The organism is Streptomyces sp. NPDC012835 (genome assembly GCF_042900885.1).
In the GTDB taxonomy this organism is placed as follows: domain Bacteria; phylum Actinomycetota; class Actinomycetes; order Streptomycetales; family Streptomycetaceae; genus Streptomyces.
The window spans coordinates 1,041,725-1,097,562 of sequence record NZ_JBIBBW010000002.1; the positions used below are offsets into that span (position 1 = coordinate 1,041,725).

Below are 55,838 nucleotides of genomic sequence, written 5' to 3' on the forward strand. Positions count from 1 at the left end.
TCGTCCGTCACCAGCCGCGATCCCAGCGACAGCAGCGAAGCGCGGGCCCGCAGGCGCAGTTCGCTGCGGTCGTCCTCGGCCGCCGACATGATCATGGCGCGTACGGAGGACCAGGCGGAGGCGATGATGTCCTGCACCTCGGGCCGGGCCAGCAGCTCCGACTTGAGCCGTTCGACCCGCGCGCGGGTCTCCGTGTCCGACTGGAGGTCGGTGGCGAAGTCGCGCAGGAAGCGGTCGATGGCGCCGCGCGCCGGGTGGGCGGGCATGTCGCGCATCTCGGTGATGAAGCGCAGCAACTCCTTGTAGACGCGGTCGCCGATCCTCCGGTCGACGAAGCGCGGCGTCCAGCCGGGGGCGCCGCCCTGGACCGCGTCCATGACCGAGTCACCGTGTTCGATCAGCCAGTCGTGCGCGCGGGCGCAGATCAGGTCGACGGCGCGGTGGTGGGCGCCGTCGGAGACGACCTTGTCGAGTGTCTTGCCGATGCCGGGGGCGACCTCCACCGCGTCGGCACGGCGGGTGATGGCCTCTCCGACCACCGCCTGGACGTCGGAGTCGCGCAGGACGGTCAGCGCGCCGCGCAGCGCGGTGGCGAGTTCGGCGGTGACGCGGTCGGCGTGGGCGGGTTCCGCGAGCCAGGTGCCGAGCCTGCGGCCGATACCGAGGCCGCGCAGCCGGTCGCGTACGACGGCGGCCGAGAGGAAGTTCTCGCCGACGAACGTACCGAGAGAGGCGCCGAGCTGGTCCTTCTTGTTCGCGATGATCGCGGTGTGCGGGATGGGCAGGCCCAGCGGGCGGCGGAACAGCGCCGTCACCGCGAACCAGTCGGCCAGCGCGCCGACCATCCCCGCCTCGGCCGCCGCCGCGACATAGCCGGCCCAGCCGCCCGCACCGGAGTTCTTCGCCCAGGTGGCGAGGGTGTAGACGACGGCGACCAGGACGAGCAGTCCGGTGGCGGTGGCCTTCATCCGGCGGACGCCACGGAACTTCTCCGCGTCGGCGGCCGTGTACGAGAAAGAACCGAGGCCGCGCGGAGCGGGTTTTCCTGCGGCAGCCCCGGTGCCGACGGAAGCTCCGGTTCCGGTGGCAGCCCCGGTCCCGGTAGCAGCCCCGGTTCCGGTGGCAGCCCCGGTGCCTGCGGAAGCCCCGGTCCCGGCGGCAGCCCTGGTGCCTGCGGAAATCTCCTCGCCCGAGGGAACGTCCTTCCCCTCGGGAGCGTCTTCCCGGGCGGCGGCGCGCTTCCCCGGCGGAAGGGCCCCGGGCCTCTCCGGTGTACCGTCGCCGCCCTCCGGCGCTCTGTCCGGATCCGTACGTTCCATCCGCTCCACCGTTCGTTCCGCCCGTCCACGTGTACAGGTGCCGTACGCACAGGTGCCATACGCACAGGTCCCGTACACACACCGGCCGCCTGCGCGCGGCGCCCCGTACGTACCGCGCCGCACGCCGCGATCCCATCCGTACACATTGTCCCTGCCCGGAGGTTCCGTCTGTCGTACTCCCGGGGCGCCCGTCGAGTTCCCGGGCCATGTCGGATGATGTCTTCTGTACAGAGGTGTGAGGGAGAACAGGGCCATGACCAGATACCGCGGATTCGCCCTGCTCGGAGCGCTCGTGGGGATAGTGGCGCTGGTGTGCGGCGCCATCATCGCGGGGCTCGGCGCGATGACGGGTACGGGTACGGGCGCCGGTACGCGGGCGGCCGCGGGGAGCGGCGGCCAGGGCAGCGACAGCGGCAGCGGCGCCCAGGCCCGTACCCCCGTGGGCACCGCCGCGCCCGCCTCCGCCGATACGTGGACCGGTACGTGGGCCGCCGCGCCCGGCGGGGCCGAGCCGGGGGCGCCGAACGGCTTCCCGGGGCGCACCGTTCGCAACGTCGTGCACACCAGCATCGGCGGTACCAGCGTCCGGGTCACCCTCTCCAACCTCTACAGCCCCACTCCCCTGCTGATAGGCCACGCCTCGGTCGCGGTCGGCCGGGGCGGCGGGGCCGGCGCGAGCAGCGCCGAAGCGGTGCCCGGGAGCATGCGGCGGCTGCTGTTCGGGCAGCGGGCGGGCGTGACCATCCCGCCGGGCGGGCGGGTCGTCAGCGATCCGGTGCCGCTGGCCGTGCCGTACGCCGGTGATCTGCTCGTGACGCTCTACACCCCGGTGGCCGGTGGTCCCGTCACGTATCACCGGCAGGCCACGCAGACCTCGTACCTCGCCCTCGGCGACCGTACGGAGGACCTCGGCTCCGCCGCCTACACCGAGTCGGCCACGGTGTGGCGCTACCTCACCGCCGTCGATGTCCTCAACCGGCGTGCGCCGGGGGCGGTCGTCGCCTTCGGGGACTCGATCACCGACGGGGTCGGCTCGCGTGTCGACGCGAACGGGCGCTGGCCCGATGTCCTGGCCGGCCGGCTGCGCGAGCGGCACATCGGCGTGGTCAACGCGGGCATCGGCGGCAACCGTGTCCTGCTGGGCTCCCCTGAGATGGGCAGAGGCGCGAGCGGGGTCTCGCGTTTCCAGCAAGACGCCCTCGACCGGGCGGGCGTGAAGGCCGTGGTCATCGACCTCGGCATCAACGACATCCTGCGCGGCGAGACCGACCCCGCGCGGATCACCGCCGGGCTCAGGGACCTGACGCGGCAGGCCCACGCGCGCGGGCTGCGGGTCATCGGCTCGACGCTGACGCCGTTCGGCGGGTACCACACGTACAACCCGGTCACCGAGTCCGTACGGGAGCGGGTGAACGCGGAGATCCGCGCGGGGCGGGTCTTCGACGACGTGGTGGACTTCGACCGGGCCCTCCGCGACCCGTACGCGCCGCACCGGCTGCGGCCGGCGTACGACTCGGGCGACCATCTGCACCCGAACGACGCGGGCTACCGGGCGATGGGGCGCCACCTCGATCTGCGGTCGCTGGAGGAGAAGACGCCGGCGCGGCTGTGAACCACCGCCCACCGCCCGCCGCCCGCCGCCCGCCGCCCGATCGGATCGGACGGAGTTCAGGTCAGACGAAGTTCAGGTCAGGTGCGGTCAGGTCAGACGGAATTCAGGTCAGGCACGGTCAGACCAGGCGCGGTCAGGTCAGGCGCGGTCAGGTCAGGCGCGGTCAGGTCAGGCGCGGTCAGACCAGGCGGAAGAGGTCGGCGGCGGCCTGGACATCCGTGAGGTGCTCGATGGAGCGCAGGTTGTCGCCGAGGGCGGTCCCGTACGGAGTCGGCCCCGGCGGCCCGCGCATCCCGCACGCCCCGCACGCCCTGCGTGCCCCGCACGCCCTGCGCATCCCGCGCGCCCCGCACGTCCCGCGCATCCCGTGCGTCCCGCACGCCCCGCACGCCCCGCACGCCCCGCGCGCCCGCCGCCCCCTCAGCCCAGCTCCTTGCGGCGCTTCTTCTCCAGGCGCCGCCGCTCCCGCTCCGCCTTCGTCACCTTCCGCTCCACCCCGACCCCGCCCATCAGCGCGAACCCGGTGACGACCACCCGGGGCGAGCCCGGCGCGACGACGGCCTCCTCCTCGCCCTCCTCGCCGAAGCCGCCCATCAGCCCGAAGCCCCGTACCTCGACCCGCATGTCCGGCGGCGCCTTGACATGGACGCCGCCCATGACCGCGAAGCACCGGATCACCACATCGCGGCCCTCGAACCGCGCCTCGCGCAGGTCGATCTCACCGCCCGCCTGGAAGACGGCCGCCGTGAACGTCCGGCCCACCGTCCACCTGCCCTTGCGGGCGAAGCCGCCCCAGAACGCGAACGCCCCCTTGGACGTGGCGGGTCCCCGGCCGATCCGCTCACCCCAGACGTCAGGAGCGCCACCCGCCTGCGCGGCGAGCGCCATGTCCGTCGCGGTGCCCGGCGCTGGCAGGTCCCGTACGAGCGGCACCAACTCGCCATACGTACGCGCCTTGTACGCGCTGTCGAGGCGCTCCTCGAACTCCTCCATGTCGAGCCGCCCTTCGGCGACGGCCTCGCGCAGCCGTTCCGCGATCTGTTCCCGCTCGGCGTCCGAAGCGCGCGTGTCGAGACCGGGTCCGGGGCGGGGTTCGAGGCGGGGTTCGGGCCGGAACGCGGGCCGCTCACTCGTCATGGCGTCAGAGTAGTCAACGGTGCGGTCCACGTCACACAGCTGAGCGATCGGCGTACATCTTGGCGATCACGTCCTCGATGTCCGGCTCCCGCACCGACAGATCCACCAGCGGATACTCCGCCGCGATCCGGGCCACCAGCGGCGCCGCCGACTCCGTCGCGGGGAACGCCAGCCACTGCCTCGGGCCCTGCGTCCGTACCGTCCGGGCGGGCGTGCCCGGCAGGTCGATCGGCGGCAGCTCCCGCTCCAGATCGACGACGAGTGTCCGCTCGCTCTCCCCCACCTCGTGCAGCCCGGTCAGCGCGCCGTCGTACAGCAGCCGCCCGTGGTCGATGACCATGACCCGCCGGCAGAGCTGTTCGATGTCGGTGAGGTCGTGCGTCGTGAGCAGCACCGTCGTGCCGCGCTCCGCGTTCAGGTCCCGCAGGAAGCCCCTGACCCTGGCCTTGGAGATCACATCGAGACCGATGGTCGGTTCGTCCAGATACAGCACCTCGGGATCGTGCAGCAGCGCCGCCGCGATGTCGCCGCGCATCCGCTGGCCGAGCGAGAGCTGCCGTACCGGTACGTCCAACAGCTCGCCCAGATCGAGGAGTTCGACGCAGCGGTCCAGATTCTCCCGGAACCGCGCGTCCGGGACGCGGTACATCCGGCGCATCAGGCGGTACGAATCGATCAGCGGCAGGTCCCACCAGAGCGTGGTGCGCTGCCCGAAGACCACCCCGATCCGGTGCGCGAGCCTGGTGCGCTCCCGTGACGGGTCGATGCCCGCGACCCGGAGCCGGCCCGCGCTCGGGGTCAGGATGCCGGTGAGCATCTTGATGGTGGTGGACTTCCCGGCGCCGTTCGGGCCGATGTAGCCGACCATCTCGCCGCGCCCCACGCGGAACGAGATGCTGTCGACGGCACGCACCTGATGTCTCTCACGGCGCAGGAGTCCCGCCTTGCGGCGGACGTCGAAGACCTTCTCGACGCCTTCCAGTTCGATGAAATCCCTGTCGTCCGTGCCCACGTCAACCCCTTCTCAGCTTCCCGTACTGCGGTACGCCCGCAGCCCCGCCCGCCATGCCAGCCCCGCCACCGCGCAGCTCACCACCGCCACCACCGGCGGCAGGAAGGCGACCGCCTCCGGCAGCCCCAACGGCACCTCGCGCCCCATGACGTACAGCGCCGGAATCCAGTTGACGAAGGCCAGCGGGACCACGAACGTCACCCCGCGCACCAGCTCCTTGCCGAAGACCGACGGCGGGTACTGGAGCAGGGTGTTCCCGCCGTACGTGAAGGCGTTCTGCACCTCCGAGCCGTCCTGCGCCCAGAACTGGAACGCCCCGCCCAGCACGAACACCGCCCCGAAGATCGCCGTACCGCTCAGGAGCATCATCGGCAGCATCAGCAGCCGCACGACCGTCCAGTCGATGTCCAGCGTCAGCAGCCCGTACCCCAGCACCAGCAGTCCCTGGACCACCCGGCCGAACCGGCGCAGGGCGAACTTGTCCGCCGCGACCTGCGCCAGTACGGGTACGGGCCGCACCAGCAGCGTGTCGAGCGTGCCGTCGCGCACCCGGCGGCCCAGCCGGTTCATCGATCCGAGGAACAGCTCGGCGAGGCCGAAGGCGGTACCGGTGAGCCCGTACAGAAAGGCCACCTCGGACAGCGAGTAACCGCCGAGGGCCTCGATGTGGGAGAACATGATCAGGATCGCCAGGAAGTCGAAGGCGGTCGCCGCGAAGTTACCGAACGCCATCATCGCGAACGACGCGCGGTACGCCATCGTGGACCGGGTCCACATGGCGACGATCAGTCCGTACGCCCGTAGCCCGTTCCACACCATCGCGCCGCGCGACAGCTTCGGAATCCACAGCTCCGCGACGGACTCCGGCCGCGCCGGCGCCACGACCACCGTGCCCTCGGCCGACGAGCCCCCGGCCACCGTGCCCTCGGCCACCACGTCTCCGGCCACCGCGTCCTCAGCCACCCTGGACCACCACCCTGCTCGTCGCGACGGACTGGAGCGCCCGGCCCGCCGCGAGCAGCGCCAGCGCCCAGCCCGCCTGGAACCCGAACGCGGCCAGCAGGTCCCACCCGGCGCGCTGCCCCAGGAAGACGTCCGCCGGGATCTGGAGCAGCGACGACCAGGGCAGCGCCCGCGCCAGCTCGCCCAGCGCCCCGGGGAAGACGTTCAGCGGCAGCAGCATCCCGGAGAAGAACATCGCCGCCAGCATCCCCAGCTGCGCCACCCCCGCGCCGTCCATCAGCCAGAACGCGGACAGCGCGATCAGGAACCGGATGGCGAAGCTGACCACTAGCCCGAGCAGCACCGCGCACAGGAACGCCAGCCAGGTCAGCGGATCACCGGGCAGCGCCAGATCGAAGGCGAACGCGCCGACCGCCATCGGGATGACCCCGCGCCCCAGCAGGTGGAACGCGGCGCGGCCCAGATCCCCCGCCAGCCACCACAGCTGAAGGTCGACGGGCCGGTAGAGGTCGACGGCGATGTCGCCCGTACGGATACGCTCGATCAGCTCGTCCTCGAAGCCGCCGCCCATCGTCGCGCAGGCGGCCAGCAGCGCCTGGCCCAGCCACACGTACGTCACGGCCTGGCTGAGGTCGTAGCCGCCGAGCTGCGGTCTCGCTTCCCAGAGCGCCGTGTAGGCGTACGCCACGATGAAGCCGAAGACGGAGTTGGTGAACACCCCCGCGACGGTCGCCACGCGATAGGTCGCGTACCGTCGGAACCCGCCCGCGGCCACGACCGCGTACAGCCGCACCACTTTCGCCCCCTCCTGTCCACTGGTTGCCGATCGCCTGCCGTCTACCGCCTGCCAGCAGAATCGGGCACAAGCGACCGACCGTAGTCCACGGGGGTCAGCCACCGCGACCCAATATCCGGCCGCCCGCGTGACCTCCCCCCTCCCGTGTTTAGTGGGGAGCGCACAGCGTTTCTCGTGGCTGCACCACTAATCGCCTGATACGACACCGTTATGCCGGAGACTGAACCGCCGGCCGCGGCCGAGGAGTCTTCACACATATGAGTGACGAGCCACAGCAGCAGGGCTGGGCCCCACGGGACCCCTCGGCCCCGGGTGCCCCGGAGCCCGCCGGTGACGGTGTGAGCAGTAAGAAAGCCAGACGACAGGCCCGCAAGCGCACCGGCTGGCGCAGGATCTTCCCGACCTGGCGCATGCTGCTCGGCGCGGTCGTGCTCTGCGGGCTCGTGCTCGTCGGTGGCTTCATCGTGGGCTACAAGCTGGTGCCCATCCCGGCCGCCAACGCCGCCGCCACCGCCCAGTCCAACGTCTACCTGTACGCGGACGGCACCCAGATCGCCCGCGACGGCGAGGTCAACCGCGAGAACGTCTCGCTGTCCCAGGTGCCCAAGAGCGTGCAGCGCGCCGTGCTCGCGGCCGAGGACCGCGGCTTCTACAGCGAGCCCGCCGTCGACCCGCAGGGCATGGCCCGCGCCGCCTGGAACACCATCAGCGGCAAGGGCACCCAGGGCGGCTCGACGATCACCCAGCAGTACGTCAAGAACTACTACCTCGCCCAGGAACAGACCGTCGTCCGCAAGGCCAAGGAGTTCTTCATCGCGATCAAGCTGAATCGCGAGGTGTCCAAGGAGCAGATCCTCCAGGGCTATCTGAACACCAGCTACTTCGGCCGCAACGCGTACGGCATCCAGGCGGCGGCCCAGGCGTACTACGGCAAGGACATCGAGGACATCAACGCGGCGCAGGGCGCCTATCTGGCGTCCCTGCTCAACGCCCCCAGCGAGTTCGACATCGTCGTCCACCCCGAGAACAAGCCGGCCGCCCTCGCCCGCTGGAACTACGTGCTCGACGGCATGGTCAAGGAGAAGTGGATCGACGCCGGCACCCGCGCCGCCACCACCTTCCCCCAGCCCCGCGAGGTGCGGACCTCGGCGACCGGGCTCTCCGGCCAGCGCGGCTACATCGTCCAGGCCGTCAAGGACTACCTCACCGGTCACAAGATCATCGATGAGAACACCCTGGCCACCGGCGGTTACCGCATCACCACCACCCTCGACCGCAAGAAGCAGGACGCCTTCGTGAAGTCCGTCAAGGACAAGGTGACCTCCCAGCTCAGCGACGAGCGCAAGGCCGACCGCAACGTCCGCGTCGGCGGCGCCTCCATCGACCCGGATTCCGGGCAGGTCGTCGCGATGTACGGCGGTATCGACTACACCAAGCAGTACGTCAACAACGCGACCCGCCGCGACTTCCAGGTCGGCTCCACCTTCAAGCCGTTCGTCTTCGCCTCCGCCGTGCAGAACGGCTCCGAGACGCAGGACGGCCGGGCCATCACCCCCAACACCGTCTACGACGGCGACAACCAGCACATGGTCGACGGCCCCGAAGGCCCCACCGGCTACGCGCCCTCCAACGAGGACGACGTGGACTACGGGCCCATCACCGTCAGGGTGGCCACCGACAAGTCCGTCAACGCCGTCTACGCGCAGATGGCCCAGGACGTCGGCCCGGCCGCCGTCAAGAAGACCGCCGTCGACCTGGGCATCCCCGAGAACACCCCGGACCTCACCGCCTCCCCCTCCATCGCCCTCGGCCCGTCCACGGCGAGCGTCCTGGACATGGCGGAGGCGTACGCCACCCTCGCCAACCACGGCGAGCACGGCACGTACACCCTGGTCGGCAAGGTCACCAAGAACGGTACGGAGCTGAAGCTGCCCGCCCGCGACACCAAGCAGGCCATCAGCCGCAAGGCCGCCGACACCACCACCTCCATGCTGCGCAGCGTGGTGGACGGCGGCACGGGCACCGCGGCCCAGGCCGCCGGCCGCCCGGCGGCGGGCAAGACCGGCACGGCGGAGAACGACAAGGCCGCCTGGTTCGCCGGCTACACCCCGGACCTCGCGACGGTCGTCGCCGTGATGGGCGCCGACCCGAAGACCGCCGAGCAGAAGCCGCTGTACGGAGCCCTCGGCCAGGCACGCGTCAACGGCGGCGGGGCGCCCGCGCAGATCTGGGGCGCGTACACGGCCGCCGCCCTCGGCAACAGCGAGGCCAAGAACTTCGACCTCCAGTTGCAGGACGGCGCGGACGTGACGACGTCACCGGACACGGGACAGTCCGACGAACCCGACCGGCCCGGCACATCCCGCAGCCCCGCGGACACCGGGGGCAAGACCCAGGGCCAGAGCGACGATCCCACGCAGAACGGGACGGGCGGCACCGCCACGGGCGGCGGCCAGAGCCCGGGCGCCGCGCAGGGCCAGACGGGCGGCACCGCCTCGGACGGCGGCCAGACCCAGACCCAGGGCCAGACCGACGGCGGCACGGCCACGGACGGCGGCGCGACGGCCGACGGCGGTACGGGCACGACGACCGCGGGCGCCGACGCGGGGGGCTCCGCGGCCGACGGCGGGGCGGCGAACGGCGGCGACGACAGCGCGGGCACGGACGGGGCGGGCGGCGCCCCCGCGCACACCTCCACGGTGGACTCGCTGCCGTAACAGGCCGGGCCCCTGGGCCGGGCCACGGTTCCGGGCCCCAGCTCAGGGGCCCCGGCCCAGGGACCCAGCTCAGGGGCCACAGCTCAGGGCTCGGCCCAGAGGCCCCGGTTCAGAGGCCCAGCTCAGGGCGCCAGCTCCGGGCCCCGGCCCGGGCCCTCGCGGTGACCTCAGTGCCCCGAGGTGACCTTCAGCCCCACCACCGCCACCAGCAGCAGCGAGACGAAGAAGATCCGGGCGGCGGTCACCGGCTCCCCCAGCACCACCATGCCGACCACCGCCGCGCCGGCCGCGCCGATACCGACCCACACGCCGTACGCCGTACCGATCGGAAGCGTCTTCGCCGCCTGCGCCAGCAGCAGCATGCTCACCACGATCCCGGCGCAGGTGAACACGCTCGGCCACAGCCGGGTGAACCCCTCGGTGAACTTCATCCCGATCGACCAGCAGACCTCGACCAGACCGGCCACGATCAACAGAACCCACGCCATGACGGCACCTCCCGGCGAAAAAACACACGGACAACAGGTGCGTCGTCTTTCGATTGACCCGGTACGGCGCGTCTCGTCGGGTCCCGCCACCGTAGCAAAAAAGCGCCGGCGCACAGCGAAAAGACCTGGTGAGCAGGGTCACCAGGTCTTCGGGAAGGCTATGGGCAGTGGGGCGCGCCGGAGGCAGTGGGGGCGCGGGTCAGAGATAGAGCCCGGTCGAGTCCTCGGAGCCCTCGAACCGGTCCGCCGCCACCGCGTGCAGATCGCGCTCCCGCATCAGTACGTACGCCACCCCGCGCACCTCGACCTCGGCGCGGTCCTCGGGGTCGTACAGCACCCGGTCCCCCGGCGTCACCGTCCGTACGTTCTGCCCCACGGCGACCACCTCGGCCCAGGCCAGCCGTCTGCCGACCTCGGCCGTCGCCGGAATCAGAATGCCGCCGGAGGAGCGCCGCTCGCCCTCCGGGATGTCCGTCCTGACCAGAACCCGGTCGTGGAGCATCCGGATGGGCAGCTTGTCGTGCTGGCTGTCGGGTTTCTCGCTCACGACCCAGAACCTACCTGGCCGTCACGGCGCGGTACGCCATAGGGGTCACGCCGGGCGGGAGCGGCCCGCCGCGCACGCTCAGGAGCGGCGCCGCCGCGTCGACACCACCAGCAGTCCGACGACCCCGACGGTGACCAGCGCCACCGGGACCAGCCGCTCCAGGCGGGGTCCGCCGTCGTCGCCGACGAACGAGGCACGTACGCCCGCGATCGTCCTGTTCACCGCGACGAAAGCCCGCCCCGCCGTCTGGTCCACCGTGGAGACCACCTTGGCCTTCGCGTCGCCGGCGATGGTCCTGGGGTGCATCCGTACCCCGATCTCGTCGAGCGTCTCGGCAAGCTGTCCGCGCCGGCGGACGATGTCCGCCTCGATCTGCGCCGGGGTCCTGGATTCCGACACCGCGCTGCCTCCGTGGTCGTGTCCGGTAGTCCTTCGTCGACAGTCTGTCAGCTCGGTCGTCGCCGCACCCGGCGGCACCCCCGATTACGCTCGGCGGCGTACAGGCGGCTACCCCTGGGGAAGCCCGTCACACCACGCGACCGCGCCCCACCGGGACCATCCCCGCGCCGGGGCGCCGGCCCGACCGAGGAGAACCATGAGCGAGCGCCTCCAGCCCGGCGACACCGCCCCCGCCTTCACCCTGCCCGACGCGGACGGCAAGGACGTCTCGCTCGCGGACCATCAGGGCCGCAAGGTGATCGTGTACTTCTACCCCGCCGCGCTCACGCCCGGCTGCACCAAGCAGGCGTGCGACTTCACCGACAACCTGGAGCTGCTGGCCGGCGCGGGCTACGACGTCATCGGCGTGTCGCCCGACAGGCCGGAGAAGCTCGCGAAGTTCCGCGAGCAGGAGAACCTGAAGGTCACGCTGGTCGGCGACCCGTCCAAGGCCGTGCTGGAGGCGTACGGCGCCTTCGGCGAGAAGAAGATGTACGGCAAGACCGTGACCGGCGTCATCCGTTCCACGTTCGTCGTGGACGAGCAGGGCCGGGTCGAGCAGTCCTTCTACAACGTGCGCGCGACCGGACACGTGGCGAAGATCATCAAGGACCTCGGTATCTGACCGGCCACTGTGACCGAGGTCCCACTTCCATGGGGCCTCGGTTTGCATCCGCCACGATCGCGCAGAAGGTCCCTTTGGAGCTTCGTCCCGAAGACCGAGGAACCGAGGAAAGGACCGATCCATGGCCGGCCAGGAGCACGAAGAGGTGGCCGACCCCGCCGCGGTCAAACGCCATCCCGCCCTCTTCCGGGCGATCCGGCAGCGGAAGAACCCCCGGCTTCGGCGGTCCGACATCACCGTCACCGACGACGCGGCGGTCAAGCGGGCCGTCAAGGCGGCCTCCCTGGGTAACGCCATGGAGTGGTTCGACTTCGGGATCTACAGCTACCTCGCCGTCACGATCGGACATGTGTTCTTCCCGTCCGGGAATTCCACGTTCGAGCTGCTCTCCTCCTTCGCGACCTTCGCCGTGGCCTTCCTCGTACGGCCACTCGGCGGAATGTTCTTCGGCCCGATGGGTGACCGGCTGGGCCGCAAGAAGGTCCTCGCGCTGACCATGATCATGATGGCGATCGGCACCTTCGCCATCGGCCTGATCCCCTCGCACCAGACGATCGGCCTCTGGGCGCCGGTCCTGCTGGTCTTCTTCCGGCTGGTCCAGGGCTTCTCCACGGGCGGCGAGTACGGCGGCGCTTCGACGTTCATCGCGGAGTACGCGCCCGACAAGCGCCGCGGCTTCTTCGGCAGCTTCCTGGAGTTCGGCACCCTGGCGGGCTATGTGGGCGCGGCCGGTCTGGTCACCGCGCTCACGGCGGCGCTCGGCAGCGACACCATGGAGTCCTGGGGCTGGCGCATCCCCTTCCTCGTCGCGGGGCCGCTCGGTCTGGTCGGCCTCTACCTGCGGCTGCGCCTCGACGAGACACCCGCCTTCCAGAAGCTGGAGGCGGGGAACGTGCACGCCTCCGACGCGGCGGACGCCGTGGAGTCCACCACCGCGGGCGACCTCGGCAAGATCTTCCGGCAGTACTGGCCGTCGCTGATCCTGTGCATCGCGCTGGTCGGCGCGTACAACATCACCGACTACATGCTGCTCTCCTACATGCCGACGTACCTCTCCAACGAACTGGACTACGGCGAGACCCACGGCCTGCTGATCCTGCTGGGCGTCATGGCCGCGCTGATGCTGGTCATCAACCAGGTGGGCAGGCTGAGCGACCGCTTCGGCCGCAAGCCGCTGCTGATGGCGGGGATGCTCGGCTTCTTCTTCCTCTCGCTGCCGGCGTTCCTGCTGATCAAGCAGGGCAGCATCCCGGCGATCATCATCGGCATGGCGATGCTGGGCTTCTCCCTGGTCTGCCTCCTCGGCACGATGTCGGCGGCCCTCCCCGCCCTCTTCCCCACCGAGGTGCGCTACGGCTCGCTGTCCGTCGGCTACAACTTCTCGGCCTCCCTCTTCGGCGGCACGACCCCCTTCGTCATCACCGGCCTGATCAGCCTCACGGACAACAATCTGATGCCCGCCTACTACGCGATGGCGGCGGCGCTGGTGGGCGTGATCGCGGTGGCGTGCATGAAGGAGACGGCGCGGCAGCCGCTGGCGGGTTCGCCGCCGTCGGTGGAGACGGACGAGGAGGCGGTGGAACTGATCCACGCCCAGACCCCGGACCCGAAGTTCTGACACCCCGACACCGCAGCCGCCCCGCACCGCTGTTCGCCCTGAGCCCTTCGGACCCCTGAGTCCCTGGGCCTCCACCCCCTCCCGAACGCCCCGCGCCGGGCCCTGAACCGGTGCGGGGCGTTCCGTTTCCCGGACGTGACCGTCCGGAATCCGGTTCGTTGGTCAGTGCGAGGCCGCGAACGGGTGGCCGAGCCGAGGGGGGAGAGTTCATGTCCGAGCGGTACGACCGGTGCCGGCTGGCCGCAGCGGTCGCCGAGGCGGCGAGCTGGGCCGATCTGATGCGACGGCTCGGGCTGAGGGCGAGCGGTGGCCAAAGACGCGTCCTCCAGGCCAAAGTGGCGGAACTCGGCCTGGACACCGGCCACTTCATTCGGCGGAGCCCGTGGCGGAAGTATCCGGACGAGCTCATCGCCGCCGCCGTCGCGACCTCCACGACCTTGCGCGAGGTCGCCGCCGAGCTGGGCGCCGCGCCCGCCACGGGCACGCTGTCGCACCTGGCGCGCCGTATCGAGGCGGCCGGGGTCGACGTCAGCCACTTTCCCGGGATGAACCGCGTACGGACCGAGTTGCCGTTCAGCACCGCCGAGCTGGTGGCGGCAGCCGCCCGGGCGCGGAGCGTGCGCGGCGTGGCCCGCGCACTCGGCGTACCCGACGACGGGCGCTCGCGCGCGGCGCTCGGCCGGATGCTCAGGGAGCGGGGCGTCGACACCACTCATTTCCACCACGCGCGGGTGGCGATCCCGGAGCCGGCCCTGCGCCGGGCGGTACCCGCCGCCTCCGGCTACGCGGAGGTCATGCGAGCCCTCGGACTCACGGTGAACGACACCAACCACCGCCGCGTACGCCGGAAGGTGGCTGAACTCGGCCTCGATACCGATCACTTCAAGCGCAGGACCTGGGGCACCGTGCGCCCCCGCACGCCGAGGCCGATCGCCGGGGAGACGCTCGTCGTCCTCCCGGAGGGCTCCCCGCGCACCAACCGGGCCCGGCTGCACCGGGCCCTCCAGGAGATCGGCGTCCCGTACCGCTGCGCCTCGTGCGGGAACACGGGTGAATGGCTCGGTCGGCCGATGACACTGCAGATCGACCACATCAACGGTGAGCGGCTCGACAACCGCGCTGAGAACGTGCGCTACTTGTGCCCGAACTGCCACGCGCTCACCGACACGTGGTGCCGCAATCGCCGGGAGAGCCCCCGGGACCACCGGCGGTCCCGCTCCCCCGGAGGGCGGCCCGCCCGATAGCATGGTGCAGCAGGCGGCCGTGGCGGAATGGCAGACGCGCGCCGGTTTAGGTCCGGGTGAGCTTCGCTCGTGTGGGTTCGAATCCCACCGGCCGCACCGCACGTCGAAGGCCCCGTCCGGTCCCGGACGGGGCCTTCGGCATGCCGCGTCAGCCCAGCAGTTCCCTGACCGCCGGGACCAGAGCCCTGAACGCCTTGCCTCGGTGGCTGATCGCGTTCTTCTCCGCCGCCGACAGCTCCGCGCAGGTGCGGGTCTCGCCGGACGGCTGGAGGATCGGGTCGTAGCCGAAGCCGCCCGTGCCGGAGGGGGCCGGGCGGAGGGTGCCTTCGAGGCGGCCTTCGACGACGCGCTGGGTGCCGTCGGGCAGGGCCAGGGCCGCCGCGCAGGCGAAGTGGGCGGCGCGGTGGGGCGGGGCGATGTCGGCGAGCTGGGCCAGCAGGAGGTCCAGGTTCGCCCGGTCGTCGCCGTGCACGCCCGACCAGCGGGCGGAGAAGATGCCGGGGGCGCCGCCGAGGACGTCCACGCAGAGGCCGGAGTCGTCGGCGACGGCGGGCAGGCCGGTGGCGGCGGCCAGGGCGTGCGCTTTGAGCAGGGCGTTCTCGGCGAACGTGACGCCGGTTTCCTTGACGTCGGGGACCTCGGGGTAGGCGTCCGCCCCGACGAGTTCGTGGGGCAGGCCGGCGTCCGCGAGGATGGCCTTGAGTTCGATGAGCTTCCCGGCGTTGCGGGTGGCGAGGATCAGGCGGGTCATGCCGTCCAGTATCGGACGGCGGCCGCGCCCGGTCCGCCCCGGCCCGGTGCGGACGGCGCCGGCTGTACGGGCGTACGGTGCGGCCGTACGCCCGTAGCCGCCTCAGAGGGTCTGTTCCAGCGCCGTGCTCTGGAGGGTCGCCAGGTCCACGCAGCCCGCCGTGGCGAGGTCGAGCAGGGCGTTGAGCTCCTTGCGGTCGAAGGGCTCCGCCTCCGCCGTGCCCTGGACCTCGACGAAGCGGCCGTCACCGGTGCAGACCACGTTCATGTCGGTGTCGGCGCGGACGTCCTCCTCGTAACAGAGGTCGAGGAGCGGCGCGCCGTCCACGATGCCGACGCTGACCGCGGCGACCGTACCGGTCAGCGGGCGGCGGCCGGCCTTGACGATCTTCTTGCCCTGGGCCCAGGAGACGGCGTCGGCGAGGGCGACGTACGCGCCGGTGATGGCCGCCGTACGGGTGCCGCCGTCGGCCTGGAGGACGTCGCAGTCGAGGACGACGGTGTTCTCGCCGAGCGCCTTGTAGTCGATGACCGCGCGCAGGGAGCGGCCGATGAGGCGGCTGATCTCGTGGGTGCGCCCGCCGATCTTGCCGCGGACGGACTCGCGGTCGCCGCGGGTGTTGGTGGAGCGGGGCAGCATCGAGTATTCGGCGGTGACCCAGCCTTCGCCGCTGCCCTTGCGCCAGCGGGGGACGCCCTCGGTGACCGAGGCGGTGCAGAAGACTCTGGTGTCACCGAAGGAGATGAGGACGGAGCCCTCGGCGTGCTTGCTCCATCCGCGTTCGATGGTGACGGGACGGAGCTGTTCGGGGGTTCGGCCGTCGATTCGAGACATGACCGTGAGCCTATCGGGACCTTTGGGAGGGGCCTGTTCCGGTGGTCGGGATCAGGCCCCTCCCGGGGCGGGCCACCGGTCGCCCCGGGGACGCCTCAAGAGGGCCGGACGACGGTCACATCATGTCTTCGATGTCGGCGGCGATCGGGTCGGCGTCGGTGCCGATGACGACCTGGATCGCGGTACCCATCTTGACGACGCCGTGGGCTCCGGCGGCCTTCAGGGCCGCTTCGTCGACGAGATCGGGGTTGACGACCTCGGTACGGAGGCGGGTGATGCAGCCCTCGACCTCCTCGATGTTGTCGAGTCCGCCGAGTCCGGCGACGATCTTCTCAGCCTTGGTGGCCATGTCTTTCTCCCTGACGCTCTGGCGCTCTGCTCCGGCCGCTCCGACCGCTCCGGTACGACTCCGTACCGCTTCGTCACGGTAACGCACGGTTGGAGCATCTTCACGGGCGAACTGTCACCCCTTACCGAAGGATGGAGCCTATCGCAACTGGTCTACACCAGTCGCGAACGGTCGGAAAACGACAGGAGAACGCCCATGAGCGCCGAGAGCGCGGCAGCTCCGCGACCGGGTCCGGCGGGGCGGGCGGGACCGGGCGGGCGCTGGTGGAACGGGCTGTTCCGGGGGCTCCAGAAGGTCGGTCGCAGCCTCCAGCTGCCGGTGGCGGTGCTGCCCGCCGCGGGGCTGCTCGTCAGCCTGGGGAATCTGCTCTCCGCCTATCCGCACGGCGCCTTCTGGGACAAAACCGCGAAGGTGTTCAGCCTGGGCGGTGCGGCCGTCCTGGACGGGGCGTTCGGACTGCCGCTGCTGTTCTGCATCGGGGTGGCGATCGGCTTCGCGAAGAAGGCGGACGGCTCCACCGCGCTCGCCGCGGTCGTCGGCTTCCTCGTCTACCACGGCGTGCTGGCCGCCTTCCCGGTCGGCGGCTCGGTGACCAAGGAACTGCCGGAGGGCACACCGCAGAACCCGGGCGTGCTGGGCGGCATCCTGATCGGGCTGCTGACGGCGGTCGTCTGGCAGCGGTTCCACCGCACGAGACTCGTCGACTGGCTGGGCTTCTTCAACGGCCGCAGGCTGGTACCGATCCTGATGGCCTTCATCTCCGTGGTGCTCGGGGTGGTGTTCGGGCTGCTGTGGCAGCCGGTGGGCGACGCGCTGACGGCGTTCGCCAAACAGCTGATCGACCTGGGCGCCTGGGGCGCGGGGATCTTCGGCGTCGCCAACCGCCTGCTGATCCCGATCGGGATGCACCAGTTCCTGAACACGTTCTTCTGGTTCCAGGCGGGATCGTTCACCAAGCCGGACGGCTCGGTCGTCCAGGGCGACCTGACCCGGTTCTTCGCCGGCGACCCGTCGGCGGGCCAGTTCATGTCCGGCTTCTTCCCGATCATGATGTTCGGCCTGCCCGCCGCCGCGCTCGCCATCGCGCACTGCGCGCGCCCCGAGCACCGCAAGCGGGTGGCGGGGCTGATGCTCTCGGTGGCGCTGACCTCGTTCGTCACGGGGGTGACCGAGCCGCTGGAGTTCTCCTTCATGTTCGCGGCGCCGCTGCTGTACGGGGCGCACGCGCTGCTGACCGGGGCGTCGATGGCGATCACCTGGGCCCTGGGGGTCCACGCGGGCTTCAGCTTCTCGGCCGGCCTGATCGACTACGTGGTGAACTGGCATCTGGACACCAAACCCTGGCTGATCATTCCGATCGGGCTCTGCTTCGCGGTGGTGTACTACGCGGTCTTCCGCTTCGCGATCACCCGGTTCGACATCCCGACGCCCGGGCGCGAGCCCGAGGAGCTGGAAGCGGAGATCGAACAGCGGAACACCGAGGCGTAACCGTCCAGTTGGACCGTACGACGCGCTCCGGACGGCCGGAGGGCTCCGGACGAACCCCCCGCGCATTCGTCGGGAGGGTTTGCCGGGAGGGGCCTTTCGACTGTTCCTTATCCCTTCCTCACCGTGCTACAACTGGCCTGCACCACTAATGGTGTAGACCACACGGCCGGGTGCCCCAGGCGTCGCGTGCCGCGTTCCACTGGAGGAAGTTGATGTCCACCGCCGGCGCCGCCTCCGCGGCTGACAAGAAGCCCGCAGCGGAGCAGAAGGGACTCGGCAGCCGCGCGATGGCCGTGCTGCAGCGCATCGGCCGCAGCCTGATGCTCCCCGTCGCGGTCCTGCCCGCCGGCGCGCTGCTGGTGCGTCTCGGCAACCCCGACATGCTCGGCCGCGACTCGTTCCCCGCGTTCATCACCAAGATCGCCGGCTTCATGGCCGCGGGCGGCAACGCCATCCTGGACAACATGCCGCTGCTGTTCGCCGTCGGCATCGCGATCGGCTTCGCCAAGAAGGCGGACGGCTCCACCGCACTCGCCGCCGTCACCGGCTACCTGGTCTTCAAGAACGTACTGGCCACCTTCACCGACTCCAACCTGCCCGAGGTCGCGCAGGTCGTGGACGGAAAGATAGTCATGACCAGCGCGCCCGTCGACGCGAAAGTCCTCGGCGGCATCGTCATGGGCATCGTCGTCGCCCTGCTCTACCAGCGCTTCTACCGCACGAAGCTGCCCGACTGGGCGGGCTTCTTCGGCGGCCGCAGGCTCGTCCCGATCCTCGCCGCCTTCGCGGGCCTCGTCATCGGCGTCATCTTCGGCTACATCTGGCCCGTACTCGGCTCGGGTCTGCACAACCTCGGCGAATGGCTGGTCGGCTCGGGCGCCTTCGGCGCGGGCATCTTCGGTGTGGTCAACCGCGCGCTGATCCCCATCGGCATGCACCACCTGGTCAACTCGTTCCCGTGGTTCCAGGCCGGTACGTTCGACGGCAAGAGCGGCGACATCAACCGCTTCCTCGCGGGCGACCCGACCGCCGGACAGTTCATGACCGGCTTCTTCCCGATCATGATGTTCGCCCTCCCGGCGGCCTGCCTGGCCATCTACCACTGCGCCCGTCCGGAGCGCCGCAAGGTCGTCGGCGGCATGATGTTCTCGCTGGCCCTCACCGCGTTCGTCACCGGCGTGACCGAGCCCATCGAGTTCACCTTCATGTTCATCGCCCCGGTCCTGTACGCGATCCACGCCGTACTCACCGGTGTCTCCATGGCCCTGACCTGGGCACTCGGCATGAAGGACGGCTTCGGCTTCTCGGCGGGCGCCGTCGACTTCCTGCTCAACCTGGGAATCGCCACGAACCCCTGGGGCCTGGCGCTCGTGGGGCTCTGCTTCGCGGCGCTCTACTACGTGGTCTTCCGCTTCGCGATCATCAAGTTCAACCTGCCGACGCCGGGCCGCGAGTCCGACGAGGAGCTCGCGGAGCTGCTCAAGGCCGAGGCGAAGTAGGACGAGGCGGCAGCGGGAGCCGGAGCGCCCCGCACCCCGCACACCCCGTGGGCCCGGCCGTTGTCAGGAACGGCCGGGCCCACGGTCGTACGTATCAGATCTCGTAGACCATGCCCGGAGCGGCCAGCTCCGACGGTCCCGCGTAGACCTCGCGCGCGTCGGACAGATTCAGCTCGCCGTCCGTCCACGGCGGTACGTGCGTCAGCACCAGCCGCCGCGCCCGCGCCCTGGCGGCGTGCGCGCCGGCCTCCCTGCCGTTGAGGTGCAGGCCCTCGACGTCCTCCTTGCCGAACGTGAAGGCCGCCTCGCAGAGAAAGAGGTCGGTGTCCTCGGCCAGCTCCACCAGCGTCTCGCTGGCGCCGGTGTCACCGGAGTAGACGAGCGACCGGCCGCCGTACTCGACCCGGATCCCGAACGTCTCGACCGGGTGCGCGACCTTCTCCGTACGCACCGAGAAGGGGCCGATGTCGAAGAAGCCCGGCTTGAGCGTGTGGAAGTCGAAGACCTCGCTCATGGACTTCTCCGTCGGCGTGTCCGCGTAGGCCGTGGTCAGGCGCTGCTCGGTGCCCTCGGGGCCGTAGACGGGGATGGGGTCGCAGCGACCGCCGTCGAAGCGGTAGTAGCGGGCCACGAAGTAGGCGCACATGTCGATGCAGTGGTCCGCGTGGAGATGGCTGAGGAAGATGGCGTCGAGGTCGTAGAGACCACAGTGGCGCTGCAACTCGCCAAGGGCGCCATTACCCATGTCGAGGAGCAGCCGGAAGCCGTCGGCCTCTACGAGGTAGCTGGAGCAGGCCGAACCCACGGAGGGGAACGAGCCCGAACAGCCGACGACGGTGAGCTTCATGGAGCGTGAACCTCCGTGGCGTGGAAGGGGGGCGACGGGGGTCGTGCGGTTTGTCGAGCGTAAAGCGCGAAAGGGCTGGTCGCTCCTCCACGGTGGCCCTGTGTGGGGGAACTCACCCACGGTGTCACCGGTTCGGATGGCGGTGGGGGCGGCGGTGGGTGGGTGGCGCGGGTGCGGGTGCGGGGGCGGGGGGTGGTGGTGCGGGTCCGCGGTGATGGTGCGGGGGCCGGGGGCTCCGGAGGCGCATGTCCGGACGGCATGATTTACGGCGCGTGCGGGTCGTTGATCAGGGTGCGGGTGCGTCATGCGCCACAAATCACGCTTTATTGTCCGGACACCCACCTCCTGCGCCCCCGACCCCCTCCCCCCGGCGGGCCCGCACCACCACCGCCTTTGGGTGAAGGGTTAGTGGGTGTGTGCGGGTGTCACGTGGTGTGCGGCGGACAGGAAAGGGGGGCCCGCCGGGGGGGGTGCGTCCGGGGCAATAAAGCGTGATGTGTGGCGCATGACGTGCCGGTCACCTATGTGGACAAGCCGCACGCGCCGTAAATCTTGCCGCCCCGGATGTACCCCCTGCGGGGACACCCGGACCCCACCCGCACCCGACCACCGCCCCCCGCCAACAACCCGCAACGGCGGCCCCGCTACTTTTCCGTTACCCCCGCCGAGTCGAACGTCGCCACCTCGTGCATCGCGCGCGCCGCGCTCTGGATCACCGGGAGCGCCAGCAGCGCCCCGGTGCCCTCGCCCAGGCGCAGGTCGAGGTCGACCAGCGGGCGCAGGCCCAGCTTGTTGAGGGCCGCGACATGGCCGGGCTCGGCACTGCGGTGGCCGGCGATGCAGGCGGCGAGGGCCTCGGGCGCGACCGCCCGGGCGACCAGCGCGGCCGCGCCCGCACTCACGCCGTCCAGGAGGACCGGCGTACGCATGGACGCGCCGCCCAGCAGGAAGCCCACCAGCGCGGCGTGCTCAAGGCCGCCGATGGCCGCGAGGACGCCGATGGGGTCGGCCGGGTCCGGCTGGTGGAAGTCGAGGGCGCGGCGTACGACGTCGACCTTGCGGGCGTGCATCTCGTCGTTGATGCCGGTGCCCCGGCCGGTGATCTCCGCCGGGTCCTGGCCGGTGTAGACGGAGATCAGCGCGGCGGACACGGTGGTGTTGGCGATGCCCATCTCTCCGGTGAGCAGGGCCTTGTTGCCCGCGGCCACCAGATCGCGGGCGGTCTCGATGCCGACTTCGATGGCGGCGAGGACTTCCTCGCGGGTCAGGGCGGGGCCCGTCGTGAAGTCGGCGGTGCCGGCGCGGACCTTGCGGGGCAGCAGGCCGGGCGTGGCCGGGAGGTCGCTCGCGACGCCCACGTCGACGACGCAGACCTCGGCCCCCACCTGGTTCGCGAACGCGTTGCACACCGCGCCGCCGCCCAGGATGTTGGCGACCATCTGACCGGTGACCTCACGCGGCCAGGGGGTGACGCCCTGGGCGTGGACGCCGTGGTCGCCCGCGAAGATCGCGACGGCGGCGGGCTCGGGGATGGGCGGTGGGCACATGCGTGACAACCCGCTGAGCTGGGCGGAGATGATCTCCAGCATGCCGAGCGCACCGGCGGGTTTCGTCATGCGCTTCTGGCGTTCCCACGCCTCGCCCAGCGCCTTGGCGTCCAGCGGGCGGATTCCGGCGACGGTCTCCTGGAGCAGGTCGTGCGGCTCCTCGCCCGGCAGGGCCCGGCGGCCGTAGGTCTCCTCGTGGACGACCCAGGACAGCGGGCGGCGCTTCGACCAGCCCGCCTGCATCAGCTCGGGCTCCTCGGGGAACTCGTCGACGTATCCGACGCACAGGTACGACACGACTTCGAGGTGTTCGGGCAGTCCCAGCGCGCGGACCATCTCGCGCTCGTCGAAGAAGCTGACCCAGCCGACGCCGAGCCCTTCGGCGCGGGCGGCGAGCCAGAGGTTCTCGACGGCGAGCGCGGAGGAGTACGGGGCCATCTGCGGCTGGGTGTGCCGGCCGAGGGTGTGGCGGCCGCCGCGCGTCGGGTCGGCCGTGACCACGATGTTGACCGGGGTGTCCAGGATGGCCTCGATCTTCAGTTCCTTGAACTGCTTGGCCCGGCCCTTGGGCAGCGAGTTGGCGTACGCGTCGCGCTGCCGCTGGGCCAGTTCGTGCATGGCGCGCCGGGTCTCGGCGGAGCGGATGACGACGAAGTCCCAGGGCTGCGAGTGGCCCACGCTGGGCGCGGTGTGCGCGGCCTCCAGGACGCGCAGCAGCACCTCGTGCGGGATCGGGTCGGGGCGGAAGCCGTTACGGATGTCCCGGCGCTCGCGCATCACGCGGAGTACGGCGTCGCGCTCGGCGTCGTCGTACCCGGACGCGGCGGCCGTGCCTTCCGAGGGCGCCTCGGGCTCGGGAGCCACCGGCTGCTCGGGAGCCGTCTGCTGGGGAGCCACCGGCTGCTCGGTAATCGTCGGCTGTTCGGGCTGTTCCGGCTCGGGGGTGATCTCCGCTGCCGCCACCGCGGGGACGGGCTCGACGGCTACGGGTGCCTCGGCGGCCACCGGCGCCGGTTCGGGTGCGGCCTCGGGCTGGGCCTCGGGGGCCGCCTCGGGCTCGGGTACGAGGGTGGCCTCGGGCTCCGGTACGGGTGCGGGCGGAAGTTCTTCGGCGGCCGGCTCGGGGGCGATCGGCTCGGGCCGGACCTCGGCCTCGGGTTCCTGCGCGGGCTCCGGCTCCGGCTCGGGGGCGGCCACCTCGGCCACCTCGACCGGCTCGGCCACCTCGACCGGCTCGGGAGCGGCGGGCGCCTCCGCCACGGGCTCCGGCTCGGGCAGCACCTCCGCCGGCGCCTCCGGTTCGGTCACGGGGGTCGGCTCGGGAGCCTCCTCCGGCGTCGGGGCGACCGGCTCCGCTACGACCTCCGGGGGCGCCACTGCCTCGGGTACGGCCTCCGGCTCGGCCACGGCCGCCTCGGGGGCGGGCTCGGGCTCGGGTTCCGGCGCGGCTTCGGCGACCGGCTCGGCCGCCGGCTCCGGCTGCGTCGGGAGGTCCGGGATCTCGCCGAGCTGCGGGCCCGGCAGTACGGCGGGCTCCTCGGCCGGGGCGTCTTGGTGCTCCGGCTCCGCCACGGGCGGGACCTGCGGCTGCGCCGGGGGCTGCGTACGGACCGCCTGGGCGGGCGCGCCCGCCGGGCCCCGGTCGGCCAGTGAGCGCACCACGCCGCCCGTGGGGTCGGGCACCGGGGGGCCCATGTGCAGCGGCCTGCGTGCCGGCGCGGGCGCGGCGGCCGGTGCCGTGGCCTGGTGCCTCGCGGCGGCCGGTGCGGACGCCGGGACGCGCACGCCGTTGAGGTCCACCGAACCGGTGTCACGCCCCCCCGCCTCGTGCGCGCCGGGCTGGTGCGGGGGCTGTTCCGGCTCGGCCGGTGCCTGCGGCTGCTCCGCCGCGGCCGACTCGGGTGGTGCCTCGTACACGTCCGGCGCCTGCGGCAGGCCCTCCGCCTGGACCGGCGGGACCGGTTCGGCCGGCGGCGCCGGCTGTTCTATGGGCGCTGCCTGCGGCGTCAGGGGCTCGACGCCGGGCTGTTCGGGCACCGCGTACGCCTCGGCCGGTGCGGCGTAACCGTCCTGGACCGCGTAGCCCTCGGGGGCCGGCGCGTATCCCTCCGGGGCGGCGTACCCCTCGGGCACCCCGTATCCGGCGGGCGCGGCGTAGGCCGGCGTCTCGGCGGGGATCACCTGGGGGTTGTTCCATCCGCCCTGCACGCTCGGCATCAGGAGGATTCCCTCGTCCTCGGGTACGGGCTCGGCGGAGTCCAGGTAGGTGTACGTGCCGGGAGCCGGGGTGTCCGGCTGCTCCACCATGCCTGCGTTCTCCGGCAGTCCCTCGCCCGGGACCTGGCCGGTGTCAGTCATGCGTACCCCTCGCCCATGTGAATCTGCTCCTTCGGCCCATCAACCGGGGCGCCCGATCCGCGACGCTTCGGCGTCCGTCATCAACAACGAGCGCGGGCGCCGTGCGGCACGCATGACGGCCTGCTGTGGGCTGCGCCACGTCGCGCGTCCCCCCGGTTGTCGCCGTACCACATCAGCACCCAAAACGGGTCCTTTTTCCGGACATTGACGAACGAACGACGAACGCCCGGCTGCGGTTCAACGATCGGCCAGCCTACCTCGCGCGACCCGGCGGCGGGGTCAGGGGGCGCTGTCGGGTCGCTGCCCCGAGACGAGGAAGACGACGGAACGCTCGCGTTCCGACCAGGCTCCGGTGTCCAGTTCGACGGACTGGAGCAGGGCGCACTCCACCGCGTAGCCGCCCTCCGCCAGGGCCCTGCCGACGGCCTCCGCCTCGTCCCTGGTCGCCGCGTGGGTGACGATGCGCTCGGGCCTGCGGTCGGCGCAGGCGATGACGACGTCGACGCCACCGCCGCCGATCCGTACGACGTCGGGTTCGGGCAGCCGTTCCAGCACGTGCGGCGCCCGGCCCTGGACCACCTGGAGCTGGACACCGGCGCGCCGGGCGGCGGCGGCCGTGCTGGCGCAGGCGCCCGGCTCGTCGTCCACGGCGATCACGGCGGCGCCGAAGCGGGCGGCCTCGGCGGCGAGGGCGCCGCTGCCGGAGCCGATGTCCCAGACGAGGTCGCCGGTCCTGGCTCCGATCCTGGCGAGCTGGGCGGCGCGCAGCCAGGTCGACTCGCCCTCGTCCAGCTCGATGCCGTACTCCTCGGTGGGCAGCGCCCAGCCGCGCGCGGCCGGCGGGTAGCCGGGGTCGCGGCCGGCGATCCAGCCGCCGGGGAGGGAGACGGAGGTGCCGATCCCGCCGATGACGATCACGACGTTGGGGTCGCGCCAGACGTGGTCGGCGGCCTTGTCGGAGGTGAGGACGGTGACCTGTTCGCGGTCGGTGCCGAGTTCCTCGCAGATGACGAAGGTGCGGTGGACTCCTTCGAGGAGGAGCGCCAGTTCGGCGGGGCCCGCGCCCGGGGAGGTGAGCACCGCGACCTTGGTGTGTGCCCGGCAGACGTTGACGGCGCGGCGCAGCGTACGGCGGTGGGCGACGACGATCTGGGCGTCGTCCCAGGCCATTCCGGCGCGGGCGAAGGCGGTCGCCACGGCGGAGACGGCGGGTACGACCTCGACCTCCAGGCCGTGCTCGGGGGCGCGCAGGGTGCGTACGACGCCGAAGAAGCCCGGGTCGCCGTCGGCGAGGACCACGGCGCTGCCCCGGTGTCCGGCGATCCTGCGGGCGGCGAGGTCGATGGAGCCGAGCCGGATGCGTTCGGCGTCGGCGGGCACCTCGGGGAGAGCCAGATGGTGTGCGGCTCCGGCGACCAGGGTCGCCGCCGCGAGGGCGGACCTGGCGGCGGCGGTGAGGGGCGAACCGTCCCAGCCGATCACCGTGACGCGGTCGGCCATCGTCGTCAGTCTCCTGGTGTTGTGGTGATGGTGCGGGGCGTGACCGGCGCGTGCGGGGCAGGGTGAGAGTACCTGCCCCCGCTGTGGGCGGGTGCCGTCAGTTCCAGTCGGTGAAGGACGCGTAGCCGCCGGCGTCCGCCATCTGTTCGGCGACGCCTTCGAGGTCCTCGGGCAGGAGGCCCCAGACGAGGAGGTCGGTGCGGATGTCGGTCCAGCCGCCGTCCTCGGTCTGGGTCCGGGCTATCCAGGCGTTGCGCAGGACGCCCTCGCTGATGCAGCCGATCTTCTGGGCGACCTGCTGGGAGGCGGTGTTGTCAGCGGGGGTGCGCACTTCGATGCGTTCGAACTTCTGGTCGCGGAACAACCATTGGGCGACCGCGAGGGCCGATTCGGTGGCGTAGCCCTCGCCGCGGGCCCAGGGCGCGGTGACATAGGCCGCCTCGGTGGAGAGCGCGTGCCAGTTGGTGCGGCGCAGCCGGACGACGCCGACCAGTCGCTGGGTGAGGAACTCGGTGACGGCGAAGGCGATTCCGCGTCCCTTCAGCCGCTCGGCGGGGGCGATGGTGCCGACCCATTTCTCGGCGTCCTCGCGGGTGTAGGGGTGCGGTACCGAGGTCCAGGCGACGACCATCTCATCGTTCATCATCTCGATGTGCGCCGGGATGTCCGCCGGTTCGAAGGGGCGCAGCACCAACCGCTCCGTGCTGATGGAAACGTCCGGAAAGGTGGTAGTCATGCAAGCTCCATGCCTCAGTCCGTCGTAAATGCACAGCATGCAGCATCCGGTGAGGACGCGCATGGCCGGGTCCTCGGGGATGCGAGTGCCCCGCGTACGACGGGCGTACGCGGGGCGGTCGCGGGCAAGGACGCTGCCGCGGGGCGGGTTTGGCCGTCCTGGGTGAGGGTCCTATCCGGCGGCGCCGAAGGCGGGGACGACCGAGCCGTCGTAGGTGTCCTCGATGTACTTCTTGACCTCGGGCGAGTTGAGGAGCTTCGCGAGCTTCACCACGCGCGGGTCCTTCTCGTTGCCGCGCTTGACGGCGAGGAAGTTGGCGTACGGGTTGCCGTCGGCCTTCTCCAGGGCGATGGCGTCCTCGGCGGGCTTGAGCTTGGCCTCGATGGCGTAGTTGCCGTTGATGATGGCGGCGTCGACGTCGTTCAGGGCGCGGGGCAGCGTGGCGGCTTCCAGCTCCTTGAACTTGAGGCCCTTGGCGTCCTCGATGGAGGAGAGGTTGGCGTCGGAGCCCGCGCCGTCCTTGAGGGTGATCACGCCGTTGTCGGCGAGGAGCTTGAGCGCGCGGCCCTCGTTGGTGGTGTCGTTGGGGATGGCGACGGTCTGGCCGGACTTGAGGTCCTTGACGTCCTTGACCTTCTTGGAGTAGAGGCCGAGGGGCTCCAGTTCGACATCGACGACGGGCACGATGTCGGTCTTGTTCTTCTTGTTGAAGTCGTCCAGGTAGGGCTTGTGCTGGAAGAAGTTGGCGCCGACCTCGCCGGACTGGGTGGCCTTGTTCGGCAGGACGTAGTCCGTGAACTCCTTGACCTCCAGGTCGAGGCCGGCCTTCTCCGCCAGGTTCTTCTTGACGAAGTTCAGGATGTCGGCGTGCGGCGTCGGGGACGCGGCGACGACGAGCGGCTTGGAGGTGTCGGCGGACGCGCCGGTGTCCGACTGGGGGTCGGAGGAGGTGCCGCAGGCGCTGAGGGCGAGGGCGAGGGCGGCGGCGGTCGCCGCGGTGGCGGTGTATTTGACGGTGGTACGCACGAAGAGTGCCTCTTTCCGTGATGCGGGTGTCGAGGCCCGGACAAGGAGTGCGGGCCATGGGGAGGGTGCCGGCGACCGGTCGGGCCGAGGCCCGGCGGGCCGGGTCAGGAAGCGGTGCGGCCGCGGCGGGAGAGCAGCCGGATGACGCCGTCACCGAGCAGCTGGACCACGGTGACGAGGGCGATCAGGACCACCACGGTGGCGATCATGAAGCCGTTCTCGAAGCGCTGGTATCCGTAGGTGACCGCCTTCGAGCCGAGCCCCTCGCCGCCGACCGCCCCGGCCATGGCCGAGTAGCCGATGAGCACGATGAGGGTGGTGGTGACGGCGGAGATCAGGGACGGCAGGGCCTGCGGCAGCAGTACCTTGCGGACGATGGTGGGGATGGAGCCGCCCATCGCCTGGACGGCTTCGACCAGTCCGTGGTCGACCTCCCTGACCGCGGTCTCGACGAGCCGGGCGAAGAAGGGGATGGCGCCGATGGCGAGCGGCACGATCATCGCCGTGGGGCCGATGAAGGTGCCGACGACGAAGGTGGTGAAGGGGATCAGGGCGATCAGCAGGATCATGAACGGCAGCGAACGGCCGATGTTCACGATCACTCCGACCACCTTGTTGACCGCGGCGTTCTGGAGCAGTCCGCCCTTGTCGGTGAGGACGAGCAGGATGCCCAGGGGCAGTCCGCCGGCGATGGTGACGAGCGCGGACCAGAGCACCATGTAGAGGGTGTCGACGGTCCCCTGGGTCAGCAGTGGCTGCATTTCCGACCAGGTCACTTGGCATCCTCCTTGACCGGGGCGGTCGCCCGCTCGGCGGCGTCCCCGGAGTCCGGGGCGGGGGTCGTGTCGTCCTCGGGCTCCGGCGTGCGGGTGTCGTCGGGGCCGACGATCTCGGCCTGGAGCCCCTGCTCGCGCAGGAAGCCGACCGGCACGACGTTCTCCTCGTACGGTCCGGGCAGTTCGATCCGCATGCGGCCGATCTGCCGTCCGCCGACGGTGTCCATGGCGGCGCCCAGGATCGAGATGTCGATGTTGTACGTACGGGAGAGCTGTGAGATCACCGGCCGGGTGGCGGCCTCGCCATGGAAGGTGACGTCGATGACGGTGCGGTCGGAGCCCGCCGGGGCGTCGCCGACCGGGAACAGTTCCCGTGCCAGCTCGGAGCCGGGGGTGGCGAGCAGTTCGTCGACGGTCCCGGATTCGGTGATCCGGCCCCGGCGCATCAGCGCGGCCGAGTCGCAGATCGTCTTGACGACCTCCATCTCGTGCGTGATGAGCAGCACCGTCAGCCCGAGCTGCTGGTTGAGGTCGCGCAGCAGCTGGAGGATCGAGCGGGTGGTCTCGGGGTCGAGGGCGCTGGTCGCCTCGTCGGAGAGCAGCACCTTCGGGTTGCCCGCCAGGGCGCGGGCGATGCCGACGCGCTGTTTCTGGCCGCCGGAGAGCTGGGCGGGGTACGCCTTGGCCTTGTCGCCGAGGCCGACCAGGTCCAGCAGTTCGAGGGCGCGGCGGGAGCGTTCCCGGCCGCTGACGCCGAGGATCTCCAGCGGGAGTTCGACGTTGTCCTTGACGGTCCGGGAGGACAGCAGGTTGAAGTGCTGGAAGACCATGCCGATCGAGCTGCGCGCCCGGCGCAGTTCCCCGCTCGCCCGGCGGCCCCGGCCCGCGAGGGCGGTGAGGTCCTGGCCGGCCACGGTCACGGTGCCGGAGGTGGGGCGTTCGAGGAGGTTGACGCAGCGGATGAGGGAGGACTTGCCGGCGCCGCTCTGTCCCACGACGCCGAAGACCTCGCCCTCGCGGACATGCAGGTCGACGCCGTCGAGTGCGGTGACCTCGCGGCCTCGCGACCGGGCGGAGCGGTAAACCTTCGTCAGGCCCGTAGTAGTGATCACAGGGGTATCCGTCACTGTCGAGTGCGCGGCGAGGGGTCCGCCGGGCACGGGGCATTCGTCGTGGCCGCGTCGCACGCCGCCGTGGTGGCGGGTGGCCGGTGAGCGGACGTGGGCGCGGAGCGTCCCGGGGCTGTCGGGCTCCTGGCCGGGTCCCGATGGCGTACGGGACCGGCGTGGCCGCGCGGTCCTTCGGGTCTCGCTTCGGGGCGCGAGGCGCAGGCGGGGGCCCTCAGTTGGCGCACATTCGACACAGACAACGAGCACCGGGCGTGGTGATCGCCTCGGTCGCGGGTGCGCGGTAGCTCGTCGTGGTCATGCGGTAAGTAAAACAGACCGGAGGGCGGCCCCACCGGCTGTCCGCATGGCGGGACGGTTCGTCGTGGCATATGGACAGCCGGGGCGGGCCCCGCGGCCCGCCCCGCGGTCGTCAACCGGCGGCACGGATCTCCACTCCCCCGGCGGTGACCTGCACCGACAGGGCCGAGAGATCGGGTACGACCAGATCAGCCTCCAGCTCGGCGCGGTCATGCGTTGTGGCCAAGGCCACGGTCCTCATACCGGCGGCGCGCGCGGACGCGAGTCCCGCCGGGGCGTCCTCGAAGACCACGCACCGGGCGGGGTCCACCCCGAGCCGGGCGGCTCCGAGCAGATAGGGCTCCGGATCGGGCTTGCCGCGGGTGATGTCGTCGGCGGCGACCATCGTCCCGGGCCGCAGGCCCACCGCAGCGAGCCGCGCCTCGGCCAGCCGCCGGGTGGCCGAGGTGACCACGGCCCACCGCTCGGCGGGCACGGCGGCGAGCAGCTCGGCGGTGCCGGGGAGCAGCACGACTCCCCCGGCGACATCGTCCACCTCCAGCTGCTCGATACGGGCCACCGCCTCGTCGACCCGGTCGGCGGGCAGCAGGTCGGCGGCTATCTCGGCGGCGGGGCGGCCGTGCAGCCCGACCCGCGCGAACGCCTCGGCCGTGACGCCGTACTCCCGCGCCCACCGGGTCCAGCACCGGGTCACCGAGGCCAGCGAGGAGACGAGGGTTCCGTCGTTGTCGAACAGCAGGGCTTCGGCGTGGATCGTCATGGGGCCGACCCTACGTGGCGGTTTCCGGCCGCCCGCGCCGGTCTCCCGGTGCGGGCGGGCGCGGGCGTGCGGGAGGCGTGCGGGTGCGGGGAGGGGTGCGGGGGCGCGCGCTTCGCGCCCCTTACCCCGTAATACGCTCAGGGCCATGCTTGTCGCCCTGACGGTCGCCCTCTCCGTGGCCGCGCTCGCTCTCGCCGCCTGGTGCGGCCACGCCGCCTACCGCGACCAGCCCACCAAGGACTGGCACTTCATCGGTATGGCCGTGGTGACGGTGCTGGCACTGGCGCAGCTGGTGGTGGGGATCGTGCGGCTGGCCCGGGGCGAGACGGCGCACGACGGCTCGGTGATCTTCGTCTCGTATCTGCTCGGCGCGCTGCTCGCGGTGCCGGCGGCCGGCTTTCTCTCGCTCTCCGAGCGGACCCGCTGGGGCTCGGTGACGGTGGCGGCGGGAGCGGTCGTGCTGGCGGTGCTGGAGGTGCGGCTCCATGACATCTGGAAAGGCTGACGACATGACGACCGAGGTGTCCGGGGCCGGCCCCGGGGGCGCGTCCGGCGCCGGGAACGAGCCGGGGTCCGGGGAGGCTCCCGGGGCCGGGACCCGGCTGGTCAAGGGGCCGGGCCTGCTGCTGCTCTGGCTGTACGGGGTGATGTCGGTCGGCGCGGTCTCCCGGTCCGCGTACCAGATCGCCACCGAGTTCGACCGGGCGCCGCTGGCGTACGCGCTCTCCGGGGTGGCGGCGCTGGTCTACGCGTTCATCACGTACACGCTGGCGCGGGGCGGACAGACGGCGCGGAAGGTCGCGCTGGCGTGCTGCGCCGCCGAACTCGCCGGGGTGCTGATCGTCGGCACCTGGACGCTCGTCGCCCCTTCGGCGTTCCCGGACGCGACGGTCTGGTCGGACTACGGCATGGGCTATCTCTTCATCCCGGTGCTGCTGCCCGTCACCGGCATCCTGTGGCTGCGCGGGGGTGCGACGCGGCGGTGAGGGCCCGGCGGGGCGGGGTCGTAAGGGGGGCGGAATCCCCCGCGCCGTCCTGCGCGGACCGCCGGGGATTCCGCCCTCACGTCAGGCGCTGGCCATGTACGCCCCGGCGCCGGCCGGCTTCTCCAGGGTGACGAGCCGCACCTTCGGCCCTGCCTCCTGGGTCGCGACGGGCGCGTAGCCCCGGCTGCGGTAGAGGCGCAGATTTCCCTCGCCGCGATGTCCGGTGAACAGCTGGAAGCGCAGGGCGGCCGGCTCGGCCGCGAAGTGTGTCTCGATGGCGTCCAGGAGGCGTCCGCCGAGACCGTGCCGGCGCAGCCTCGGATGGACGATCAGTTTGGCGATGCGGGCGGTGCCCGTCGCGTCGACGCAGCCGCGCACCGAGGCCACGACCTCGTCGCCCAGGCGCGCCACCAGGCCGTGGCCGCGGTCGAGTTCGGCCCGCAGGTCGTCGAGGGTCTGGGTGAGCGGCTCGATGGTGTAGTCGCCGTACAGCTCCGCCTCGTTCTGATAGCACAGGTACTGAAGCTTCAGGATCTGTTCCGCGTCCTGCGCACTCGCCGCTGAGATGGTCACGCTCATGCCCATGTGTGCATGCCTCCCGCTCACTTGTCCGCCCAATGTCTATCGCTCCTCTCCCCCGAGTTCAGCGGGCGCAATCTCGGCGGCGAGCATTCGGCGGAGGCATCCCAGACATCTGGAGCGCAACGGGCCCAAACTGCCCTGTGACATACCCAACTCCCCGGCGATTTCCCGGTAGGTGGGGTCCCCCGGCGAGAGCATCGCGGTCAGGACCCGCGGGCAGCGTCCGGGGGTACGGCGGACCGCCGCGCGCAGGGTCCGCTGCCGGTCGGTGCGCAGCGCGGCCCGCTCCGGGTCGGACTCGGGCCCGGCGGGGGGTTCGTCGCGGCGCGGGTAGGTGTGTTCGCGGGCGGCGGTCCGCCGGGCGCGGCGGGCCTGTGCGCGTACGGCGTCGCGTACCCAACGGGCGGGATCGCCCGGCGTCCGGGCGTCGGCCGGCCGCTCCAGCAGCCTTACCCAGACGCCTTGTTCGAGGTCGCCTGGGTCCATTCCGGCCGACGGGGCCTCGGCCGCCGCCTCGGCGCGGACGAGCGGAAGCAGTACGTGTACGAGGGCGGCCACGGCGTCGGGCACGGGCACGGACAGCGGCGCGGGCCCGGGCGCGGGCTCCGGCGTCGCCGGACGGGGCGGGGTGGCTCGTACTGGCGTCATGTCCGGCGGGACGACGGGGACCGGCGGACGGTTGCGCCCCGGCCGGACAGTCACCCGACCGGGGCACGCGCGTTCAGCGGCTGACGAAGTCCGCCCGCGCCAGCAGTCCGGTGTCCGGGTTGTCGGTGAAGATGCCGTCGATGCCCTGTTCGAAGTAGGCGCGGAAGGCGCCGAAGGCGTCACCGTAGGCGTTGGGGTCCGTCCCGCGCCGGAAGTCGGCGGGCAGGAAGGCGTTCTCGTCGCGCAGGGTGTACGGGTGCAGGATCAGCCCCTTGGCGTGGGCGTCGCGTACGAGCGTGGTGGGTCGGGTGAGCCTGCCCTGCGCGTCCTTCGGGATGATCAGGTCCAGCGTCGGGCCGATGCCCTGGGCGAAGGACGCGATCCACTTCAGGCCCTCGGGGGTGATGAGGTCGGCGACCGTACGCGGGTCCCCGGCCGTGCGGAGGTCCCACGGGCGGGTGCCCGCCGCGTCGAGCAGGACGACGCGGGGCGAGGCGACCAGCTTCGCCATCCGCCGCATGCTGGTCGGTTCGAAGGACTGGAGGAAGACGGCGGAGTCCGCGCGGTCGCGGCCGTACCGGCGCAGCAGCTTCGCGAGGGGCTCCTCCGGGCCGAGGCCGATGCCGCGGAAATAGGTGGGGTGCTTGGTCTCGGTGTAGAGCCAGACCCGGCGGCCCCGGCGGCGGCCCTGCTCGTCGGCCCAGCGCAGCACCTCCTCGAAGGTGGGGATCTCCCAGCGGCCGTCGTACAGGGTGTTGCGCTGCCGCACGCCCGGGATGCGTTCCGCGGCGCGCAGCGTCTTCAGTTCGGCGAGTGTGAAGTCCTCGGTGAACCAGCCGGTGAGGGTGGTGCCGTCGATGCTCCTGGTGGTCCTGCGGCTCGCGAACTCGGGGTGGTCGGCGACGTCCGTCGTGGCGCTGATGTCGTTCTCGTGACGGCACACGAGGTGTCCGTCCTTGGTGGGGACCAGGTCCTGCTCGATGACGTGCGCGCCGAGGTCGAGGGCGAGTTGGTACGAGCCGAGGGTGTGCTCGGGACGGTAGCCGCTGGCCCCCCGGTGGCCGATGATCGTGGGCACCGGCAGGTCACGGCGTCCCGGCGCCGCCGGGGCGTCAGCGGCCCGCGCCGAGGCGGGCAGGGCGAGGGCCGCGGAGCCGAGCGCCGCCGCTCCCAGCACGGTCCGCCGGCCGGGGGTGTTCCGCGCGTCTCGGTTCATGAACGCTCCTTGGTGTCGGGGTCCCGTGTCCGGTTCTTCGTCGCCGGACGCGGGCCGAGCGTAGGGCGCGGCGCCTTCCGTACGGGAGACCGCGGCCGAACGTGGCGCGAACACATGTCAACACCGCGTATCCGCTCCGTGAACCGGATGTGCGCCCACCGCGCCCCGGGAGTATCGTCCTCACCTGCATGGATTTAGTAGGCCATCCAACAACCGACCCACCGACACCGGAGGACCCGTTGTCCCGCTTCGTGCTCATCAAGGCAGCGCTCGGACCGATCATGCGCCTGATGTTCCGCACCCGGGTGGAGGGCGCGGAGAACATTCCGGGGAGCGGCCCCGTGATCCTCGCGGGGAACCATCTGACGTTCATCGACTCGATGATCCTTCCCCTGGTCTGCGACCGTCAGGTGTTCTTCATCGGCAAGGACGAGTACGTCACGGGCAAGGGGATCAAGGGCCGGCTGATGGCCTGGTTCTTCACCGGCGTCGGCATGATCCCGGTGGACCGGGACGGTGGCAGGGGCGGGGTCGCGGCGCTGATGACGGGCCGCCGGGTGCTGGAGCGGGGCGATGTCTTCGGCATCTACCCGGAGGGCACCCGCTCCCCCGACGGCCGTCTCTACCGCGGGCGTACGGGCATCGCGCGGCTGACGCTGATGACGGGCGCGCCGGTGGTGCCGTTCGCGATGATCGGTACGGACAAGTGCCAGCCGAACGGTTCCGGCATGCCGCGCAGCGGCAAGGTGACGGTGCGGTTCGGCAAGCCGATGGAGTTCTCCCGGTACGAGGGCATGGACCGCGACCGGTATGTGCTGCGGGCCGTGACGGACTCGGTGATGGCCGAGGTCATGGCGTTGTCCGGGCAGGAGTACGTGGACATGTACGCGACCAAGGCCAAGGCGGCGTAGCCGCCCGGCAGGGCGGCTGCCACCGGAGCCGGGGCTCCGGTGGCAGCCGCTCGCCGCTCAGTGCTCCCCGTACTCCACGCCGTCCTCCAGCTTCTGACCGCGCAGCAGGAGCCATGCCGCCACCGCCGTGGCGAGCAGCACCACCGCGCCCACACCCGACGCGAGCCGCAGGCCGTCGACGAACGATTCCTGCGCCGCCGCCACCAGCTCGGCGCCCAGGGGCCCGGGGAGTCCGGAGGCGGCGTCGACCGCGCCGCCCAGTGATTCGTGCGCGGCGGAGGCGGTGCCCGCCGGGACGCCGGGCGGGGTGGGGAAGTCCCGGTAGACGCCGGTGACGATGGAGCCCAGCAGCGCGATCCCGAGCGCGGCGCCGAGTTCGTAGGCGGTCTCGGAGACGGCCGAGGCGGCGCCGGCCTGTTCGGTGGGGACGCTGGAGAGGATCACGTCGGAGGTGACGGTGAAGGAGAATCCCGCGCCGACGCCGACGACCAGCAGGACGGCGCCGAACATCGGATAGCCGGTGGACTGGCTGATGCCGGTGAGCGCCGCGAGGCACAGACCGATGGCCGCGAGACCGCCCGCCACCACGGAGCGTACGGAGAACCGGCGCGCCGCCTTCCCCGCGAGCAGCCCCGCCGTCACCGCGCCGACCGCCGCGGGCAGTTCGGCGAGACCGGCCTCCAGCGGCCCCCGGCCCTGGACGAGTTGGAGGTACTGCGACAGGAAGAAGACCAGGCCGGAGAGGCCGAGGATGGTCAGCAGATCCGCCAGGACCGCGCCGGAGAAGCCCCGGTGATGAAAGAGCCGCATGTCCAGCAGGGGCGCGAGAAGGGTGAACTGGCGCCGTACGAACCACCACAGCGCGACCACGCCGATCACCCCCACCACGGCCACGTCCCAGGCGAACCCGTGCGACGCGGCCTCCTTGACGGCGTAGACGACACCGACGATGCCGATGAGCGAGAGCGCCACGCTGAGCAGGTCCCAGGGGCCGGGAGCGGGGTTCTTCGACTCGGGCAGCGTCTTGATGCCGACGAGCACCAGCACGGCCATCACCGGCAGGTTGATCAGGAAGACGGAGCCCCACCAGAAGTGCTCCAGCAGGAAGCCGCCGACCACCGGTCCCACGGCGGCGCCCGCCGAGGCCATGGCGCCCCAGATGCCGACGGCGAGGCTGCGCTCCCTGGGGTCGTGGAAGATGTTGCGGATGAGCGCGAGGGTGGCGGGCATCAGGGTCGCGCCGGCGACGCCCAGCAGCGCCCTGGACACGATCATCATCTCCGGGGAGGAGGCGTAGGCGTTGAGCACGGAGATCCCGCCGAACGCGACCGCTCCCGTCAGCAGCAGCTTCTTGCGCCCGACCCGGTCGCCGAGGCTGCCCATGGAGACCAGGAGACCGGCGATGACGAACGAGTAGATGTCGCCGATCCACAGGAGCTGGGTGCCGGTCGGCTTGAGGTCCTCGCTCAGGAAGGGGGTGGCGAGCCCGAGCACGGTCGCGTCGACCGCCACGAGCAGGACGGCGAGGACGAGGACGGTGAGCGCGAGCCACCGCCCGGGGCGGGGACTGTACGCGCTCTCCGCCGTGGTCCGGTGCGGGCTGGTCATGGATTCACACTCCGTCGTGCTCCGCCGAGCAGCAGCTCGACGATCATGTACTGGAATTCCTTGGCCGCGACGCGGCCCTCGTGGACGGACCAGGCGCCGGCGCTGATGAGCCCGTAGAGCGCCTCGGTCAGCCAGACGTGGCTGAGGTCGATCCGGAAGGTTCCCTCTTCCTGACCGCGTCGGAACAGTTCGGAGAACCGGGCGTCCGTCCGGTTCCAGCCGTCGTGGATGTCCCCCGTGAACAGCTGGTTCTCGGTGAGGAGGAAGGAGAGGAGCCCGGCGGCGGGCTCGATCGCGGCGATCAGTCTGCGCAGGGCCTGGTCCGCCGGTCCCTCGGCGAGCCGGGCGCCGTCGAGCGCCGCCTCCATCTCCTGGATGCCCAGCTCCTCCAACGCCTTGATCAGCGCGTCCCGCCCGGCGAAGTGCCGGTGCAGCGTCGCACGGCCCATCCCGGTGGCCCGCGCCACCTCGTCCATGGTGGCGGTCGGCTTACGGGTGAGCAGGGCCGCGGCGGTGCGCAGCGCCTGATCGCGGTCGACTGTCATGAGGCGACCATAACCCGAATGAGACATTGATGTCTCATTCGGGATGTTGGTGAACCACTGCCCGGAGGGCGTCGCAGGTCGTGGAAGTCCCGCCGCCGTCGCGGGAGTCGCAGCCCGCCGCCGTCGCGGGAGTCGCGGAAGGGGCGCGCGGGAGGCGAGAGGGGCGCGCGGGAGAGGCTCGACCGGATCGGCCCGGCCTGCCCGAGCGACAAACGGCGAGGGCGACCCGGTCACGCGTGACCGGGTCGCCCGAAGAGGCCGCGCGTTACCTCTTGGCGGACGCCCAGGCGTGCTGTATCACCAGATCGGCCTTGACCTCGGAGAGCTGGACGGCGACGGCCGAAGGAGCCGTGCCGCCCCGGCCGTTGCGGGAGGCCAGCGCGCCGGCGACGTTGAGGACCGAGCGGACATCGGGGGTGAGGTGCTCGGAGATCTTGGCGAACTGGTCGTCCGTCAGCTCGTCCAGCTCGATGCCCAGCACCTCGCACTCCTTGACGCACTCCCCGGCGATCTCGTGTGCGATCCGGAACGGCACGCCCTGCCTGACCAGCCACTCGGCGATGTCGGTGGCGAGCGAGAAGCCGGCCGGGGCCAGGGCCTCCATCCGCTCCCGGTGGACGGTGAGGGTCGCCATCATGCCGGTGAAGGCGGGCAGCAGGACCTCCAGCTGGTCGCAGGAGTCGAAGACCGGCTCCTTGTCCTCCTGGAGGTCACGGTTGTACGCGAGCGGCAGCGCCTTGAGCGTGGCCAGCAGCCCGGTCAGGTTGCCGATCAGCCGGCCGGACTTGCCGCGCGCCAGCTCCGCGATGTCCGGGTTCTTCTTCTGCGGCATGATCGACGAGCCGGTGGAGAAGGCGTCGTGCAGGGTGACGAAGGAGAACTCCTTCGTGTTCCAGAGGATGATCTCCTCGGCGATCCGCGACAGGTTGACGCCGATCATCGCCGTGACGAAGGCGAACTCCGCGACGAAGTCGCGGGAGGCGGTGCCGTCGATGGAGTTGCCCGCCGAGCCGCGTTCGAAGCCGAGGTCGGCGGCGACCGCCTCGGGGTCGAGCCCGAGCGAGGAGCCGGCCAGCGCGCCGGAGCCGTACGGGGAGACGGCGGTGCGCTTGTCCCACTGCCGCAACCGCTCCGCGTCCCGGGACAGCGACTGCACATGCGCCAGCATGTGGTGCCCGAACAGCACGGGCTGGGCGTGCTGGAGGTGCGTACGGCCCGGCATCGCGACATCGGGGTGCGCCTCGGCGAGACCGACCAGCGCGTCCTGGAGGTCGGCGATCAGTCCGCCGATGATCCTGGCGTGGTCGCGCAGATACATCCGGAAGAGGGTGGCGACCTGGTCGTTACGGGACCGGCCGGCCCGGAGCTTGCCGCCGAGGTCGGCGCCGAGCCGCTCCAGCAGCCCGCGCTCCAGCGCCGTGTGGACGTCCTCGTCGGCGATGGTGCCGGTGAAGGAGCCGTCCGCCACGTCCGCTTCGAGCTGATCGAGACCGGCCACCATACGGGTCAGCTCGTCGGCGGTGAGCAGTCCGGCCTTGTGCAGCACGCGGGCGTGCGCGCGGGAGCCGGCGATGTCGTACGGTGCGAGCCGCCAGTCGAAGTGGACGGACGCCGAGAGGGCTGCCAGCGCGTCCGAGGGTCCGTCCGCGAAACGGCCGCCCCAGAGCCGGACATCACCGTTGTTGCTGCTCACTGCTGCGCTCCTTGGAGAGGTCAGGAAAGTGTGCGGCCGCCTCGGCCCCGTCACGGGGGATCGAGGAGGCGGCCGTCGTGAGGACGGGATCGAGAGACGGTTCAGGCGAGGTCGCGGCGGGCCGCGATCTTCGACGACAGGCCGAATATCTCGATGAAGCCCTGCGCCTTGGACTGGTCGAAGGTATCGCCCGAGTCGTAGGTCGCGAGGTTGAAGTCGTACAGCGACTGGTCGGACTTCCGGCCGGTGACGACGGCGCGGCCGCCGTGCAGCGTCATCCGGATGTCGCCGGTGACATGCTGGTTGGCCTCGTCGACGAAGCCGTCCAGGGCGCGCTTGAGCGGGGAGAACCACAGGCCGTCGTAGACGATCTCGCCCCAGCGCTGCTCGACCTGCCGCTTGTAGCGGGCCAGCTCGCGCTCGACGGTGACGTTCTCCAGCTCCTGGTGGGCGGTGATCAGCGCGATGGCGCCGGGCGCCTCGTAGATCTCGCGCGACTTGATGCCGACCAGCCGGTCCTCGACCATGTCGATCCGGCCGACGCCCTGGGCGCCGGCCCGCTCGTTGAGCTGCTGGATCGCCTGGAGGACGGTGACGGGACCGCCGTCGATCGCGACCGGGACGCCCGCCTCGAAGGAGATGACCACCTCGTCGGCCTCGCGCGGGACCGCGGGGTTGGAGGTGTACTCGTACACGTCCTCGATCGGACCGTTCCAGATGTCCTCCAGGAAGCCCGTCTCGACGGCGCGTCCGAAGACGTTCTGGTCGATGGAGTACGGGGACTTCCTGGTGGTCGCGATCGGGAGGTTCTTCTCCTCGCAGAAGGCGATGGCCTTGTCGCGGGTCATCGCGTAGTCACGGACCGGGGCGACGCACTTCAGGTCCGGGCCGAGGGCGGTGATGCCGGCCTCGAAGCGCACCTGGTCGTTGCCCTTGCCGGTGCAGCCGTGGGCGACGGTACCGGCGCCGTGCTTGCGCGCGGCGGCGACGAGGTGCTTGACGATGGCGGGCCGGGAGAGGGCCGAGACCAGCGGGTAGCGGTCCATGTAGAGGGCGTTGGCCTTGATCGCGGGGAGGCAGTACTCCTCGGCGAACTCGTCCTTGGCGTCCGCGATCTCGGCCTCGACAGCGCCGCAGGCGAGCGCGCGCTCGCGGATGGCGTCCAGGTCCTCGCCGCCCTGACCGACGTCCACGGCGACGGCGACGACCTCGGCGCCCGTCTCCTCGGCGATCCAGCCGATGGCGACCGAGGTGTCCAGGCCGCCCGAGTAGGCGAGTACGACGCGCTCGGTCACGGGATTCTCCTCACGGTGCGATCCTTGCTAGGCATAACTATGCACCCCTCCGTATGTTTCGTCAATCGCGGAGGGTTTCCGGAGATCTTCCGGGCCCGGTGTCCGGTCGATACCGATCGTCCCCGGGTCTCTCGGAGACGGCCGGCATCGCGCGACAATCATCCTCATGGGTAAACGCTACGAACGGATCGACGGCCGCATCAGAACCTTCATCGAAGAGCAGCCCGTGTTCTTCACCGCCACCGCTCCCCTGGCCGGGGACGGCCATGTCAACCTCTCCCCCAAGGGCCGCGAGGGGACGCTCGTCGTCATCGACGAACTGACCCTCGCCTACCTCGACTTCGGCGGCAGCGGCGCCGAGACCATCGCCCACCTGCGGGAGAACGGCCGCATCACCCTGATGTGGTGCGCCTTCAGCGGCCCGCCCAAGGTGCTGCGGGTGCACGGCAGGGGCGAGCCGGTCTTCCGGGACGACCCGCGCTGGGCCGAGTACATCCCGTACTTCGAGGGCGCCGACGGGCCCTCGGCCCGCGCCGTCATCGTGATCCACGCGGAACGGGTGAGCGACGCCTGCGGTTTCGCGGTCCCCTTCATGGACTACCGCGAGGAGCGCACCCAGCACGCCGAGCACTTCGGCCGGAAGTCCGACGAGGAGTTCGCCGCCTACTGCGCGAAGAAGGATTACGTGGGGGTGAGCCTGGACGGGCTGCCGGCGCTGCCGCTGCCGCTCCCGGCGCGTACGGACTGATCCGCCGGCCCGTACGGACCGATCCGCGCGCTCCCACGAGCGGCACGCGCCGACCGGCTGAACGCGCGCCGCGTTCGGCGCAGTGCGGGGGCCGCCGGGAGGCCGGGGCAGGGCCCGGCGCATACGGTCCTGCCCATGCGCACCGCTCTCGCACTCGCCGCCGCCGCACTGCTCACCGTCGTCACCGGTACGACGGCCGCCCGTGCCGCCGTACCGGAACCCGCTCCCGAGGACTCCACCCAGTTGATCACCGCGGAGGCCCGGGACACCTCGGCGACGACCGGCCGGCTGACCTGGTGGGACCGGCGCGACGGCCACTGGGTGGCGGCCGGTTCCGCCCCGGCGCGCTTCGGCGCGGGCGGGCTGGTCGACGGGGCGCAGCGTACCCAGGGCACCTCGACCACTCCGACCGGGGTGTACGACCTGCCGTACGCGTTCGGGATCGCGCCCGAGCCCGCCGGGACGAAATACGGCTACCGCCCGGTGACCGAGGAGTCCTGGTGGTGCCAGGACAACCGGTCGAGCGCCTACAACCGCTGGGTGGAGGGCCTGCCCGCCGACTGCCGGGCCGGCGAGGCCGAGCATCTCGCGGACTACACCGCGCAGTACGACCTCGCCCTGGTGATCGGCTTCAACTACGACCGGCCGGTGCGCGGCCGGGGCGCCGGGATCTTCCTGCACGTCAACGGCGCCGGGGCGACCGCCGGTTGTGTCTCCGTACCCGCCGGGGCGATGCGGGACGTCCTGGCCTGGGCCGACCCGGCCCGGCACCCGCGTATCGCCATCTCGGTGCGGGAGGCGACCGCCCCGTAGCGCGGCGGGCACCCGCCCGCGCCGAGTTCTCGCGCACCGTCATTTGAACCCATCGCCGCTCACATCCGTATCGCCCGGCACGGAGAAAGAGTCGAGGTGCAGTTCCCGTGGCGATGACGCAGAACGGCAGGGCCGCCAGACGGCAGACCCTGCGCGCGATCCGCCCGCAGCGGTCGGGTGCGCTGCCCCTGCTGGTGACGTGCTGGGCAGGGGCGGCGGCCGTGCTGGCGCTGTGGTGGCGGAACACCCTGGTCGTACGGATGGATCCGGCGGAGTGGCTGACCGGGGCCGGGCGGCTCACCGGGCTGCTCAGCGGCTACGTGATCGCGGTCGTCGTGCTGCTGATGGCCCGCGTCCCCGCGCTGGAGCGGCGCGTGGGCTCCGACCGGGTGGCCCGGTGGCACGCGGTCTGCGGACGCTATGCGGTCAGTCTGCTGATCGCCCATGTCCTGCTGATCGTCGGCGGCTACTCGGTCCGGTCCGGCACCGGGTTCGCCGACCAGGCCGTCAGTGTCGTCACCGGGTTCCCCCGGATGATCGAGGCGGCCGTCGGGACCGTGCTGTTCCTGGTGATCGGCTTCGTCTCGGTGGGGGCGGTACGCCGCAGGGTCCGCTACGAGACCTGGTACTACCTCCATCTGCTCACCTACGCGGCGGTCTACCTGACCTTCTGGCACCAGCTCGCGACCGGCGCCGAGTTCGTCGGGAACGCGACGGCCCGTACGGTCTGGTACGTGCTGTACGGCGCGGCGGGCGCCCTGCTGCTCTGGTATCGCGTACTGGCCCCGGTCCGGCTGAATCTGGGCCATCGGATGCGGGTCGAATCGACCGTGTACGAGGCGCCCGGGGTCGTCTCCGTACTGATCACGGGGCGTCGGCTGCACCGGATCGGCGCGCAGCCGGGCCAGTTCCTCCGCTGGCGGTTCCTCACCGACGGGCTGCGCTGGAGCTCCCATCCGTACTCCCTGTCGGCGCCGCCGAGGCCCGCTCTGCTGCGGATCACGGTCAAGGCGAACGGCGGGCACAGCGAGGCGCTGTCCCGGCTGGAGCCGGGCACCCGGATCTGGGCGGAGGGCCCCTACGGGGCGATGACCGCGGCCCGGCGCAGTCGGGCGAAGGTGCTGATGATCGCGGGCGGCGCCGGGATCACACCGATGCGGGCGCTGTTCGAGACGCTGCCCGGTGAGCCCGGGGACCTGACGCTGCTCTACCGGGCCGGCCGGACCGAGGAACTGGCGCTCTGGCGGGAGCTGCGCGAGATCGCCTCGGTGCGCGGGGCGCGGCTGCTGTACGCGGTGAACGGGCCGGACGGCGTGCGGCCCGAGATCACCCCGGCGCGGCTGCGCGAGCTGCTGCCGGACATCGCCGACCACGACGTCTATGTCTGCGGGCCGGCCGGGCTCGCCCGTCAGTCGTACGAGGCCCTGCGCGCGGCGGGCGTGCCCACGCGCCGTATCCACCACGAGTCCTTCGACATGTGAGGCGGACGATGAAGAGGAAGCATCCGCTCCGGCGGATCATGATCGGTGTGGCGGCGACCGCGTCGGGCGTTGTTCTGCTGCTCGCCCTGAAACAGCCGGGTGGCGCCCCGGTGGCCGGCGCCCCCGCCGGGACCGGCGCCGGGATCTCCGCCACCGCGGGCGGTGGGGGCGGACCGTCGGGCGCGGACGCGGGCGCGGAGACCGGCGCGGGCGCGGACACCGGTGCGGGATCGGCGCCCGAGGGTCCGCGTACGGTGCTGGGGAACGCCGTGAACACCCCGTACGGGCCGGTCCAGGTCCGGATCACCGTCGACGGCGGCAGGATCACCGAGTCCCGGGCGGTGCGGGCCCCGGACGGTGATCCGCGCAGCCAGTCCGTCACGGCGGACGCCGTACCCAGGCTCGACCGGGCCGCCGTGGCGGCGGGGAACGCCGAGGTCGACGCCGTCTCCGGCGCCAGTTACACCAGCGCGGGCTACCGCGCGTCGCTCCAGAGCGCCCTCGACACGGCGGGCCTCTGATGGAGTCCGACGACGCGCCCGTCGCCGCGGTGCGTCATGTCGAGGAGTCGATGGGCACGGTCTTCTCGTTCGACATCCGCGGGGTCACGGACGAGGCCCGGGTCCTGGCGGGGCTCCGGGCGGCCGTGGCCTGGCTGCACCGCGCCGACGAGGTCTTCTCCACGTACCGTCCCGACAGCCAGCTCATGCGGCTGGGCCGGGGGGAGCTGGAGCTGTCCGCGTGTGTGACCGAGGTGGCCGAGGTGCTGGAGCTGTGTACCCGGGCGGAGCGGGAGAGCGGCGGTTGGTTCACCGCGGGGTACGCGGGCGGTCTGGACCCGACGGGCCTGGTGAAGGGCTGGGCGGTGGAACGGGCCGTCCGGATGCTCGCCTCCTCCGGGGCCGGCTCGGTGTGCCTGAACGGGGGCGGCGACATCCAGCTGACCGGCGGACCCTGGCGCGTGGGCATCGCCGACCCGCTGCGTCCCGGGGCGCTGGCTGCGGTCGTCGCCGTCCGGGACGGGGGCCTCGGTGTGGCCACCTCCGGCCCGGCCGAGCGCGGCTGCCACATCGTCGACCCGTACACCGGCGCGCCCCCGGCCGACGCGCTCGCCTCGCTCAGCGTGGTCTGCCCGGACGGGCTGACGGCGGCGGACGTACGGGCGACGGCCGGGTACGCCATGGGCGGGCGGGCCCGCGACTGGCTGGAGGGGCTTCCCGGCACCGAGGGCTTCGCGGTCACCGCCGACGGCGCGACCTGGGCGACGAGCGGCTTCCACCGGTACGCGGCCGGGGCGGGCGGGTAGCCCCGGCGGCACGGCGCCCGGGCAGGGCGCCGGGCCGGGACGGCTCCTCGACGGGCCACCGCTCAGCGCTCGTTCTGCGCCAGCTTCAGCATGTGGTCCGCGAGTGCCTGTCCGCCCGCCGGGTCGCGGCTGATCAGCATCAGTGTGTCGTCCCCCGCGATGGTGCCGAGGATGTCGCTCAACTCCGCCTGGTCGATGGCCGAGGCGAGGAACTGGGCCGCTCCCGGAGGGGTGCGCAGCACGACGAGGTTGGCCGACGCCTCGGCGGAGATGAGGAGTTCACCGGCGAGCCGGCGCATGCGCTCCTCCTTCGCCGACTCGCCCAGCGGCGCGTGGGGGGTGCGGTAGCCGCCCTCGCTGGGGACCGCGTAGATCAACTCGCCGCCGGTGTTGCGGATCTTCACGGCGCCCAGTTCGTCCAGGTCGCGGGAGAGCGTCGCCTGAGTGACGCTCAGCCCGTCGTCCGCGAGCAGTTTCGCCAGCTGGCTCTGCGAGCGCACCGGCTGCCGGTTCAGGATGTCGACGATCCGGCGGTGGCGGGCGGTTCTGGTCTGCGGCACGGACTGCCCGCCGTGCTCGTTCTCCTGGGCCTCGGTCATCGTCGTCTCATTCCCCTGATCGTCCTTCCGCGTACGCCTCGTCGAGGATGCCGGGCAGTGCCCGGAGCAGCCCGTCCACCTCGCCGTCGCCGATGACCAGCGGCGGCATCAGCCGTAGGACATCGGGGGCGGGCGCGTTCACGAGGAACCCGGCACCCTGAGCCGCCTGTTGCGCCCGGGGCGCGAGGGGCTCGGTGAGCACGATACCCAGGAGCAGTCCCGCGCCGCGGACGTGGGAGACCAGTGGATGGCCGAGCGCCTCGACCTCGTTCCGTACCCGCTCGCCGAGCCGCTTCACCTCGTCGAGGAGTCCGTCGGCGGCCAGGGTGTCGAGTACGGCGAGTCCGGCGGCGCAGGCGACGGGGTTGCCGCCGAACGTCGTGCCGTGCTGGCCGGGCTTGAGGAGATCGGCGGCTTCCCCGAAGGCGAGGGTCGCGCCGAGGGGCAGGCCGCCGCCGAGTCCCTTGGCGAGGGTGACGACATCGGGCAGGACGCCTTGGTGGGCCTGGTACTCGAACCAGTTGCCCGTCCGGCCGACGCCCGTCTGGACCTCGTCCAGGACGAGGAGGGTGCCGGTCGCGCTCGTGATCTCCCTCGCCGCTTCCAGATAGCCCGCGGGCGGTACGACCACTCCGTTCTCGCCCTGGATCGGCTCGATGATCACGAGCGCCGTCTCCTCGGTGACGGCGGCCCGCAGCGCGTCCGTGTCTCCGTACGGGACATGCGTGACCTCGCCGGGCAGCGGCAGGAACGGCTCCCGCTTGCCGGGCTGGCCGGTGAGGGCGAGCGCGCCCATGGTGCGGCCGTGGAAGCCGCCGGTGGTGGCGACCATGTGGCGGCGGCCGGTGAGCCGGCCGATCTTGAAGGCGGCTTCGTTGGCCTCGGCGCCCGAGTTGCAGAAGTAGACGCGTCCCGGCCGGCCGGCGAGCTGGATCAGCCGCTCGGCGAGGGCGATGGGCGGCTCGGCGAGGAAGAGGTTGGAGACATGGCCGAGGGAGGCGATCTGCCCGGAGACGGCCTTGACGACGGCGGGGTGGGCGTGGCCGAGGGCGTTCACCGCGATACCGCCGACGAAGTCGGTGTACGGGGTGCCCTCGGCGTCCCAGACCCGGGCGCCCTCACCACGTACCAGGGCCAGGCCGGGCGTGCCGTAGTTGTCGGCCATCACGTTCCGCCAGCGCTGCGAAAGCTCCTGGTTGCCGCTCACTCCGTGCTCCCTTCCGGTCCGTCCGGCACGACCATCGTGCCGATTCCCTCGTCGGTGAAGATCTCCAGCAGGATCGAGTGCTGGACCCGTCCGTCGAGTACGCGTGCGGTGGTGACGCCGTTGCGCACGGCGTACAGGCAGCCCCGCATCTTCGGCACCATGCCGCTGGACAGCTCGGGCAGCAGCTTCTCCAGCTGGGTGGCGGTGAGCCTGCTGATCACGTCGTCGCTGTTCGGCCAGTCCTCGTACAGGCCCTCGACATCGGTGAGGACCATCAGCGTCTCGGCGCCGAGAGCGACGGCGAGCGCGGCGGCGGCCGTGTCGGCGTTGACGTTGTAGACGTGTCCGTCGTCGGCGCTGCGCGCGATGGACGAGATGACCGGGATGCGGCCGTCCGCGAGCAGCGTCTCGATGGCGCCGGGGTCGATCTCGGTGATCTCGCCGACGCGGCCGATGTCGACCGGTTCGCCGTCGATGACCGGCCGGTGCCGGGTCGCGGTGATGGTGTGCGCGTCCTCGCCGGTCATGCCGACGGCGAGCGGGCCGTGCTGGTTGAGCAGCCCGACCAGTTCGCGCTGGACCTGTCCGGCCAGCACCATCCGTACGACGTCCATGGCCTCGGGTGTGGTGACCCGCAGTCCGGCCTTGAACTCGCTGGCCAGACCGTGCCGGGCCAGCTGCGCGTTGATCTGGGGGCCGCCGCCATGTACGACGACGGGTTTGAGGCCGGCCTGGCGCAGGAAGACGACGTCCTGGGCGAAGGCGGCCTTGAGGTCCTCGTCGACCATGGCGTTGCCGCCGAACTTGATGACGACGGTCCTGCCGTAGTGGCGGGTGAGCCAGGGCAGCGCCTCGATGAGGATCTGTGCCTTGGGCAGCGCGGTGTGCTTGCGGGCGGTCATGAGCTGTACGCGCTGTTCTCGTGGACGTAGTCGGCGGTGAGGTCGTTGGCCCAGATGACGGCCGACTCCGTGCCGGCCGAGAGGTCGGCGGTGATCCGGACCTCGCGGTAGCGCATGTCGACCAGGTCGCGGTCCTCGCCCACCGAGCCGTTCTCGCAGACCCAGACGTCGTTGATGGCGACGTTGAGCCGGTCGGGGTCGAAGGCGGCGGCCGTGGTGCCGATGGCGGACAGGACCCGGCCCCAGTTGGGGTCCTCGCCGTGGATGGCGCACTTGAGGAGGTTGTTGCGGGCGATGGAGCGGCCCACCTCGACGGCGTCGTCCTCGGTCGCGGCGTTGATCACCTCGATCCGGATGTCCTTGGAGGCGCCCTCGGCGTCGCCGATCAGCTGGCGCGCCAGGTCCGCGCAGACCGTACGGACGGCCTCGGCGAAGTCGTCGTGGGCGGGGGTCGCGCCGGACGCGCCGGAGGCGAGCAGCAGCACGGTGTCGTTGGTGGACATGCAGCCGTCGGAGTCGACGCGGTCGAAGGTGGTACGGGTGGCGGCGCGCAGCGCGGTGTCCAGCGCCGGGGTGTCGATGTCGGCGTCGGTGGTGAGGACGACGAGCATGGTGGCGAGGCCGGGTGCGAGCATGCCGGCGCCCTTGGCCATGCCGCCGACCGTCCAGGCCACTCCGTCGCTCTCGCCGCCGGCGACGGCGGTCTTGTGGACGGTGTCGGTGGTCTTGATGGCGATGGCGGCCTTCTCGCCGCCGTGCTCGGAGAGTTCGGCGGCTGCCTTCTCGATGCCGGGCAGCAGCTTGTCCATGGGCAGGAGCAGGCCGATCAGACCGGTGGAGGCCACGGCGATCTCACCGGCGCTGTGCCCGTCCAGCACCGCGGCCGCCTGCTCGGCGGTGGCGTGGGTGTCCTGGAAGCCCCGGGGCCCCGTACAGGCGTTGGCGCCACCGGAGTTGAGGACGACGGCGGTGACGGCGCCGCCCTTGAGCACCTGCTCGGACCAGAGGACCGGGGCGGCCTTGACACGGTTGGAGGTGAAGACGCCCGCGGCGGCGCGGCGCGGTCCGTTGTTGACCACGAGGGCCAGGTCGGGTCCGCCGTTCTCCTTGATCCCGGCGGCGATGCCCGCCGCCGTGAATCCCTTCGCTGCGGTGACGCTCAAGGTGCCACTCCGATCGTGGAGAGTCCGGTGTCCTCGGGGAGTCCGAGGGCGATGTTCATGCTCTGCACCGCGCCGCCTGCGGTGCCCTTGGTGAGGTTGTCGATGGCGCTGATCGCGATGAGGCGGCCGGCGTGCTCGTCGTACGCGACCTGGACCTGTGCGGCGTTCGAGCCGTACACGGAAGCGGTGGCGGGCCACTGCCCCTCGGGGAGCAGCCGGACGAACGGTTCGTCGGCGAACGCCTTCTCGTAGGCGTCCCGTACGTCCCGGCGGGTGATGCCGGGGCGTGCCTTGGCGGAGCAGGTGGCGAGGATGCCGCGCGGCATGGGGGCGAGGGTGGGGGTGAAGGAGACGGTGATCCGCTCCCCCGCCGCCGCGCTGAGGTTCTGGATCATCTCGGGGGTGTGCCGGTGGCCGCCGCCGACGCCGTACGGCGACATGGAGCCCATCACCTCGGAGCCGAGCAGATGCGGTTTGGCGGCCTTGCCCGCGCCGGAGGTGCCGGACGCGGCGGTGATGACGGCCTCGGGCTCGGCGAGAGCGGCCGCGTACGCCGGGAAGAGCGCGAGCGAGACGGCCGTGGGGTAGCAGCCGGGGACCGCGATCCGCTTGCTCCCGGCCAGCGCGGCGCGCCCGCCCGGCAGCTCGGGCAGTCCGTACGGCCAGGTCCCGGCGTGCGGGGAACCGTAGAACCGCTCCCAGTCCGCCGCGTCCCGCAGCCGGAAGTCGGCTCCCATGTCCACGACGAGCACGTCGTCCCCGAGCTGCTCGGCGACCGCGGCGGACTGGCCGTGCGGCAGCGCGAGGAACACGATGTCGTGTCCGGCGAGCACCTCGGCGGTGGTCGGCTCCAGCACCCGGTCCGCCAGCGGCGCCAGGTGCGGCTGAAGCCCGCCGAGCGGCTGGCCGGCGTTGGAGTTGCCGGTGAGGGCCCCGATCTCGATCGCGGGATGAGCGAGCAGCAGCCGGAGCACTTCCCCGCCCGCGTATCCGCTCGCTCCGGCCACGGCGGCGCGTAGAGCACGTACAGCCATCGAAAAACCCTCCTCGGTAATGGCATGACTATACGTACGTACGCAGCTTTATGCAATGGTGCGATCGTGAGGGCCGTCAGACCGGCGACGGAGCCGCTCGGGCCGCCGGCTCATCGGCCACCCCGGCCCGCGGCTCCCGCCAGGAGGCGACAGGGCCAGGCGGCCGTCGTCGGTATCGCGGTGACCGGGGACGCCGGCCGACCTGGCCGAAGACCGACCCGAGCGGGCCGCACCGCCGGAGTCCGGGCCCTCACCCGGCCTCGGCACCGCCGCCCCACGGGCTCGGCGCCCTCGTGGGGATCGGGCCGCTCGGCGTCGATCGAGTTCCGGTCCCCCGGCTGCGGTCACCGATGGGCGGCCAGCACCGCCGCGAGGCCCTCTCGCAGGTCTTGGACGAAATACTCGGGGACCTCCAGCGACGGGAAATGTCCCCCGGATTCGGGTGAGTTCCAGCGGACGATCCGGCGGTACCGCTCCTGCGCCCAGGTGCGCGGGCTCTTCTCGACGTCGCGGGGGTACATGGTGATCGCCGACGGGACGTCGACCCGGAGTCGGGGGTCGAGCGAGTTGTGGCTCTCGTAGTAAATACGGGCGGACGACGCGCCGGTCCGTGTCAGCCAGTACAGGGTGACGTCGTCAAGAACGCGGTCCCTGGACATCGTCTCGAACGGGCTGTCCTCGGTGTCCGACCACTCCGCGAACTTGTCGAGGATCCAGGCGAGAAGCCCGACCGGCGAGTCGACGAGTGAGTAGCCGATGGTCTGCGGCCGGGTCGCCTGCTGCTTCGCGTACGCCGCGCGATGGTGCCAGAAGTCGCGGGTTTCCTCGGTCCACCGGCGTTCGACCGCCGTCAGTCCGTCCGTCGGCAACCCGGGCGGCGCCTCCGCGAACGTGGCGTGGATGCCGAGAACATGCGCCGGGAACCTGCCGCCGAGGACCGTGGTGATATTGCCTCCCCAGTCGCCGCCGTGGGCCAGGAACCTGCTGTAGCCGAGCCTTCCCATCAGTTCGACCCATGCGGCCGCGATCTTCTCGGTTCCCCACCCGGTGGTGGCCGGCTTGTCGCTGTATCCGAAGCCCGGCAGTGACGGGGCCACCACGTGGAACGCCGGCGCGTCCGCGTCCTTCGGGTCCGCCAACTCCTCCACCACATCGGTGAACTCGGCAATGCTGCCCGGCCAGCCGTGCGTCATGATCAGAGGAGTGGCGTCCGCGCGCGTGGAGCGGCGGTGCAGGAAGTGGATTCCCAGACCGTCGATGGTCGTGCGGAACTGGCCGATCCGGTCAAGGCGCTTCTCGAAAGTCCGCCAGTCGTACCGGGTGCGCCAGTAGTTGACGAGATCGATGAGGTCGGCGAGCGGAACGCCCTGGTCCCACCGGCGGGGGCCGGGGGCGGCGCCATGAACCGTCTCGGCCTCCGGCAGTCGCGCCGAGGCCAGTCGCAGACGCAGATCGTCCAGGTCGGCGTCGGTCGCGTGGGCTTCAAACACTTGCACGTCGCTGGTCGGACGGGACATGAGACCTCCTGGCTTCGTGGAACCGTCTAAGACGGTTCTAACAGCCCTCGGAGCCACGCCGCAACCGGCTAAGGTGGTTCCATGCCTGCTCGCTTCCCTGACTTCCGCCTCGGCTCGGTGCTGGCGACCAGCTTCACCGGGACCCTCTCGGAGCGTCACGGCGAGGCCGTGGAGCGCATTCCCACGCCGCAGCGACTTGTCGACTGGCTGGCCGTGTACGGCCTCATCGTGGACTCCTGCACCGCCGCCCAGCTCGACCTCGCCCGGGAGCTGCGGGAGGCGATTCACGCCACCGCGACAGCGGCCGCGATCCAGGACGCTCTCCCCGCGTCTGCCGTCCACGTCATCAACAACCGCAGCGTCCAGGGGCGGGCCGCGGCCGTCCTGACCCCTGAGGGTGAGCGGCGGTGGCAGCTCGGCTCGGCTTCCCGCGTGGAAGACGCCCTCGGCGTGATCGCCGCCGACGCGATCGGCGTCGTCTCGGGCGAACGGGACGGAAAACTGGCCCTGTGCGCCTCACCGACCTGCCGGGCCGCCTTCTTCGACACCAGCCGAAGCCGCACCCGCAAATGGTGCGACATGAACACATGCGGCAATCGCCAGAAGAAAGCGCGCTTCCATGCCCATCAGCACAGGAACCCCTCGGCCACAGACCGTGTGGAGCGGGGCACGACCGGCGGGGCGGCGGGACGCGCGGTGGCCCCCGCCGGGCGACCGCACCCGCCATCGGGGGCGCCGGGCGCCTCGTAGACTCGACGGATGAGCGCTGCCGATGCCGACATCCGTGACGAAACCGAGCCCCCCGAGCCCCACCCCGAGGAGTATTTCGAGGAGGAGTATTTCGCGTTCGAGGAGGAACCGGCGAAGGGCCCGCGCACGGCCGCCGGCCCGGGCGAGCCGCTCGACGTGCTGCGCCGGGTCTTCGGTTACGACTCGTTCCGCGGGAGCCAGCAGGAGATCATCGAGCATGTGTCCGGCGGCGGCGACGCCCTGGTCCTCATGCCGACCGGCGGCGGGAAGTCGCTGTGCTACCAGATCCCCGCGCTGGTGCGCGAGGGCGTCGGTGTCGTCGTCTCGCCGCTCATCGCGCTCATGCAGGACCAGGTCGACGCCCTGCGCGCGCTCGGGGTGCGGGCCGGGTTCCTGAACTCCACCCAGGATCTCGACGAACGGCGGCTCGTGGAGAGCGAGTTCCTCGCGGGCGAGCTGGACCTGCTCTATCTGGCGCCGGAGCGGCTGCGCGTCGAGGCGACCGTACGGCTGCTGGAGCGCGGCACGATCTCACTGTTCGCGATCGACGAGGCGCACTGCGTGGCGCAGTGGGGCCACGACTTCCGCCCCGACTACCTCGCCCTGTCCTCGCTCCACGAGCGCTGGCCCGATGTGCCCCGTATCGCGCTGACCGCGACCGCCACCGAGGCCACGCACGCCGAGATCGCCTCCCGGCTGAAGCTCCAGGACGCGCGTCACTTCGTGGCGAGCTTCGACCGGCCCAACATCCAGTACCGCATCGCGCCGAAGGACGACCCCAAGCGGCAGCTGCTGCATCTGCTGCGCACCGAGCACCCCGGCGACGCGGGGATCGTCTACTGCCTGTCCCGGGCCTCGGTGGAGAAGACCGCCGAGTTCCTCGTGAAGAACGGGGTCGACGCGCTGCCGTACCACGCGGGTCTCGACGCCCGGGTACGGGCCGCGAACCAGGCGCGCTTCCTGCGGGAGGACGGCATGGTCATGGTCGCCACGATCGCCTTCGGGATGGGCATCGACAAGCCGGACGTACGGTTCGTCGCCCATCTCGACCTGCCGAAGTCCGTCGAGGGCTACTACCAGGAGACCGGACGTGCCGGGCGGGACGGGCTGCCGTCCACCGCCTGGCTGGCGTACGGGCTCCAGGACGTCGTCCAGCAGCGGAAGATGATCGACACCTCCGAGGGCGACGACGCGCACCGGCGGCGGCTGAGCGAGCACGTCGACGCCATGCTCGCGCTGTGCGAGACCGTCGAGTGCCGGCGCGTCCGGCTGCTGGCGTACTTCGGCCAGCAGAGCACGGCGTGCGGCAACTGCGACACCTGTCTGACCCCCGCCGAGTCGTGGGACGGCACGGTCCCGGCGCAGAAGCTGCTGTCGACGGTGGTCAGGCTGAAGCGCGAGCGCAACCAGAAGTTCGGCGCCGGGCAGATCACCGACATCCTGCTGGGGAAGAAGACGGCCAAGGTCATCCAGTTCGACCACGACGCGCTCAGCGTGTTCGGCATCGGTACGGAGCTGCGCGAGACGGAATGGCGCGGCGTGGCCCGGCAGATGCTGGCCCAGGGGCTGATCGCGGTCGAGGGCGACTACGGGACGCTGGTCCTGACGGAGAGCAGCGGCGAGGTGCTGGGCGGCCGGCGGCCCGTCGCGCTGCGGCGCGAGCCGGAGCGGGCGGCAAAGCCCGCGCGCGAGAAGACGGCCAAGGCGCGCTCGGCGCCGGTGGACCTGCCGGACGCGGCGGTGCCGGTCTTCGAGGCGCTGCGGGCCTGGCGGGCCGCCTCGGCGAAGGAGCAGGGCGTGCCCGCTTACGTCATCTTCCACGACGCGACGCTGCGCGCGATCGCGGTTCTGGGGCCGTCCACGCTGGCGGAGCTGGGCACGGTGACGGGGGTCGGCGAGAACAAGCTGGCGAAGTACGGGGAGCAGATCCTGGAGACGCTCGGTACCGCCGCGGCGTGAGGCGCCGTCGCCGTACCGGTGCGGCCGGGTACGACGCACTGCGGCCAGGGCCGCGCGGCACCGGTACGGCGCGGGTCGGGCCTTACCGGCACCGCCGCCCGGCCCTCGGTGGCGATACCGGTACGGCGTCCCGTGGCCCCGGAGCGCGGGACGCCGCACCGCGACCGTGACCCGCGTCAGACCGGCGCCGACCGCTCCGCCTCGTCCAGCCGGACCACGGTGTTGGTGACCCTGGCCCGCTCGGCGGCCCACACCACCCGGTGGGTGGCGAGGCTCTGCGCCGCGTCGGAGAGCAGGATCGACCGGTCCCCGGTGGCGACGGCGGTCAGGAACGCCTCGGTCAGCGCCTCGTCACCGCCGCCGTGGCCGTCCGCCGCTGAGGGTCCCGCCGCCGACGACGCGTCCACCGCGTCCACGGTGCGGTCCTCGCCGGTGCGGAAGTCGACGATCCGCAGGGTGTGTCCGTCGCCGTCGACGAATCCGTGCGTGCCCATCAGCCGGGTGCGCCGGTGTTCCATCGGGGTGAAGGCGCTCATGGTGAAGGAGCAGGTCGCGCCGGAGGGGAACGACATGTTGACCACCTGGTGGTCGACCACGTCGTTGTCGCTCGCGTAGACGCACCGGCCGTAGGGCCCGGTGCGCAGCGCGTCGAGCACCGCTTCCTCCGTGTGCTCCTCGGTGACCGCCGACAGCGGCCAGAACTCGGCCTCCGGGTCGCCGAGGCAGCCCAGATACAGCCGCTTCGCCGAGTAGGGGCAGGTCGGTTCCAGCGGGCAGTCCAGGCAGCGGTCCGCGGCCCCCTCGGGACGCTCCTCGGCACGGAAGTGGCTCAGACCGCCGAACGAGGTGACCTGGTCGGGCAGTTGGCCGAAGAGGTGGATCAGCCAGTCGATGTCGTGGCACGCCTTGGTCAGCAGCATGGGGGCCGAGGTGTCCTGGCGCCGCCAGTTCCCCCGTACGAAGGAGTGGGCCTGGTGCCACCAGCCGACCGGCTCCAGGTGCTGGACGCTGACGAGGCGGCCGATGGTCCCGTCCTCCAGCAGCCGGCGCAGCGCCCGGGTGTACGGGGTGTAGCGCAGCACATGGCAGACGGCCAGCATGATCCCGTTGCGTTCGGCCGCCTCGCTGATGGCGAGCGACTCGCGCTCGTCGGTGGCCATCGGTTTCTCCAGCATGATGTGGTAACCGAGGTCGGCCAGGGCCACGGCCGGGTCGGTGTGCAGCTGGTCCTGGGTGGCGATGATCGCCGCGTCCGCGAGGCGGGGAGCGCGGGCCAGTTCCGCCCAGCCCGGATAGACATGCTCCGGGGGGACGGAGAATTCGGCGGCGGCGGCCGCCCGGCGCAGCGGATCCGGCTCGGCCACCGCGACCACCCGTCCCAGGCCCGATGCCACCGCGTGTCGCGCGTAGGACTGCCCGCGCAGGCCGGAGCCGACCAGGGCTAGAGTCACCGAAGACATGGGATCCCTTCCAGAAATTACACCGGAGTCCCTCATTATTAGCCGTGAACAGCCCGACCTCAAGGGTGTGTGATGACCGAAAACCCGGCCGGCGGGGATCTCTCCCGGCTCCGCCGGCTCAACGCGCTCGCCGCGATCGGTGTGCTGCGCGGCGAACCGGCGCAGACCCTGACCGAGATCGCCCGGCGCACGGGCCTGTCGCGGGCCTCCACCGAGGACGTCGTACGCGAACTGCTGGAGCGCGGCTGGGTGGTGGAGGTGCCGCCGGCGCCCGGCACCGTGGGCCGCCCCGCCCGCCGCTACCGCTTCCGGGCCGACGCCGGCCGGGTCCTCGGGGTCGACATCGGCGGCCACAAGGTGCTGGCGCTGGTGGCGGATCTGGACGGCGAGGTGCAGCACAGCGCCCGGGTCGCCGTCACCCCGTCGATGGGGCGCACCGAGCGGCTGGCCGCCGTGGACCGGGCCGTACGGGAGGCGCTGTCCGGCTCCGGCACCCCCGCCTCCGGCGTGTGGGTGACCGGGGTGGCCACCACCGGGCTGGTCGACGGGACGGGCCGGGTGATGCTGTCCGAGGCGCTGCCCGAGTGGACCGGTCTCGATGTGGCCGCCCATGTCGGAGGGCTGGTGGCGGGCGCGATCCTGGTGGAGAACGACAGCAAGCTGGCGGCCCTGGCGGAGTCCTGGCGCGGGGTCGCCCGGCACGCCAAGGACGTGGTGTTCCTGCTGGCCGGGCTGCGTACGGGCACCGGCCTGATCATCGACGGCAAGCTGCACCGGGGCTTCGGCAACGCCGCCGGGGAGATCGGCGCGCTGCCGGCGGCCGGCTGGGAGCGCGCGCCGGACCATCTGCGGTCCTGGCCGGGCGGCCGGCCCGCCGACGATCCGCACGCGGCCCCGGAGGACGTCTTCCGGGCGGCCCGCGAGGGGGACCACAAGGCGGTGGCGGCGGTCCGGCGGTACGTGCGCGACCTGGCCGTCGGCGCCTCGGCCCTGGTGCTCAC

The 55,838-nt window shown here is 71.7% G+C and carries 50 protein-coding genes, 1 tRNA gene, 1 pseudogene and 1 riboswitch (2 of these 53 running past the window's edge); of the genes and pseudogenes, 19 read left to right on the forward strand and 33 right to left on the reverse strand.

Annotation, left to right across the window (positions count from 1 at the left end; translation table 11 throughout):
- A protein-coding gene (locus tag ACFY6S_RS12030) for a DUF445 domain-containing protein (protein WP_388825201.1) crosses the window boundary here: on the reverse strand, positions 1-1,328 show its 5' portion. It extends 244 nt beyond the left edge of the window; the window shows 1,328 of its 1,572 coding nt (coding positions 1-1,328); it begins with the start codon at positions 1,326-1,328; its stop codon lies off the left edge, out of view.
- Positions 1,329-1,572: 244 nt separating this feature from the next.
- Between ACFY6S_RS12030 and ACFY6S_RS12035 the strand changes: the two genes are divergently transcribed.
- Positions 1,573-2,931 carry an SGNH/GDSL hydrolase family protein gene (locus ACFY6S_RS12035; protein ID WP_388825199.1) on the forward strand — a complete coding sequence of 453 codons (1,359 nt, stop codon included), beginning with the start codon at positions 1,573-1,575 and terminating at the stop codon, positions 2,929-2,931.
- A gap of 420 nt (positions 2,932-3,351) precedes the next feature.
- On the opposite strand, the gene ACFY6S_RS12040 is transcribed toward ACFY6S_RS12035, so the two are convergent.
- The 4 genes from ACFY6S_RS12040 to ACFY6S_RS12055 all read right to left on the reverse strand — a co-directional run bounded on the left by ACFY6S_RS12040 (position 3,352) and on the right by ACFY6S_RS12055 (position 6,836).
- Positions 3,352-4,068, reverse strand: a complete 717-nt coding sequence (locus ACFY6S_RS12040) for a DUF1707 domain-containing protein (protein ID WP_388825196.1) — start codon at positions 4,066-4,068, stop codon at positions 3,352-3,354.
- Positions 4,069-4,099: 31 nt separating this feature from the next.
- A complete protein-coding gene (locus ACFY6S_RS12045; protein WP_388825193.1) occupies positions 4,100-5,080 on the reverse strand; it encodes an ATP-binding cassette domain-containing protein in 981 nt (326 codons plus the stop codon).
- A 12-nt stretch (positions 5,081-5,092) separates the two neighbouring features.
- Entirely contained in the window at positions 5,093-5,899 is an 807-nt protein-coding gene (locus tag ACFY6S_RS12050) for an ABC transporter permease (RefSeq protein ID WP_388825815.1), read from the reverse strand.
- Between the two features lie 136 nt (positions 5,900-6,035).
- Positions 6,036-6,836, reverse strand: coding sequence for an ABC transporter permease (locus tag ACFY6S_RS12055; RefSeq protein ID WP_388825812.1), 801 nt, complete (start codon positions 6,834-6,836; stop codon positions 6,036-6,038).
- Between the two features lie 260 nt (positions 6,837-7,096).
- On the opposite strand from ACFY6S_RS12055, the gene ACFY6S_RS12060 reads away from it, so the two are divergent.
- Positions 7,097-9,556 (forward strand): transglycosylase domain-containing protein, encoded by a 2,460-nt coding sequence (locus tag ACFY6S_RS12060; protein WP_388825189.1) that lies wholly within the window; start codon positions 7,097-7,099, stop codon positions 9,554-9,556.
- A 167-nt stretch (positions 9,557-9,723) separates the two neighbouring features.
- On the opposite strand, the gene ACFY6S_RS12065 is transcribed toward ACFY6S_RS12060, so the two are convergent.
- From ACFY6S_RS12065 to ACFY6S_RS12075, 3 genes are all read right to left on the reverse strand, one after another.
- Entirely contained in the window at positions 9,724-10,044 is a 321-nt protein-coding gene (locus ACFY6S_RS12065; RefSeq protein ID WP_388825186.1) for a DMT family transporter, read from the reverse strand.
- A 36-nt stretch (positions 10,045-10,080) separates the two neighbouring features.
- Positions 10,081-10,147: riboswitch (guanidine-III (ykkC-III) riboswitch) on the reverse strand.
- Positions 10,148-10,243: 96 nt separating this feature from the next.
- Complete coding sequence (locus tag ACFY6S_RS12070; protein ID WP_051746386.1) at positions 10,244-10,546, reverse strand: co-chaperone GroES; 303 nt, start codon at positions 10,544-10,546, stop codon at positions 10,244-10,246.
- 123 nt (positions 10,547-10,669) lie between these two features.
- Entirely contained in the window at positions 10,670-10,990 is a 321-nt protein-coding gene (locus tag ACFY6S_RS12075) for a DUF3618 domain-containing protein (RefSeq protein WP_388825183.1), read from the reverse strand.
- 196 nt (positions 10,991-11,186) lie between these two features.
- Here ACFY6S_RS12075 and bcp point away from each other — a divergent pair, with 196 nt between their 5' ends.
- The 4 genes from bcp (at position 11,187) to ACFY6S_RS12095 (ending at position 14,612) form a co-directional block, all read left to right on the forward strand.
- A complete protein-coding gene (gene bcp / locus ACFY6S_RS12080) occupies positions 11,187-11,654 on the forward strand; it encodes a thioredoxin-dependent thiol peroxidase (protein ID WP_388825180.1) in 468 nt (155 codons plus the stop codon).
- A 121-nt stretch (positions 11,655-11,775) separates the two neighbouring features.
- A complete protein-coding gene (proP, locus tag ACFY6S_RS12085; RefSeq protein ID WP_388825177.1) occupies positions 11,776-13,272 on the forward strand; it encodes a glycine betaine/L-proline transporter ProP in 1,497 nt (498 codons plus the stop codon).
- A gap of 209 nt (positions 13,273-13,481) precedes the next feature.
- A complete protein-coding gene (locus tag ACFY6S_RS12090; protein ID WP_388825175.1) occupies positions 13,482-14,516 on the forward strand; it encodes an HNH endonuclease in 1,035 nt (344 codons plus the stop codon).
- Between the two features lie 13 nt (positions 14,517-14,529).
- A tRNA-Leu gene (locus ACFY6S_RS12095) sits at positions 14,530-14,612 on the forward strand.
- A gap of 52 nt (positions 14,613-14,664) precedes the next feature.
- Here the strand turns inward: ACFY6S_RS12095 and rdgB are convergent.
- From rdgB to ACFY6S_RS12110, 3 genes are all read right to left on the reverse strand, one after another.
- Complete coding sequence (gene rdgB / locus ACFY6S_RS12100; protein ID WP_388825172.1) at positions 14,665-15,267, reverse strand: RdgB/HAM1 family non-canonical purine NTP pyrophosphatase; 603 nt, start codon at positions 15,265-15,267, stop codon at positions 14,665-14,667.
- 102 nt (positions 15,268-15,369) lie between these two features.
- Positions 15,370-16,101, reverse strand: a complete 732-nt coding sequence (gene rph / locus ACFY6S_RS12105; protein WP_388825169.1) for a ribonuclease PH — start codon at positions 16,099-16,101, stop codon at positions 15,370-15,372.
- A gap of 115 nt (positions 16,102-16,216) precedes the next feature.
- Positions 16,217-16,537: a glucose PTS transporter subunit EIIB gene (locus tag ACFY6S_RS12110; RefSeq protein WP_388825166.1), complete on the reverse strand. Its 321-nt coding sequence runs from the start codon at positions 16,535-16,537 to the stop codon at positions 16,217-16,219.
- 108 nt (positions 16,538-16,645) lie between these two features.
- Between ACFY6S_RS12110 and ACFY6S_RS12115 the strand changes: the two genes are divergently transcribed.
- Complete coding sequence (locus tag ACFY6S_RS12115) at positions 16,646-17,938, forward strand: PTS transporter subunit EIIC (RefSeq protein ID WP_388825163.1); 1,293 nt, start codon at positions 16,646-16,648, stop codon at positions 17,936-17,938.
- Positions 17,939-18,150: 212 nt separating this feature from the next.
- Positions 18,151-19,437, forward strand: a complete 1,287-nt coding sequence (locus tag ACFY6S_RS12120) for a PTS transporter subunit EIIC (RefSeq protein ID WP_388825160.1) — start codon at positions 18,151-18,153, stop codon at positions 19,435-19,437.
- Between the two features lie 94 nt (positions 19,438-19,531).
- Here the strand turns inward: ACFY6S_RS12120 and ACFY6S_RS12125 are convergent, their stop codons facing one another.
- From ACFY6S_RS12125 to ACFY6S_RS12160, 8 genes are all read right to left on the reverse strand, one after another.
- Entirely contained in the window at positions 19,532-20,284 is a 753-nt protein-coding gene (locus ACFY6S_RS12125) for an MBL fold metallo-hydrolase (protein WP_388825157.1), read from the reverse strand.
- A 644-nt stretch (positions 20,285-20,928) separates the two neighbouring features.
- Entirely contained in the window at positions 20,929-24,189 is a 3,261-nt protein-coding gene (cobT, locus tag ACFY6S_RS12130) for a nicotinate-nucleotide--dimethylbenzimidazole phosphoribosyltransferase (RefSeq protein ID WP_388826143.1), read from the reverse strand.
- Between the two features lie 279 nt (positions 24,190-24,468).
- Positions 24,469-25,689, reverse strand: coding sequence for a precorrin-6y C5,15-methyltransferase (decarboxylating) subunit CbiE (cbiE, locus tag ACFY6S_RS12135; RefSeq protein ID WP_388826146.1), 1,221 nt, complete (start codon positions 25,687-25,689; stop codon positions 24,469-24,471).
- Between the two features lie 97 nt (positions 25,690-25,786).
- A complete protein-coding gene (locus tag ACFY6S_RS12140; protein ID WP_388826811.1) occupies positions 25,787-26,464 on the reverse strand; it encodes a GNAT family N-acetyltransferase in 678 nt (225 codons plus the stop codon).
- Positions 26,465-26,596: 132 nt separating this feature from the next.
- Complete coding sequence (locus ACFY6S_RS12145) at positions 26,597-27,451, reverse strand: MetQ/NlpA family ABC transporter substrate-binding protein (protein WP_388826149.1); 855 nt, start codon at positions 27,449-27,451, stop codon at positions 26,597-26,599.
- 104 nt (positions 27,452-27,555) lie between these two features.
- On the reverse strand, positions 27,556-28,227 hold the full coding sequence (locus ACFY6S_RS12150; RefSeq protein ID WP_388826152.1) for a methionine ABC transporter permease: 672 nt from the start codon (positions 28,225-28,227) through the stop codon (positions 27,556-27,558).
- Positions 28,224-29,339: a methionine ABC transporter ATP-binding protein gene (locus ACFY6S_RS12155; protein ID WP_388826155.1), complete on the reverse strand. Its 1,116-nt coding sequence runs from the start codon at positions 29,337-29,339 to the stop codon at positions 28,224-28,226. Before ACFY6S_RS12155 ends, ACFY6S_RS12150 begins: the two co-directional genes overlap by 4 nt.
- A 427-nt stretch (positions 29,340-29,766) precedes the next feature.
- Positions 29,767-30,414, reverse strand: coding sequence for an HAD family hydrolase (locus ACFY6S_RS12160; protein WP_388826158.1), 648 nt, complete (start codon positions 30,412-30,414; stop codon positions 29,767-29,769).
- A gap of 145 nt (positions 30,415-30,559) precedes the next feature.
- On the opposite strand from ACFY6S_RS12160, the gene ACFY6S_RS12165 reads away from it, so the two are divergent.
- Entirely contained in the window at positions 30,560-30,919 is a 360-nt protein-coding gene (locus ACFY6S_RS12165) for a hypothetical protein (RefSeq protein WP_388826161.1), read from the forward strand.
- A 4-nt stretch (positions 30,920-30,923) separates the two neighbouring features.
- Positions 30,924-31,400, forward strand: coding sequence for a hypothetical protein (locus tag ACFY6S_RS12170; RefSeq protein WP_388826814.1), 477 nt, complete (start codon positions 30,924-30,926; stop codon positions 31,398-31,400).
- Positions 31,401-31,481: 81 nt separating this feature from the next.
- Here ACFY6S_RS12170 and ACFY6S_RS12175 read toward each other — a convergent pair whose 3' ends face one another.
- The 3 genes from ACFY6S_RS12175 to ACFY6S_RS12185 form a co-directional block, all read right to left on the reverse strand.
- Entirely contained in the window at positions 31,482-31,985 is a 504-nt protein-coding gene (locus ACFY6S_RS12175) for a GNAT family N-acetyltransferase (RefSeq protein ID WP_388826164.1), read from the reverse strand.
- 36 nt (positions 31,986-32,021) lie between these two features.
- Complete coding sequence (locus tag ACFY6S_RS12180) at positions 32,022-32,630, reverse strand: sigma-70 family RNA polymerase sigma factor (RefSeq protein ID WP_388826167.1); 609 nt, start codon at positions 32,628-32,630, stop codon at positions 32,022-32,024.
- A gap of 73 nt (positions 32,631-32,703) precedes the next feature.
- Positions 32,704-33,846 (reverse strand): glycerophosphodiester phosphodiesterase, encoded by a 1,143-nt coding sequence (locus ACFY6S_RS12185; protein ID WP_388826170.1) that lies wholly within the window; start codon positions 33,844-33,846, stop codon positions 32,704-32,706.
- 188 nt (positions 33,847-34,034) lie between these two features.
- Here ACFY6S_RS12185 and ACFY6S_RS12190 point away from each other — a divergent pair, with 188 nt between their 5' ends.
- Positions 34,035-34,757, forward strand: a complete 723-nt coding sequence (locus ACFY6S_RS12190; protein WP_388826173.1) for a lysophospholipid acyltransferase family protein — start codon at positions 34,035-34,037, stop codon at positions 34,755-34,757.
- A 57-nt stretch (positions 34,758-34,814) separates the two neighbouring features.
- Here ACFY6S_RS12190 and ACFY6S_RS12195 read toward each other — a convergent pair whose 3' ends face one another.
- The 4 genes from ACFY6S_RS12195 to ACFY6S_RS12210 all read right to left on the reverse strand — a co-directional run bounded on the left by ACFY6S_RS12195 (position 34,815) and on the right by ACFY6S_RS12210 (position 39,898).
- On the reverse strand, positions 34,815-36,365 hold the full coding sequence (locus tag ACFY6S_RS12195) for an MFS transporter (RefSeq protein ID WP_388826176.1): 1,551 nt from the start codon (positions 36,363-36,365) through the stop codon (positions 34,815-34,817).
- A complete protein-coding gene (locus ACFY6S_RS12200; RefSeq protein WP_388826180.1) occupies positions 36,362-36,910 on the reverse strand; it encodes a TetR/AcrR family transcriptional regulator in 549 nt (182 codons plus the stop codon). The genes ACFY6S_RS12195 and ACFY6S_RS12200 overlap by 4 nt, the downstream gene beginning before the upstream one ends.
- Positions 36,911-37,175: 265 nt before the next feature.
- The gene (gene argH, locus ACFY6S_RS12205; protein ID WP_388826183.1) at positions 37,176-38,603 is read right to left on the reverse strand and encodes an argininosuccinate lyase; all 1,428 of its coding nucleotides are present in this window, start codon (positions 38,601-38,603) and stop codon (positions 37,176-37,178) included.
- A gap of 101 nt (positions 38,604-38,704) precedes the next feature.
- Positions 38,705-39,898 carry an argininosuccinate synthase gene (locus tag ACFY6S_RS12210; RefSeq protein ID WP_388826186.1) on the reverse strand — a complete coding sequence of 398 codons (1,194 nt, stop codon included), beginning with the start codon at positions 39,896-39,898 and terminating at the stop codon, positions 38,705-38,707.
- Positions 39,899-40,064: 166 nt separating this feature from the next.
- On the opposite strand from ACFY6S_RS12210, the gene ACFY6S_RS12215 reads away from it, so the two are divergent.
- The 5 genes from ACFY6S_RS12215 to ACFY6S_RS12235 all read left to right on the forward strand — a co-directional run bounded on the left by ACFY6S_RS12215 (position 40,065) and on the right by ACFY6S_RS12235 (position 44,246).
- A complete protein-coding gene (locus tag ACFY6S_RS12215) occupies positions 40,065-40,646 on the forward strand; it encodes a pyridoxamine 5'-phosphate oxidase family protein (RefSeq protein WP_388826189.1) in 582 nt (193 codons plus the stop codon).
- A gap of 135 nt (positions 40,647-40,781) precedes the next feature.
- A complete protein-coding gene (locus ACFY6S_RS12220; RefSeq protein WP_388826192.1) occupies positions 40,782-41,459 on the forward strand; it encodes a L,D-transpeptidase in 678 nt (225 codons plus the stop codon).
- 113 nt (positions 41,460-41,572) lie between these two features.
- The gene (locus ACFY6S_RS12225) at positions 41,573-42,940 is read left to right on the forward strand and encodes a ferric reductase-like transmembrane domain-containing protein (RefSeq protein ID WP_388826817.1); all 1,368 of its coding nucleotides are present in this window, start codon (positions 41,573-41,575) and stop codon (positions 42,938-42,940) included.
- A gap of 8 nt (positions 42,941-42,948) precedes the next feature.
- A complete protein-coding gene (locus ACFY6S_RS12230; RefSeq protein ID WP_388826195.1) occupies positions 42,949-43,461 on the forward strand; it encodes an FMN-binding protein in 513 nt (170 codons plus the stop codon).
- Complete coding sequence (locus ACFY6S_RS12235; protein ID WP_388826199.1) at positions 43,461-44,246, forward strand: FAD:protein FMN transferase; 786 nt, start codon at positions 43,461-43,463, stop codon at positions 44,244-44,246. The genes ACFY6S_RS12230 and ACFY6S_RS12235 overlap by 1 nt, the downstream gene beginning before the upstream one ends.
- A 62-nt stretch (positions 44,247-44,308) precedes the next feature.
- On the opposite strand, the gene ACFY6S_RS12240 is transcribed toward ACFY6S_RS12235, so the two are convergent.
- The 6 genes from ACFY6S_RS12240 to ACFY6S_RS12265 form a co-directional block, all read right to left on the reverse strand.
- Positions 44,309-44,845, reverse strand: coding sequence for an arginine repressor (locus ACFY6S_RS12240; protein WP_388826202.1), 537 nt, complete (start codon positions 44,843-44,845; stop codon positions 44,309-44,311).
- Between the two features lie 7 nt (positions 44,846-44,852).
- Positions 44,853-46,052, reverse strand: coding sequence for an acetylornithine transaminase (locus tag ACFY6S_RS12245; protein WP_388826205.1), 1,200 nt, complete (start codon positions 46,050-46,052; stop codon positions 44,853-44,855).
- Positions 46,049-46,954 (reverse strand): acetylglutamate kinase, encoded by a 906-nt coding sequence (argB, locus tag ACFY6S_RS12250; protein WP_388826208.1) that lies wholly within the window; start codon positions 46,952-46,954, stop codon positions 46,049-46,051. The genes ACFY6S_RS12245 and argB overlap by 4 nt, the downstream gene beginning before the upstream one ends.
- Complete coding sequence (gene argJ, locus ACFY6S_RS12255) at positions 46,951-48,117, reverse strand: bifunctional glutamate N-acetyltransferase/amino-acid acetyltransferase ArgJ (protein ID WP_388826211.1); 1,167 nt, start codon at positions 48,115-48,117, stop codon at positions 46,951-46,953. Before argJ ends, argB begins: the two co-directional genes overlap by 4 nt.
- On the reverse strand, positions 48,114-49,151 hold the full coding sequence (argC, locus tag ACFY6S_RS12260) for an N-acetyl-gamma-glutamyl-phosphate reductase (protein WP_388826214.1): 1,038 nt from the start codon (positions 49,149-49,151) through the stop codon (positions 48,114-48,116). The genes argJ and argC overlap by 4 nt, the downstream gene beginning before the upstream one ends.
- Before the next feature lie 344 nt (positions 49,152-49,495).
- The gene (locus tag ACFY6S_RS12265) at positions 49,496-50,668 is read right to left on the reverse strand and encodes an epoxide hydrolase family protein (RefSeq protein WP_388826217.1); all 1,173 of its coding nucleotides are present in this window, start codon (positions 50,666-50,668) and stop codon (positions 49,496-49,498) included.
- An 81-nt stretch (positions 50,669-50,749) separates the two neighbouring features.
- Between ACFY6S_RS12265 and ACFY6S_RS12270 the strand changes: the two are divergent.
- Positions 50,750-51,316 (forward strand): annotated as a pseudogene (locus ACFY6S_RS12270) (CGNR zinc finger domain-containing protein); the annotation flags it as partial.
- A 111-nt stretch (positions 51,317-51,427) separates the two neighbouring features.
- On the forward strand, positions 51,428-53,377 hold the full coding sequence (recQ, locus tag ACFY6S_RS12275; RefSeq protein ID WP_388826220.1) for a DNA helicase RecQ: 1,950 nt from the start codon (positions 51,428-51,430) through the stop codon (positions 53,375-53,377).
- 176 nt (positions 53,378-53,553) lie between these two features.
- Here recQ and ACFY6S_RS12280 read toward each other — a convergent pair whose 3' ends face one another.
- A complete protein-coding gene (locus ACFY6S_RS12280; RefSeq protein WP_388826223.1) occupies positions 53,554-54,837 on the reverse strand; it encodes a Gfo/Idh/MocA family protein in 1,284 nt (427 codons plus the stop codon).
- A 72-nt stretch (positions 54,838-54,909) separates the two neighbouring features.
- Between ACFY6S_RS12280 and ACFY6S_RS12285 the strand changes: the two genes are divergently transcribed.
- Positions 54,910-55,838: the 5' portion of an ROK family transcriptional regulator gene (locus ACFY6S_RS12285; RefSeq protein WP_388826226.1), read on the forward strand. The gene runs 280 nt beyond the window's last position; only the first 929 of its 1,209 coding nucleotides appear in the window; the start codon lies at positions 54,910-54,912; its stop codon lies off the right edge, out of view.

What these genes read in the sequence shown, in the direction of transcription:
- bcp (WP_388825180.1), top strand. Translation starts at nt 11,187, where the DNA reads ATGAGCGAGCGCCTCCAGCCCGGCGACACCGCCCCCGCCTTCACCCTG.
- ACFY6S_RS12280 (WP_388826223.1), bottom strand. Translation starts at nt 54,837, where the DNA reads ATGTCTTCGGTGACTCTAGCCCTGGTCGGCTCCGGCCTGCGCGGGCAG.
- ACFY6S_RS12190 (WP_388826173.1), top strand. Translation starts at nt 34,035, where the DNA reads ATGGATTTAGTAGGCCATCCAACAACCGACCCACCGACACCGGAGGAC.
- ACFY6S_RS12195 (WP_388826176.1), bottom strand. Translation starts at nt 36,365, where the DNA reads ATGACCAGCCCGCACCGGACCACGGCGGAGAGCGCGTACAGTCCCCGC.
- ACFY6S_RS12125 (WP_388825157.1), bottom strand. Translation starts at nt 20,284, where the DNA reads ATGAAGCTCACCGTCGTCGGCTGTTCGGGCTCGTTCCCCTCCGTGGGT.
- ACFY6S_RS12240 (WP_388826202.1), bottom strand. Translation starts at nt 44,845, where the DNA reads ATGACCGAGGCCCAGGAGAACGAGCACGGCGGGCAGTCCGTGCCGCAG.
- rph (WP_388825169.1), bottom strand. Translation starts at nt 16,101, where the DNA reads ATGTCTCGAATCGACGGCCGAACCCCCGAACAGCTCCGTCCCGTCACC.
- ACFY6S_RS12160 (WP_388826158.1), bottom strand. Translation starts at nt 30,414, where the DNA reads ATGACGATCCACGCCGAAGCCCTGCTGTTCGACAACGACGGAACCCTC.
- ACFY6S_RS12225 (WP_388826817.1), top strand. Translation starts at nt 41,573, where the DNA reads ATGACGCAGAACGGCAGGGCCGCCAGACGGCAGACCCTGCGCGCGATC.
- ACFY6S_RS12230 (WP_388826195.1), top strand. Translation starts at nt 42,949, where the DNA reads ATGAAGAGGAAGCATCCGCTCCGGCGGATCATGATCGGTGTGGCGGCG.
- ACFY6S_RS12070 (WP_051746386.1), bottom strand. Translation starts at nt 10,546, where the DNA reads ATGCTCCACGACCGGGTTCTGGTCAGGACGGACATCCCGGAGGGCGAG.
- ACFY6S_RS12265 (WP_388826217.1), bottom strand. Translation starts at nt 50,668, where the DNA reads ATGTCCCGTCCGACCAGCGACGTGCAAGTGTTTGAAGCCCACGCGACC.
- rdgB (WP_388825172.1), bottom strand. Translation starts at nt 15,267, where the DNA reads ATGACCCGCCTGATCCTCGCCACCCGCAACGCCGGGAAGCTCATCGAA.
- ACFY6S_RS12120 (WP_388825160.1), top strand. Translation starts at nt 18,151, where the DNA reads ATGTCCACCGCCGGCGCCGCCTCCGCGGCTGACAAGAAGCCCGCAGCG.
- ACFY6S_RS12185 (WP_388826170.1), bottom strand. Translation starts at nt 33,846, where the DNA reads ATGAACCGAGACGCGCGGAACACCCCCGGCCGGCGGACCGTGCTGGGA.
- ACFY6S_RS12065 (WP_388825186.1), bottom strand. Translation starts at nt 10,044, where the DNA reads ATGGCGTGGGTTCTGTTGATCGTGGCCGGTCTGGTCGAGGTCTGCTGG.
- ACFY6S_RS12175 (WP_388826164.1), bottom strand. Translation starts at nt 31,985, where the DNA reads ATGGGCATGAGCGTGACCATCTCAGCGGCGAGTGCGCAGGACGCGGAA.
- ACFY6S_RS12140 (WP_388826811.1), bottom strand. Translation starts at nt 26,464, where the DNA reads ATGCTGTGCATTTACGACGGACTGAGGCATGGAGCTTGCATGACTACC.
- ACFY6S_RS12090 (WP_388825175.1), top strand. Translation starts at nt 13,482, where the DNA reads ATGTCCGAGCGGTACGACCGGTGCCGGCTGGCCGCAGCGGTCGCCGAG.
- ACFY6S_RS12060 (WP_388825189.1), top strand. Translation starts at nt 7,097, where the DNA reads ATGAGTGACGAGCCACAGCAGCAGGGCTGGGCCCCACGGGACCCCTCG.
- recQ (WP_388826220.1), top strand. Translation starts at nt 51,428, where the DNA reads ATGAGCGCTGCCGATGCCGACATCCGTGACGAAACCGAGCCCCCCGAG.
- proP (WP_388825177.1), top strand. Translation starts at nt 11,776, where the DNA reads ATGGCCGGCCAGGAGCACGAAGAGGTGGCCGACCCCGCCGCGGTCAAA.
- ACFY6S_RS12200 (WP_388826180.1), bottom strand. Translation starts at nt 36,910, where the DNA reads ATGACAGTCGACCGCGATCAGGCGCTGCGCACCGCCGCGGCCCTGCTC.
- ACFY6S_RS12215 (WP_388826189.1), top strand. Translation starts at nt 40,065, where the DNA reads ATGGGTAAACGCTACGAACGGATCGACGGCCGCATCAGAACCTTCATC.
- cbiE (WP_388826146.1), bottom strand. Translation starts at nt 25,689, where the DNA reads ATGGCCGACCGCGTCACGGTGATCGGCTGGGACGGTTCGCCCCTCACC.
- argC (WP_388826214.1), bottom strand. Translation starts at nt 49,151, where the DNA reads ATGGCTGTACGTGCTCTACGCGCCGCCGTGGCCGGAGCGAGCGGATAC.
- ACFY6S_RS12035 (WP_388825199.1), top strand. Translation starts at nt 1,573, where the DNA reads ATGACCAGATACCGCGGATTCGCCCTGCTCGGAGCGCTCGTGGGGATA.
- ACFY6S_RS12220 (WP_388826192.1), top strand. Translation starts at nt 40,782, where the DNA reads ATGCGCACCGCTCTCGCACTCGCCGCCGCCGCACTGCTCACCGTCGTC.
- cobT (WP_388826143.1), bottom strand. Translation starts at nt 24,189, where the DNA reads ATGACTGACACCGGCCAGGTCCCGGGCGAGGGACTGCCGGAGAACGCA.
- ACFY6S_RS12170 (WP_388826814.1), top strand. Translation starts at nt 30,924, where the DNA reads ATGACGACCGAGGTGTCCGGGGCCGGCCCCGGGGGCGCGTCCGGCGCC.
- argB (WP_388826208.1), bottom strand. Translation starts at nt 46,954, where the DNA reads ATGACCGCCCGCAAGCACACCGCGCTGCCCAAGGCACAGATCCTCATC.
- ACFY6S_RS12165 (WP_388826161.1), top strand. Translation starts at nt 30,560, where the DNA reads ATGCTTGTCGCCCTGACGGTCGCCCTCTCCGTGGCCGCGCTCGCTCTC.
- ACFY6S_RS12040 (WP_388825196.1), bottom strand. Translation starts at nt 4,068, where the DNA reads ATGACGAGTGAGCGGCCCGCGTTCCGGCCCGAACCCCGCCTCGAACCC.
- ACFY6S_RS12050 (WP_388825815.1), bottom strand. Translation starts at nt 5,899, where the DNA reads ATGGTGTGGAACGGGCTACGGGCGTACGGACTGATCGTCGCCATGTGG.
- ACFY6S_RS12115 (WP_388825163.1), top strand. Translation starts at nt 16,646, where the DNA reads ATGAGCGCCGAGAGCGCGGCAGCTCCGCGACCGGGTCCGGCGGGGCGG.
- ACFY6S_RS12235 (WP_388826199.1), top strand. Translation starts at nt 43,461, where the DNA reads ATGGAGTCCGACGACGCGCCCGTCGCCGCGGTGCGTCATGTCGAGGAG.
- ACFY6S_RS12180 (WP_388826167.1), bottom strand. Translation starts at nt 32,630, where the DNA reads ATGACGCCAGTACGAGCCACCCCGCCCCGTCCGGCGACGCCGGAGCCC.